The organism is Pseudomonas sp. NUPR-001 (genome assembly GCF_052147955.1).
GTDB lineage: Bacteria > Pseudomonadota > Gammaproteobacteria > Pseudomonadales > Pseudomonadaceae > Aquipseudomonas.
This window is the reverse complement of sequence record NZ_CP197355.1, coordinates 1-45,704: the sequence shown is the minus strand read 5'-3', so window position 1 is coordinate 45,704 and position 45,704 is coordinate 1. Positions and strand designations below refer to the sequence as shown.

The 45,704-nt window shown below is 56.0% G+C and carries 55 protein-coding genes and 4 pseudogenes; 27 read left to right on the top strand and 32 right to left on the bottom strand.

From position 1 onward, the window contains the following. Window positions 1-168 precede the first annotated feature (168 nt). From ACP6KB_RS28700 to ACP6KB_RS28675, 6 genes and pseudogenes are all read right to left on the bottom strand, one after another. Complete coding sequence (locus ACP6KB_RS28700) at window positions 169-387, bottom strand: CopG family transcriptional regulator (protein WP_182275393.1); 219 nt, start codon at window positions 385-387, stop codon at window positions 169-171. A gap of 135 nt (window positions 388-522) precedes the next feature. Then, window positions 523-894, bottom strand: coding sequence for a hypothetical protein (locus tag ACP6KB_RS28695; protein ID WP_023294894.1), 372 nt, complete (start codon window positions 892-894; stop codon window positions 523-525). After that, window positions 891-1,217: a hypothetical protein gene (locus ACP6KB_RS28690; protein ID WP_000091614.1), complete on the bottom strand. Its 327-nt coding sequence runs from the start codon at window positions 1,215-1,217 to the stop codon at window positions 891-893. The genes ACP6KB_RS28695 and ACP6KB_RS28690 overlap by 4 nt, the downstream gene beginning before the upstream one ends. A 23-nt stretch (window positions 1,218-1,240) precedes the next feature. Continuing rightward, window positions 1,241-1,576: a transposase gene (locus ACP6KB_RS28685; RefSeq protein ID WP_104729580.1), complete on the bottom strand. Its 336-nt coding sequence runs from the start codon at window positions 1,574-1,576 to the stop codon at window positions 1,241-1,243. A 14-nt stretch (window positions 1,577-1,590) separates the two neighbouring features. After that, entirely contained in the window at window positions 1,591-1,926 is a 336-nt protein-coding gene (locus ACP6KB_RS28680; protein WP_001172026.1) for a helix-turn-helix domain-containing protein, read from the bottom strand. Then, window positions 1,907-2,285: pseudogene (locus ACP6KB_RS28675) on the bottom strand (type II toxin-antitoxin system RelE/ParE family toxin). Before ACP6KB_RS28675 ends, ACP6KB_RS28680 begins: the two are co-directional and overlap by 20 nt. A gap of 104 nt (window positions 2,286-2,389) precedes the next feature. On the opposite strand from ACP6KB_RS28675, the pseudogene ACP6KB_RS28670 reads away from it, so the two are divergent. The 3 genes and pseudogenes from ACP6KB_RS28670 to ACP6KB_RS28660 all read left to right on the top strand — a co-directional run. Next, window positions 2,390-2,455: pseudogene (locus ACP6KB_RS28670) on the top strand (hypothetical protein); the annotation flags it as partial. A 74-nt stretch (window positions 2,456-2,529) separates the two neighbouring features. Further along, window positions 2,530-4,209, top strand: a complete 1,680-nt coding sequence (locus ACP6KB_RS28665; RefSeq protein WP_000179844.1) for a Mu transposase C-terminal domain-containing protein — start codon at window positions 2,530-2,532, stop codon at window positions 4,207-4,209. 2 nt (window positions 4,210-4,211) lie between these two features. After that, window positions 4,212-5,204 (top strand): TniB family NTP-binding protein, encoded by a 993-nt coding sequence (locus ACP6KB_RS28660; protein WP_001381192.1) that lies wholly within the window; start codon window positions 4,212-4,214, stop codon window positions 5,202-5,204. On the opposite strand, the gene ACP6KB_RS28655 is transcribed toward ACP6KB_RS28660, so the two are convergent. The 9 genes from ACP6KB_RS28655 to ACP6KB_RS28615 form a co-directional block, all read right to left on the bottom strand. Next, complete coding sequence (locus tag ACP6KB_RS28655) at window positions 5,173-5,673, bottom strand: GNAT family N-acetyltransferase (RefSeq protein WP_000376623.1); 501 nt, start codon at window positions 5,671-5,673, stop codon at window positions 5,173-5,175. The genes ACP6KB_RS28660 and ACP6KB_RS28655 overlap by 32 nt on opposite strands. Before the next feature lie 127 nt (window positions 5,674-5,800). Continuing rightward, window positions 5,801-6,640, bottom strand: a complete 840-nt coding sequence (gene sul1, locus ACP6KB_RS28650; RefSeq protein WP_000259031.1) for a sulfonamide-resistant dihydropteroate synthase Sul1 — start codon at window positions 6,638-6,640, stop codon at window positions 5,801-5,803. Further along, window positions 6,634-6,981 (bottom strand): quaternary ammonium compound efflux SMR transporter QacE delta 1, encoded by a 348-nt coding sequence (locus ACP6KB_RS28645; RefSeq protein WP_000679427.1) that lies wholly within the window; start codon window positions 6,979-6,981, stop codon window positions 6,634-6,636. Before ACP6KB_RS28645 ends, sul1 begins: the two co-directional genes overlap by 7 nt. Window positions 6,982-7,116: 135 nt before the next feature. Continuing rightward, window positions 7,117-7,944 carry an oxacillin-hydrolyzing class D beta-lactamase OXA-2 gene (locus ACP6KB_RS28640; RefSeq protein WP_001007673.1) on the bottom strand — a complete coding sequence of 276 codons (828 nt, stop codon included), beginning with the start codon at window positions 7,942-7,944 and terminating at the stop codon, window positions 7,117-7,119. A 69-nt stretch (window positions 7,945-8,013) separates the two neighbouring features. Next, window positions 8,014-8,547 carry an aminoglycoside nucleotidyltransferase ANT(2'')-Ia gene (aadB, locus tag ACP6KB_RS28635; protein ID WP_000381802.1) on the bottom strand — a complete coding sequence of 178 codons (534 nt, stop codon included), beginning with the start codon at window positions 8,545-8,547 and terminating at the stop codon, window positions 8,014-8,016. A 121-nt stretch (window positions 8,548-8,668) separates the two neighbouring features. After that, a complete protein-coding gene (locus ACP6KB_RS28630) occupies window positions 8,669-8,800 on the bottom strand; it encodes a hypothetical protein (RefSeq protein ID WP_442114401.1) in 132 nt (43 codons plus the stop codon). Window positions 8,801-8,804: 4 nt separating this feature from the next. Further along, on the bottom strand, window positions 8,805-9,362 hold the full coding sequence (locus ACP6KB_RS28625) for an aminoglycoside 6'-N-acetyltransferase AAC(6')-Ia (RefSeq protein ID WP_013136949.1): 558 nt from the start codon (window positions 9,360-9,362) through the stop codon (window positions 8,805-8,807). Between the two features lie 173 nt (window positions 9,363-9,535). After that, the gene (locus tag ACP6KB_RS28620) at window positions 9,536-10,276 is read right to left on the bottom strand and encodes a subclass B1 metallo-beta-lactamase IMP-13 (protein WP_042862936.1); all 741 of its coding nucleotides are present in this window, start codon (window positions 10,274-10,276) and stop codon (window positions 9,536-9,538) included. Window positions 10,277-10,366: 90 nt separating this feature from the next. Further along, complete coding sequence (locus ACP6KB_RS28615; protein WP_442114400.1) at window positions 10,367-11,422, bottom strand: alpha/beta fold hydrolase; 1,056 nt, start codon at window positions 11,420-11,422, stop codon at window positions 10,367-10,369. Between ACP6KB_RS28615 and intI1 the strand changes: the two genes are divergently transcribed. The 6 genes and pseudogenes from intI1 to ACP6KB_RS28585 all read left to right on the top strand — a co-directional run. Continuing rightward, complete coding sequence (intI1, locus tag ACP6KB_RS28610) at window positions 11,379-12,392, top strand: class 1 integron integrase IntI1 (RefSeq protein ID WP_000845048.1); 1,014 nt, start codon at window positions 11,379-11,381, stop codon at window positions 12,390-12,392. The genes ACP6KB_RS28615 and intI1 overlap by 44 nt on opposite strands. A 176-nt stretch (window positions 12,393-12,568) precedes the next feature. Further along, on the top strand, window positions 12,569-13,999 hold the full coding sequence (locus tag ACP6KB_RS28605; RefSeq protein WP_023098450.1) for an IS1182-like element ISPa7 family transposase: 1,431 nt from the start codon (window positions 12,569-12,571) through the stop codon (window positions 13,997-13,999). 361 nt (window positions 14,000-14,360) lie between these two features. Then, the gene (locus ACP6KB_RS28600) at window positions 14,361-14,963 is read left to right on the top strand and encodes a recombinase family protein (RefSeq protein ID WP_010465829.1); all 603 of its coding nucleotides are present in this window, start codon (window positions 14,361-14,363) and stop codon (window positions 14,961-14,963) included. Then, window positions 14,947-15,684, top strand: a pseudogene (locus ACP6KB_RS28595) (DUF4158 domain-containing protein); the annotation flags it as partial. The gene ACP6KB_RS28600 and the pseudogene ACP6KB_RS28595, both read left to right, overlap by 17 nt. Window positions 15,685-15,731: 47 nt before the next feature. After that, window positions 15,732-16,781: an IS3 family transposase gene (locus ACP6KB_RS28590; protein WP_033979079.1), complete on the top strand. Its 1,050-nt coding sequence runs from the start codon at window positions 15,732-15,734 to the stop codon at window positions 16,779-16,781. Between the two features lie 116 nt (window positions 16,782-16,897). Continuing rightward, window positions 16,898-17,074, top strand: a pseudogene (locus ACP6KB_RS28585) (recombinase family protein); the annotation flags it as partial. A 226-nt stretch (window positions 17,075-17,300) separates the two neighbouring features. Here ACP6KB_RS28585 and ACP6KB_RS28580 read toward each other — a convergent pair. Continuing rightward, window positions 17,301-17,873, bottom strand: a complete 573-nt coding sequence (locus ACP6KB_RS28580) for an LPD29 domain-containing protein (RefSeq protein ID WP_212628920.1) — start codon at window positions 17,871-17,873, stop codon at window positions 17,301-17,303. 228 nt (window positions 17,874-18,101) lie between these two features. On the opposite strand from ACP6KB_RS28580, the gene ACP6KB_RS28575 reads away from it, so the two are divergent. The 16 genes from ACP6KB_RS28575 (at window position 18,102) to ACP6KB_RS28500 (ending at window position 34,094) form a co-directional block, all read left to right on the top strand. Beyond that, entirely contained in the window at window positions 18,102-19,031 is a 930-nt protein-coding gene (locus tag ACP6KB_RS28575; protein WP_212628919.1) for a DUF3991 and TOPRIM domain-containing protein, read from the top strand. Window positions 19,032-19,148: 117 nt separating this feature from the next. Next, a complete protein-coding gene (locus ACP6KB_RS28570; RefSeq protein ID WP_182275396.1) occupies window positions 19,149-19,679 on the top strand; it encodes a hypothetical protein in 531 nt (176 codons plus the stop codon). Window positions 19,680-19,797: 118 nt separating this feature from the next. Further along, complete coding sequence (locus tag ACP6KB_RS28565) at window positions 19,798-20,067, top strand: hypothetical protein (protein ID WP_162465317.1); 270 nt, start codon at window positions 19,798-19,800, stop codon at window positions 20,065-20,067. Further along, window positions 20,045-20,368 (top strand): TrbC/VirB2 family protein, encoded by a 324-nt coding sequence (locus ACP6KB_RS28560; protein ID WP_220460315.1) that lies wholly within the window; start codon window positions 20,045-20,047, stop codon window positions 20,366-20,368. The genes ACP6KB_RS28565 and ACP6KB_RS28560 overlap by 23 nt, the downstream gene beginning before the upstream one ends. A gap of 27 nt (window positions 20,369-20,395) precedes the next feature. Continuing rightward, window positions 20,396-20,764, top strand: a complete 369-nt coding sequence (locus tag ACP6KB_RS28555; protein ID WP_182275397.1) for a type IV secretion system protein VirB3 — start codon at window positions 20,396-20,398, stop codon at window positions 20,762-20,764. Continuing rightward, a complete protein-coding gene (locus ACP6KB_RS28550) occupies window positions 20,761-23,196 on the top strand; it encodes a VirB4 family type IV secretion/conjugal transfer ATPase (protein ID WP_182275398.1) in 2,436 nt (811 codons plus the stop codon). Before ACP6KB_RS28555 ends, ACP6KB_RS28550 begins: the two co-directional genes overlap by 4 nt. Beyond that, window positions 23,193-23,924 (top strand): type IV secretion system protein, encoded by a 732-nt coding sequence (locus ACP6KB_RS28545; protein ID WP_212628917.1) that lies wholly within the window; start codon window positions 23,193-23,195, stop codon window positions 23,922-23,924. The genes ACP6KB_RS28550 and ACP6KB_RS28545 overlap by 4 nt, the downstream gene beginning before the upstream one ends. A gap of 210 nt (window positions 23,925-24,134) precedes the next feature. Then, a complete protein-coding gene (locus ACP6KB_RS28540; RefSeq protein WP_182275400.1) occupies window positions 24,135-25,085 on the top strand; it encodes a type IV secretion system protein in 951 nt (316 codons plus the stop codon). Window positions 25,086-25,218: 133 nt separating this feature from the next. Beyond that, window positions 25,219-25,404 carry a hypothetical protein gene (locus tag ACP6KB_RS28535; protein WP_182408785.1) on the top strand — a complete coding sequence of 62 codons (186 nt, stop codon included), beginning with the start codon at window positions 25,219-25,221 and terminating at the stop codon, window positions 25,402-25,404. Then, window positions 25,404-26,297 (top strand): type IV secretion system protein, encoded by an 894-nt coding sequence (locus tag ACP6KB_RS28530; protein ID WP_212628916.1) that lies wholly within the window; start codon window positions 25,404-25,406, stop codon window positions 26,295-26,297. Before ACP6KB_RS28535 ends, ACP6KB_RS28530 begins: the two co-directional genes overlap by 1 nt. A 2-nt stretch (window positions 26,298-26,299) precedes the next feature. Continuing rightward, window positions 26,300-27,109 carry a TrbG/VirB9 family P-type conjugative transfer protein gene (locus ACP6KB_RS28525; protein WP_182275402.1) on the top strand — a complete coding sequence of 270 codons (810 nt, stop codon included), beginning with the start codon at window positions 26,300-26,302 and terminating at the stop codon, window positions 27,107-27,109. Beyond that, entirely contained in the window at window positions 27,106-28,317 is a 1,212-nt protein-coding gene (locus ACP6KB_RS28520; protein WP_212628915.1) for a TrbI/VirB10 family protein, read from the top strand. The genes ACP6KB_RS28525 and ACP6KB_RS28520 overlap by 4 nt, the downstream gene beginning before the upstream one ends. After that, window positions 28,314-29,360 (top strand): P-type DNA transfer ATPase VirB11, encoded by a 1,047-nt coding sequence (gene virB11 / locus ACP6KB_RS28515; protein ID WP_212628914.1) that lies wholly within the window; start codon window positions 28,314-28,316, stop codon window positions 29,358-29,360. The genes ACP6KB_RS28520 and virB11 overlap by 4 nt, the downstream gene beginning before the upstream one ends. A 9-nt stretch (window positions 29,361-29,369) precedes the next feature. Then, window positions 29,370-31,280, top strand: coding sequence for a type IV secretory system conjugative DNA transfer family protein (locus ACP6KB_RS28510; protein WP_250036193.1), 1,911 nt, complete (start codon window positions 29,370-29,372; stop codon window positions 31,278-31,280). Between the two features lie 19 nt (window positions 31,281-31,299). Then, window positions 31,300-33,465, top strand: coding sequence for an LPD7 domain-containing protein (locus tag ACP6KB_RS28505; protein WP_212628912.1), 2,166 nt, complete (start codon window positions 31,300-31,302; stop codon window positions 33,463-33,465). Continuing rightward, window positions 33,462-34,094, top strand: coding sequence for a transglycosylase SLT domain-containing protein (locus tag ACP6KB_RS28500; RefSeq protein WP_212628911.1), 633 nt, complete (start codon window positions 33,462-33,464; stop codon window positions 34,092-34,094). Before ACP6KB_RS28505 ends, ACP6KB_RS28500 begins: the two co-directional genes overlap by 4 nt. Window positions 34,095-34,139: 45 nt before the next feature. Here the strand turns inward: ACP6KB_RS28500 and ACP6KB_RS28495 are convergent, their stop codons facing one another. The 10 genes from ACP6KB_RS28495 to ACP6KB_RS28450 all read right to left on the bottom strand — a co-directional run bounded on the left by ACP6KB_RS28495 (window position 34,140) and on the right by ACP6KB_RS28450 (window position 39,388). After that, entirely contained in the window at window positions 34,140-34,688 is a 549-nt protein-coding gene (locus tag ACP6KB_RS28495; RefSeq protein WP_212628910.1) for a hypothetical protein, read from the bottom strand. 125 nt (window positions 34,689-34,813) lie between these two features. Next, a complete protein-coding gene (locus ACP6KB_RS28490) occupies window positions 34,814-35,035 on the bottom strand; it encodes a DUF3717 domain-containing protein (protein ID WP_212628909.1) in 222 nt (73 codons plus the stop codon). A 29-nt stretch (window positions 35,036-35,064) separates the two neighbouring features. Next, on the bottom strand, window positions 35,065-35,244 hold the full coding sequence (locus ACP6KB_RS28485; RefSeq protein WP_212628908.1) for a hypothetical protein: 180 nt from the start codon (window positions 35,242-35,244) through the stop codon (window positions 35,065-35,067). Then, complete coding sequence (locus ACP6KB_RS28480; protein ID WP_212628907.1) at window positions 35,234-35,416, bottom strand: hypothetical protein; 183 nt, start codon at window positions 35,414-35,416, stop codon at window positions 35,234-35,236. The genes ACP6KB_RS28485 and ACP6KB_RS28480 overlap by 11 nt, the downstream gene beginning before the upstream one ends. A gap of 80 nt (window positions 35,417-35,496) precedes the next feature. After that, window positions 35,497-36,132, bottom strand: a complete 636-nt coding sequence (locus ACP6KB_RS28475) for a recombinase family protein (RefSeq protein ID WP_212628906.1) — start codon at window positions 36,130-36,132, stop codon at window positions 35,497-35,499. Window positions 36,133-36,536: 404 nt separating this feature from the next. After that, window positions 36,537-37,067 (bottom strand): PBECR2 nuclease fold domain-containing protein, encoded by a 531-nt coding sequence (locus tag ACP6KB_RS28470; RefSeq protein WP_212628905.1) that lies wholly within the window; start codon window positions 37,065-37,067, stop codon window positions 36,537-36,539. A gap of 90 nt (window positions 37,068-37,157) precedes the next feature. Then, the gene (locus ACP6KB_RS28465) at window positions 37,158-37,496 is read right to left on the bottom strand and encodes a hypothetical protein (protein ID WP_212628904.1); all 339 of its coding nucleotides are present in this window, start codon (window positions 37,494-37,496) and stop codon (window positions 37,158-37,160) included. Further along, window positions 37,483-37,734: a hypothetical protein gene (locus ACP6KB_RS28460; protein WP_212628903.1), complete on the bottom strand. Its 252-nt coding sequence runs from the start codon at window positions 37,732-37,734 to the stop codon at window positions 37,483-37,485. The genes ACP6KB_RS28465 and ACP6KB_RS28460 overlap by 14 nt, the downstream gene beginning before the upstream one ends. Window positions 37,735-37,812: 78 nt before the next feature. Beyond that, window positions 37,813-38,844 (bottom strand): relaxase/mobilization nuclease domain-containing protein, encoded by a 1,032-nt coding sequence (locus ACP6KB_RS28455; RefSeq protein ID WP_212628902.1) that lies wholly within the window; start codon window positions 38,842-38,844, stop codon window positions 37,813-37,815. Continuing rightward, a complete protein-coding gene (locus ACP6KB_RS28450; RefSeq protein ID WP_212628901.1) occupies window positions 38,831-39,388 on the bottom strand; it encodes a plasmid mobilization relaxosome protein MobC in 558 nt (185 codons plus the stop codon). Before ACP6KB_RS28450 ends, ACP6KB_RS28455 begins: the two co-directional genes overlap by 14 nt. A 593-nt stretch (window positions 39,389-39,981) precedes the next feature. On the opposite strand from ACP6KB_RS28450, the gene ACP6KB_RS28445 reads away from it, so the two are divergent. Together ACP6KB_RS28445 and ACP6KB_RS28440 are read left to right on the top strand one after the other, a co-directional pair. Beyond that, window positions 39,982-40,695, top strand: coding sequence for a SprT-like domain-containing protein (locus ACP6KB_RS28445; RefSeq protein WP_212628900.1), 714 nt, complete (start codon window positions 39,982-39,984; stop codon window positions 40,693-40,695). Window positions 40,696-40,782: 87 nt separating this feature from the next. Next, window positions 40,783-41,268: a hypothetical protein gene (locus ACP6KB_RS28440; RefSeq protein WP_212628899.1), complete on the top strand. Its 486-nt coding sequence runs from the start codon at window positions 40,783-40,785 to the stop codon at window positions 41,266-41,268. 14 nt (window positions 41,269-41,282) lie between these two features. Here ACP6KB_RS28440 and ACP6KB_RS28435 read toward each other — a convergent pair whose 3' ends face one another. From ACP6KB_RS28435 to ACP6KB_RS28410, 6 genes are all read right to left on the bottom strand, one after another. Further along, window positions 41,283-41,561 carry a hypothetical protein gene (locus ACP6KB_RS28435; RefSeq protein ID WP_212628898.1) on the bottom strand — a complete coding sequence of 93 codons (279 nt, stop codon included), beginning with the start codon at window positions 41,559-41,561 and terminating at the stop codon, window positions 41,283-41,285. A gap of 183 nt (window positions 41,562-41,744) precedes the next feature. Continuing rightward, on the bottom strand, window positions 41,745-42,008 hold the full coding sequence (locus ACP6KB_RS28430) for a hypothetical protein (protein ID WP_182275388.1): 264 nt from the start codon (window positions 42,006-42,008) through the stop codon (window positions 41,745-41,747). Then, window positions 41,995-43,059 (bottom strand): ParB/RepB/Spo0J family partition protein, encoded by a 1,065-nt coding sequence (locus ACP6KB_RS28425; protein ID WP_212628897.1) that lies wholly within the window; start codon window positions 43,057-43,059, stop codon window positions 41,995-41,997. Before ACP6KB_RS28425 ends, ACP6KB_RS28430 begins: the two co-directional genes overlap by 14 nt. After that, window positions 43,052-43,858: a ParA family protein gene (locus ACP6KB_RS28420; protein WP_212628896.1), complete on the bottom strand. Its 807-nt coding sequence runs from the start codon at window positions 43,856-43,858 to the stop codon at window positions 43,052-43,054. The genes ACP6KB_RS28425 and ACP6KB_RS28420 overlap by 8 nt, the downstream gene beginning before the upstream one ends. After that, window positions 43,855-44,178, bottom strand: coding sequence for a TrfB-related DNA-binding protein (locus ACP6KB_RS28415; RefSeq protein WP_182275391.1), 324 nt, complete (start codon window positions 44,176-44,178; stop codon window positions 43,855-43,857). Before ACP6KB_RS28415 ends, ACP6KB_RS28420 begins: the two co-directional genes overlap by 4 nt. Before the next feature lie 278 nt (window positions 44,179-44,456). Next, window positions 44,457-45,704, bottom strand: coding sequence for a replication initiation protein (locus ACP6KB_RS28410; protein WP_212628895.1), 1,248 nt, complete (start codon window positions 45,702-45,704; stop codon window positions 44,457-44,459).

Below are 45,704 nucleotides of genomic sequence, written 5' to 3'. Positions count from 1 at the left end.
AACCCACCGCCAGAACGGCGGTGAGGAGATAGACGGACGTGAAATAAATCACGGCCCATCTTGCACATAGCTGCGCAGGAATCCATACTCTCTTCACCTATACGGTGAGCACCACGACGAATCCGCCAAGATATCTAGTCGTTGGTGCTCTTTTTTTTTGCCCCGCCGTCAGTGGCTAGGGGTCTTCTCTTCGGCCTCGGGGCCGTCCAACTCCAGCTTGAACTGTGGATGCTCTATACCGGCGTCCAACTCGCTCAGATACTGCATAACCGCCTTGCGTAACACCGCTGAGGTGTTAGTGCCGCGTGCGCGCATGGCCGCGTCGAAACGGCGCTTTATGCGGTCGTCAACCTTGGTAGCCATGATGGTTTGCGCGTGAGCGGTCATAGTCGTTTTCGTTTCCGGGGTTATACCGTTTAACTCAACGGCTAAATCTAGTGGTTAAACCGTTTAACGTCAAGACGCCCGCCACCTTCACAGCTGGGGTTGTAAGCCGGAAACCCAGAAATTTCCGTCAGCCGATCAACATGGCTTGTCTCGCGCTTGGTCGATGAGTTCCTGCATCGCCCGCATGACTTCTTCGTGGGTGTACGACTTGGCGTTGGGGTCGTCGGCCTCTCGGAGAGCTTCCTCGACCTCGCGGGTCATCCGCGCATATTCTTCCGGCCACAGCGCTTGCTCCATGCGCAGCGACGCCTGCCCAAGCAGGTGCAGCAGGCCGAACAGCCGCATGTCATTGGTGGCGACGACGTGCTCTCGAATCCGCTCCTGGATCACCTCGCAGGCCCGATGCGCCTCTGGCGTCGCCGTGCCCTCGTAGCCGGCTGGGAGTTCTGCTTCTTCAGCGATTCGCGCCCAAGCGATAGCCAGCGCCTCGATGGTGGACAGGTTCATTTGCTCATCCACTTGCGCAGCAGACGCTTTTTCAGGGAGGCGCGCTCTTGCGGATTGCGTCCCTTGTGGTTGGCAATGCGATCCGCCGTGGCGGCCTGGCGCTTGATGGGCCAGTAGGAGCGGCCATCCTTACCCATCGACCAGACGTTGCTGACCTGGTTTTCCAGTAGAGGCAGATGGGCGCATAGAGCTTCCGGCGACGCGCTGGCCAGCGCGGTGCGCTCGTGAGTTCGCCAGCGCTGATGCCAGAGTTTCTTGTCCTCGCGCTCGCTACGGCAGGTCGTGTGCCCAACGATGGGCGTTTTGCGGCGGCTGCGGCTCATGATGTGGTTGTCTCCAAGAACATTCAGGACAGGCTTTCTGGGTAGAGCGCCGTCAACCGGGACAGGGTTTCTTGCACTTGTTCCAGCGAGGTCATCAGATGATCAACCTGATCCTGAAGATCCACGGCGAGATCAAATAGCTCAGCCACTCGGCTGCGTAATCCCTCGTTGAACGCGGCCATTGCCAGTTGATGCAGCTTCAACAGGTCGGTGCGCAGTTGTGGAGGTGCGCCGTCTGCGCTGTCATTCAAATCGCCGCGCAGCACGTCCACGGCATCGACTGCACGCAGCAGTGCCGTGGTATCGAAATTCTCGGGAGTCAGTTCGTCCCATTCGTCGTCGGTGATGCGGGCTGCCATCAGGAGGGCTCCGATTAAGCGGTTGCGAGCGTTAGATGCCCGATCGGCTCGGCTGCTGGCCGTACCTTGATTTCGATGTCGTAGCCGAGGCGATTCAGACAATCCATCAGCTTGCGTTCGGATAGATTGGTGAAGTCGCCGCGCATCATGCCCGACACCTTCGGTTGCGGGATGCCCATGCGTTTGGCCGCCGCTTGTTGAGTCAGCCCAAGGGCGCGCATGGCCCTCCTGATCTCGACCACCAGGCCGGTCTTGATCTTGAGCTTTTCAGCGTCAGGCAGTCCAAGGTCGGCAAAGACGTTGCCCGAGCTGCGCTGAACCTCGACGCCTTCAATGATTCGTTTTTGCATTTCGTAGCTCCTGTGCCAATACCTCGGCCACCTTCAGCCGAGCGCGGATGATGTCCATGTCGGCCTTTGGCGTGGCGATCCCGCTCTTGCTCTTCTTCTGGAAGCAGTGCAGGACGAACACCGCTTCCGCAAACTTGACCGTGTATACCGCTCGATAGGTGCCGCCGGCATCGTCTTCGACGACCTCCAGCACGCCGGCACCACCGAACCCCTTGAGCACCTTTGCTGCGTCATCCTGATCGCCTATCTGCGCCAACGAGAGCGCGTAACCGAAACGGCGACGCACGTCGGACGTGCAACGCCATCAAATCCTTGTGGCTGCTCGCGATCCATTCGAGCGGTTTTTCTTTGTTTGTCATGACGGAATTTTATACCTGTTCAGGTAATGATGTAAACGCGGCAACCTCAAGGAGGTGTCGTAAAACATTTGTTTTGCGACAGGCTGTCAGCCGCCGCTGTGCTTGTCATTTTCAGAAGACGACTGCACCAGTTGATTGGGCGTAATGGCTGTTGTGCAGCCAGCTCCTGACAGTTCAATATCAGAAGTGATCTGCACCAATCTCGACTATGCTCAATACTCGTGTGCACCAAAGCGAGGTGAGCATGGCGACGGACACCCCACGGATTCCAGAACAAGGCGTGGCCACTCTGCCTGATGAGGCTTGGGAGCGTGCGCGCCGTCGTGCGGAGATCATCAGTCCGTTGGCGCAGTCGGAGACGGTCGGGCACGAAGCGGCCGATATGGCGGCTCAGGCGCTGGGCTTGTCTCGGCGCCAGGTATACGTTCTGATCCGGCGTGCCCGGCAAGGCAGCGGCCTCGTGACGGATCTGGTGCCCGGCCAGTCCGGTGGAGGTAAAGGTAAGGGGCGCTTGCCGGAACCGGTCGAGCGCGTCATCCACGAGCTACTGCAAAAGCGGTTCCTGACCAAGCAGAAGCGCAGCCTAGCGGCCTTTCACCGCGAAGTCACTCAGGTGTGCAAGGCTCAAAAACTGCGAGTGCCGGCGCGCAATACCGTGGCCTTACGGATCGCTAGCCTTGACCCGCGCAAGGTCATCCGCCGGCGGGAAGGCCAGGATGCCGCTCGTGACCTACAAGGTGTGGGCGGCGAGCCTCCTGCCGTGACCGCGCCGCTGGAGCAGGTGCAGATAGACCATACGGTCATCGACCTGATCGTGGTCGATGACCGCGACCGGCAACCTATTGGCCGCCCGTACCTGACCCTCGCCATCGACGTGTTCACCCGCTGCGTGCTCGGCATGGTCGTCACGCTGGAAGCGCCGTCTGCCGTTTCGGTTGGCCTGTGCCTCGTGCATGTCGCCTGCGACAAGCGCCCTTGGCTGGAAGGACTGAACGTGGAAATGGATTGGCAGATGAGCGGCAAGCCCTTGCTGCTCTACCTAGACAACGCGGCCGAGTTCAAGAGCGAGGCCCTGCGCCGGGGTTGCGAGCAGCATGGCATCCGGCTGGACTATCGCCCGCTGGGACAGCCGCACTATGGCGGCATCGTGGAACGGATCATCGGCACGGCGATGCAGATGATTCACGACGAACTGCCGGGAACGACCTTCTCCAACCCTGACCAGCGCGGCGACTACGATTCCGAAAACAAGGCCGCCCTGACGCTGCGCGAGCTAGAGCGCTGGCTCACATTGGCGGTCGGCACCTACCACGGTTCGGTGCACAACGGCCTGCTCCAACCGCCGGCCGCGCGCTGGGCCGAGGCCGTGGCGCGTGTCGGCGTACCGGCCGTCGTCACACGCGCTACTTCGTTCCTGGTCGATTTTCTGCCGATCCTCCGGCGCACGCTGACCCGCACCGGCTTTGTCATCGACCACATCCACTACTACGCCGATGCGCTCAAGCCGTGGATTGCGCGGCGTGAACGCTGGCCGTCCTTTCTGATCCGGCGCGATCCGCGCGACATCAGCCGTATCTGGGTCCTGGAACCGGAGGGACAGCATTACCTGGAAATTCCCTACCGTACCTTGTCGCATCCGGCTGTCACCCTCTGGGAACAACGGCAGGCGCTGGCGAAACTGCGGCAGCAAGGGCGCGAACAGGTGGATGAGTCGGCGCTGTTCCGCATGATCGGCCAGATGCGTGAGATTGTGACCAGCGCGCAGAAGGCCACACGCAAGGCGCGGCGTGACGCGGATCGCCGCCAGCACCTCAAGACATCAGCTCGGCCGGACAAGCCCGTTCCGCCGGATACGGATATTGCCGACCCGCAGGCAGACAACTTGCCACCCGCCAAACCGTTCGACCAGATTGAGGAGTGGTAGCCGTGGACGAATATCCCATCATCGACCTGTCCCACCTGCTGCCGGCGGCCCAGGGCTTGGCCCGTCTTCCGGCGGACGAGCGCATCCAGCGCCTTCGCGCCGACCGCTGGATCGGCTATCCGCGCGCAGTCGAGGCGCTGAACCGGCTGGAAGCCCTTTATGCGTGGCCAAACAAGCAACGCATGCCCAACCTGCTGCTGGTTGGCCCGACCAACAATGGCAAGTCGATGATCGTCGAGAAGTTCCGCCGCACCCACCCGGCCAGCTCCGACGCCGACCAGGAGCACATCCCGGTGTTGGTCGTGCAGATGCCGTCCGAGCCGTCCGTGATCCGCTTCTACGTCGCGCTGCTCGCCGCGATGGGCGCGCCGCTGCGCCCACGCCCACGGTTGCCGGAAATGGAGCAACTGGCTCTGGCACTGCTGCGCAAGGTCGGCGTGCGCATGCTGGTGATCGACGAGCTGCACAACGTGCTGGCCGGCAACAGCGTCAACCGCCGGGAATTCCTCAACCTGCTGCGCTTCCTCGGCAACGAACTGCGCATCCCGTTGGTTGGGGTAGGCACGCGCGACGCCTACCTAGCCATCCGCTCCGATGACCAGTTGGAAAATCGCTTCGAGCCGATGATGCTGCCGGTATGGGAGGCCAACGACGATTGCTGCTCACTGCTGGCCAGCTTCGCCGCTTCGCTCCCGCTGCGCCGGCCTTCCCCAATTGCCACGCTGGACATGGCTCGCTACCTGCTCACACGCAGCGAGGGCACCATAGGGGAACTGGCGCACTTGCTGATGGCGGCGGCCATCGTCGCCGTGGAGAGCGGCGAGGAAGCGATCAACCATCGCACACTCAGCATGGCCTGTCGACAACCTCTCGCGCAACCAAGACATCGCGGTCGGACTGCAAGTGATCTTGAAGCCACGGGCCCGTCCCACCCCGACATGGACCTCGATGCCCGAACGGACGTTAGATTTCGAGTTCTAGGCGTTCTGCGATGAAGGTTGGATCCCAGCCGGGATTGAAAGTGTCGACGTGGGTGAATCCGAGCCGCTCGTATAGGCCACGCAGGTTCGGGTGGCAGTCGAGCCGCAGCTTGGCGCACCCCTGCGTTCGCGCGGCATGGCGGCAAGCCTCGATCAGCGCGGAGCTGACACCCCGGCCCGCATGTGTCCGTCGCACCGCGAGCTTGTGCAGATATGCGGCCTCCCCCTTGAGGGCGTCGGGCCAGAACTCGGGATCCTCGGCCGACAAGGTGCAACAGCCGACGATGCCGTCGCTGCAACTCGCGACTAGGAGCTCGGATCTCAGGACGAAGGTCTCCGCGAATGTCCGGTCGATCCGCGCGACGTCCCAGGCGGGCGTTCCCTTGGCGGACATCCACGCCGCAGCGTCGTGCATCAGCCGCACAACCTCGTCGATATCACCCGAGCAGGCGACCCGAACGTTCGGAGGCTCCTCGCTGTCCATTCGCTCCCCTGGCGCGGTATGAACCGCCGCCTCATAGTGCAGTTTGATCCTGACGAGCCCAGCATGTCTGCGCCCACCTTCGCGGAACCTGACCAGGGTCCGCTAGCGGGCGGCCGGAAGGTGAATGCTAGGCATGATCTAACCCTCGGTCTCTGGCGTCGCGACTGCGAAATTTCGCGAGGGTTTCCGAGAAGGTGATTGCGCTTCGCAGATCTCCAGGCGCGTGGGTGCGGACGTAGTCAGCGCCATTGCCGATCGCGTGAAGTTCCGCCGCAAGGCTCGCTGGACCCAGATCCTTTACAGGAAGGCCAACGGTGGCGCCCAAGAAGGATTTCCGCGACACCGAGACCAATAGCGGAAGCCCCAACGCCGACTTCAGCTTTTGAAGGTTCGACAGCACGTGCAGCGATGTTTCCGGTGCGGGGCTCAAGAAAAATCCCATCCCCGGATCGAGGATGAGCCGGTCGGCAGCGACCCCGCTCCGTCGCAAGGCGGAAACCCGCGCCTCGAAGAACCGCACAATCTCGTCGAGCGCGTCTTCGGGTCGAAGGTGACCGGTGCGGGTGGCGATGCCATCCCGCTGCGCTGAGTGCATAACCACCAGCCTGCAGTCCGCCTCAGCAATATCGGGATAGAGCGCAGGGTCAGGAAATCCTTGGATATCGTTCAGGTAGCCCACGCCGCGCTTGAGCGCATAGCGCTGGGTTTCCGGTTGGAAGCTGTCGATTGAAACACGGTGCATCTGATCGGACAGGGCGTCTAAGAGCGGCGCAATACGTCTGATCTCATCGGCCGGCGATACAGGCCTCGCGTCCGGATGGCTGGCGGCCGGTCCGACATCCACGACGTCTGATCCGACTCGCAGCATTTCGATCGCCGCGGTGACAGCGCCGGCGGGGTCTAGCCGCCGGCTCTCATCGAAGAAGGAGTCCTCGGTGAGATTCAGAATGCCGAACACCGTCACCATGGCGTCGGCCTCCGCAGCGACTTCCACGATGGGGATCGGGCGAGCAAAAAGGCAGCAATTATGAGCCCCATACCTACAAAGCCCCACGCATCAAGCTTTTGCCCATGAAGCAACCAGGCAATGGCTGTAATTATGACGACGCCGAGTCCCGACCAGACTGCATAAGCAACACCGACAGGGATGGATTTCAGAACCAGAGAAAGAAAATAAAATGCGATGCCATAACCGATTATGACAACGGCGGAAGGGGCAAGCTTAGTAAAGCCCTCGCTAGATTTTAATGCGGATGTTGCGATTACTTCGCCAACTATTGCGATAACAAGAAAAAGCCAGCCTTTCATGATATATCTCCCAATTTGTGTAGGGCTTATTATGCACGCTTAAAAATAATAAAAGCAGACTTGACCTGATAGTTTGGCTGTGAGCAATTATGTGCTTAGTGCATCTAACGTTGAAGTAACCGGCGCTGCGCGGTTTTATCGCGCAGCGTCCGAGTTGACTGCCGGGTTGGGCGGTAACGCTTCAATAGAGCGAAGGATTGCCCGCACGATTGCCTCCCTCTTGAAAAGATCATCCATTCTGTTTGGCGTATCAATATTCAGTGCGAAGAATACGGAGCCAGTCGGCCACTCAACCCATCCTACCCACCAACCCATACGGCCTTCCCAGCCCGTCTTTGCACGCAGTATCCAGTTGCGACCGGCTTCCACAATCATGAGATCCTTGACCAAGCGCTGATGTTCTACCCGAAAGGGCAGCTCGTTACGATAGAGCTTCCTGAGAAATGCAATTTGCTCCTGCGCCGAGATTGCAAGGCTGCCTTCTATCCAGTAATCGCCATTACTTGTCGAAGGATCGGCGTTGCCATAGTCGATTTTCTTCAAATAGCGCCGAGCTTTGTCATCACCAATTTCCTTTGCAAATAGCTCATACACCCAAACAGTAGAATTCCGCATTGCTGATCGCAAATCTTGGTCTTGATTGTGGCCTGCAAAGCCCCTGTTAACGCCGTCCCATCGAAAAATCTGGAACTCATCACGAACAGCGCCTGCATCAAGTGCAAAAAGTGTATGAGGTATCTTGAATGTCGATGCAGGCGAGTAGCGTTTCTTCGATCGCACAGGATCAAAAACCAACATGGCACGATCCGCTTGGCGTTCGTCTGCCACAACTATCGTGCCTTTGGCTTGAAATTCGCTGAAAAACTTCCTCCAGTCAGAACGTTCTAGCGTGCCTTCTTGCGCATGCGCGAAAGTGGCAAGAGAAAAAATGGAGAAAAGTATCGCGAAGATTCGGATTGCCATTAACTTTTCCTTAATGCCCAACACCTGAGTTAAGCCGCGCCGCGAAGCGGCGTCGGCTTGGACGAATTGTTAGGCCGCATATCGCGACCTGAAAGCGGCACGCAAGACCTCAACCTTTTCCGCCCCGAGTGAGGTGCATGCGAGCCTGTAGGACTCTATGTGCTTTGTAGGCCAGTCCACTGGTGGTACTTCATCGGCATAGTAAAAGTAATCCCAGATGATCGCCTCCCAGCTGTTACAACGGACTGGCCGCCCGGCGATGACGCCCTCAGCCGCCTCTGGGCACGAGCCCTGCGGAGCCTCCGCGATTTCATACGCTTCGTCTGCCCACCAAGCAGGTTCGCAGTCAAGTAACTCATCCCCGATCTCCGCTAAGAATCCATAGTCCAACTCCTCCATGACGCGCCCGCCGAGCATTTCAACTATTGCCTCGAGCTCGCCGCGCCTCTCGCCGGGAAACGTCAGATCAATATCATCGTGCTTGCGTGTTACACGCCCTAGCCGTGCATCGATCGCCCAGCCCCCACCGATCCAGAGCGGCAGATTTCGCTCATCTGCCGCAGCTAGAATTTTGTGTATCAATGTGACCTGCGTTGTGTCCATGCGGCCTAACTAAAAACTTAACAGGCAATGCCCCACAACAAAATAGAAATGTGCAAGGTTGCCAAAATTATCAAAAATTGCCCCATAATTGGCTGGGGCATTGTCCTTGTTGAAGTACAAGTTAGGGAGTTTTGCCTACTGCACTGACTGTAAACTGCATTTGATATTCAAAAAGCAAAATATTAGGAACGACGGATGCCGCATAGCGCAATTTTTCCGAAAGCTCCGCAGCCATGTTATTAATCTGTTCCATTGTTTTACTCTTTGATTAAACTTTTCCACATCCAAATATCTGGTTTGTTTTTACCATTGGCATTTGGAATTATTCCAACAATATAATAACCATTCTTCTGATAAAACTCATATGGATGTTTATTAATATTTTTAATATTTTTTATTGAATCAAATATATTATCTTCTGTTATAGTTATTAAAGAGAGACTTGTTCTATAGTATTCATCATCTGTTCCTAAAGCGATTCCAATAATACCTTGCTCTCTAGCTCTGTTTTCTAATTCCTTAAGCAGGATCTTGCCAATACCTTTATTTTGATAATCTGGTCTGACAACCAATGGATGCAATTCCCAGGTTTCCTTGTACATTGGCCTTAAGCCTATCCAGCCAACTAAGGAGTTATTTATTAGCAGACCGAAACAAAGGTTTGGACTCTCAATACATTCTTTTACTTCTTTTGTTGCACTCGTCATATCTGGCCATGAATTGTTACCAAGATCATTGAACGCTTCTGTTAGTATATTTGCTGCTTCTAACTGATAATTGCTGCATTCCGCAATATTCACAATTTGATAATTCATCTCTTCCTCTTTGTATTCGCGCCGCAATAGCGGCGTCGCCCTAACGCCGAGTTCAGCGGCAGTTTTTAAGTTGTGGTTTTATGGAATACTTTTGCGCAGCAAAACCATAAAGCCGCGACTTAAAAACTGTCCAGCGCACGAAGTGCGCGGTGCTGCAACGACTTGTTAGAAATTTAGTTACTTGGTGATGATGTTTTTTTACTTTCTTTAAGCCCTTTAAGGGCTTGTTCCCATGTACGTTTCATTAGTGATGCGTCCCCTTTTTCACTATGACTTGAAACAACAAGCTTTGCTTTGCCATATTTAGACATTAATATTTTGGCGGACTTTGGCCAAGCTTCTAAATTTGCGTCACCTAAATTGCCAAGACCGTGAGGTTTAATAAAGCAACCACCGAATAAAATTTTACTTTCAGGCAACCAAACCACTAGGTTATCTTGAGTGTGACCTGGGCCAGGGTAGAAAACTTCAATTTTATTTTTAACTAGCCAATAGCTAACTTCGCTAAATGAATATTTAGCTTGTACCTTACCGGATTTTTTCAAAAGTTCATTTGTTAATTCAGATGCATACGTGGGAATAGATTGAGAATTAAGCCACTCTATTCCTCCTGTGCTGTCGCTATGGAAATGTGATGAAATAGTGCCTTTGATTTCATAGCCGCGCTCCACAAACCAATTGACTAATTTTTCAGTGTCTGTAGCAGTAAATGGAGTGTCAATTAGATAGGCGTCTGTGTTTACAAGCACCACTAAACCGTGTTTAGTAACAACCCCCCAACCGTTAACCTCTTCGAACGATGTATGAACAAAAACACCTTCTTCAAGCTTCTCGATTTTTAAATCAGGTAAAGCCGCTCCTGCGGCAGTAATGCTACAAAAGAAGCATACACATAAAACAAATAATTTCTTCATACCTTTCCTTTTCTAACGCTTTGCTCACCGGAAAATGGCGAGCGCCAGCGAGTTGTTTTTCCGGTGCAGCAGCTTGTTGTACTACGCAACTCATAGCTTTGACGTTTGATTCTTCAACGCTTGTATAATTACCGGCCAGTCCTCGTGATGTAATTCATGCCCCGTGCCATTCAGTGTAACTAGTTTCGAATCGCGAATCGCATCCTTCAGTGCCAACCCATGTGCATAAGGAAGCACAGGATCTTCTGTACCATGAATGATTAGTGTTGATGCAGTGATCTCATTTAATCGCCCGAGCCACTCTTCGCCACCACCTAAGGTAGTGTGATTGAACGTCGTTAGTATATTTGGCGTACGATCAAAGTTTAATTGAGCGATCTGGCGAATCTTTTCAGCATCAAATACATGGGCTGTACCTGAGTTGATTCGCCACGCACCGACCTGATACTCCACTACCGAATCTTTATCAGACCAGTCAAGTGATCCCGCCTGTTGGTGATACTCCATTATTGCAGGATCAAAAGGGGGCATATCTGGGTCTGCCTCCGCAAGACGCTCTGAAGCGATCAGGGTTAAACTCTTTACCCGATCCGGATACTTGAGAGCTACAAGCTGGGATAGAAACCCTCCCAGAGACATGCCAACCAGATGCGCAGCATCCAGACCATAACCACCAATAATGCGAACCACATCATCTGCTAATTCTTCAACCGAATATGAAGCCTGGCCTGGCTCATAACTAGTTGACTTTCCCGTGTCACGATGATCGTATCGGATCACATAGCGATCCATCGAGGCCAACTGGGCACAAAAATCATCAGGCCACCATACAGCTGACGACATTGCCCCCATCACCAAAATAATGGGTTCATGGGCTGAGTTACCGAATGATTCGGTATAGAGTGAAATATCGTTATCATTAACTACTTTTGCTTCCATAGTATTGCCTTCAGGTTTCTCGTACAACTTTGTTTTAGGGCGACTGCCCTGCTGCGTAACATCGTTGCTGCTCCATAACATCAAACATCGACCCACGGCGTAACGCGCTTGCTGCTTGGATGCCCGAGGCATAGACTGTACAAAAAAACAGTCATAACAAGCCATGAAAACCGCCACTGCGCCGTTACCACCGCTGCGTTCGGTCAAGGTTCTGGACCAGTTGCGTGAGCGCATACGCTACTTGCATTACAGCTTACGAACCGAACAGGCTTATGTCCACTGGGTTCGTGCCTTCATCCGTTTCCACGGTGTGCGTCACCCGGCAACCTTGGGCAGCAGCGAAGTCGAGGCATTTCTGTCCTGGCTGGCGAACGAGCGCAAGGTTTCGGTCTCCACGCATCGTCAGGCATTGGCGGCCTTGCTGTTCTTCTACGGCAAGGTGCTGTGCACGGATCTGCCCTGGCTTCAGGAGATCGGAAGACCTCGGCCGTCGCGGCGCTTGCCGGTGGTGCTGACCCCGGATGAAGTGGTTCGCATCCTCGGTTTTCTGGAAGGCGAGCATCGTTTGTTCGCCCAGCTTCTGTATGGAACGGGCATGCGGATCAGTGAGGGTTTGCAACTGCGGGTCAAGGATCTGGATTTCGATCACGGCACGATCATCGTGCGGGAGGGCAAGGGCTCCAAGGATCGGGCCTTGATGTTACCCGAGAGCTTGGCACCCAGCCTGCGCGAGCAGCTGTCGCGTGCACGGGCATGGTGGCTGAAGGACCAGGCCGAGGGCCGCAGCGGCGTTGCGCTTCCCGACGCCCTTGAGCGGAAGTATCCGCGCGCCGGGCATTCCTGGCCGTGGTTCTGGGTTTTTGCGCAGCACACGCATTCGACCGATCCACGGAGCGGTGTCGTGCGTCGCCATCACATGTATGACCAGACCTTTCAGCGCGCCTTCAAACGTGCCGTAGAACAAGCAGGCATCACGAAGCCCGCCACACCGCACACCCTCCGCCACTCGTTCGCGACGGCCTTGCTCCGCAGCGGTTACGACATTCGAACCGTGCAGGATCTGCTCGGCCATTCCGACGTCTCTACGACGATGATTTACACGCATGTGCTGAAAGTTGGCGGTGCCGGAGTGCGCTCACCGCTTGATGCGCTGCCGCCCCTCACTAGTGAGAGGTAGGGCAGCGCAAGTCAATCCTGGCGGATTCACTACCCCTGCGCGAAGGCCATCGGTGCCGCATCGAACGGCCGGTTGCGGAAAGTCCTCCCTGCGTCCGCTGATGGCCCAGACCGTGTAAAAACGTTGGCATCGTCCTTGCTGTGATTTGATGGATTCAAAATCAGCGGGGGACGCCAATGAAGCGCTTTATCCAGGGAGAGCACCGAGGGCAAAGCACACTGCTTCCCGAGAGCTTGGATGACTACGTGGCGGACACCAACCCGGTGCGGGTGGTCGATGTTTTCGTCGATGAACTCGACCTTGGCCTACTGGGTTTCGAGGGTGTCGTCCCGGCGGAAACCGGCAGACCCGCCTACCATCCTGCTGACCTGCTGAAGATCTACATCTACGGTTACCTCAACCGTATCCAGTCCAGTCGACGTCTCGAACGCGAGAGTCAGCGCAACGTTGAGTTGATGTGGCTGACCGGACGTTTGATGCCGGACTTCAAGACCATCGCCAACTTCCGCAAGGATAACGGCAAGGCAATCCGCGGCGTCTGTCGGCAGTTCGTGGTGCTGTGCCAGCAACTTGGCCTGTTCTCTGAAGCGCTGGTAGCCATTGATGGCAGCAAGTTCAAGGCGGTCAACAACCGTGACCGCAATTTCACCAGCGCCAAGCTTCAGCGGCGAATGGAGGAGATCGAGTCCAGCATCAACCGTTACCTGACCGCACTGGATACCGCTGATCGCCAGGAACCGGCCGTGGCGCAGGTCAAAGCCGAACGCCTCCACGACAAGATTGCGACCTTGAAAACTAAGCTGCGGGAGCTCAAGGAAGTCGAGGTACAGCTCAACGAAACACCGGATAAACAGATCTCCCTGACCGATCCCGATGCCCGCTCAATGAAGACCCGGGGCAGCGGAATAGTCGGCTACAACGTGCAGGCGGCGGTCGACGCGAAGCACCACCTGATCGTGACCCACGAGGTCACGAACGACGGGGTCGATCGAGACCAACTGAGCTCCATGGCCAAGCAAGCGCGAGAGGCCATGGGTGTCGAGGAACTCTCGGCGGTCGCAGACAGAGGGTATTTCAAAGGCGAAGAAATCCTGGCGTGCCATGAGGCTGGAATCACCGTTTTCGTGCCCAAGACGCTGACCTCGGGAGCGACAGCGGCTGGTCGCTTCGGCAAAGGTGATTTCATCTATGACGCAGCCAAGAACGAGTATCGATGCCCGGCTGGGCAAAGCCTGATCTGGCGGTTCTCAAGCGTCGAAAAAGGGCTGAAACTGCACCGCTACTGGAGTTCGCATTGCCAGGGTTGTGCGTTGAAAGAGCACTGTACGCCTAGCTCAGAGCGCCGAGTGAGCCGATGGGAGCATGAGGCAGTGCTCGAAGCGATGCAGAGTCGCCTGGATCAAGCGCCTGAAATGATGCGAATCCGCCGTCAGACGGTCGAGCACCCGTTCGGCACGCTGAAGAGCTGGATGGGCGCCACCCACTTCCTCACCAAGACTCTCGACCGAGTGAGTACCGAGATGAGCCTGCATGTGCTCGCCTACAATCTCAAACGCGTGTTGAACGTGCTGGGCAGCGGTGCCCTGATGGCAGCGATGAAGGCCTGAGGCCTGTTCTACGACTCGTACCGCCCTCCAGCAGGCGTACTGAAGCCGAAAGTGCCATAGCAACCAGAATTATCGATTGCGCCTGATTGGGCCTCCGACGGCCTCCTAGACGCTGAGAAAATCCCCGGAAGTTGATGGTCATCGTTTGCTGCGTTTTTACACGGTCTGGGCCGGCAGCAGCCCGTCGTTGCCTGATGGATCCAACCCCTCCGCTGCTATAGTGCAGTCGGCTTCTGACGTTCAGTGCAGCCGTCTTCTGAAAACGACAGTGCTACCTGTGCAACACCCCCTCAAAAATGTACGGAAAACTCTATCGCTATTCACTATTATGCGGAAACCTGTTTTTGATGGTTATCCGCCTATGTTGGTTGGCTACATGCGCGTGTCGTCGGACTCCGACCGCCAGAGCACGGACTTGCAGCGCGACGCGCTGCTCGCCGCCGGCGTCGATCCGCGTCACCTGTTTGAGGATCGTGCCTCTGGCGCGAAGGATGACCGTGCCGGCTTGGCGCGGGCGCTTGAGTTCGTTCGAGCCGGCGATGTGCTGGTGGTGTGGAAACTCGACCGGCTCGGTCGCTCGCTGTCGCACCTGCTCGCCATTGTGACTTCGCTCAAGGACAAGCGGGTGGCGTTCCGCTCGCTGACAGAGAACCTGGACACTACGACGCCCTCGGGCGAATTCCTGTTCCAGGTGTTCGGTGCGCTCGCGCAGTACGAGCGCGCCTTGATTCAGGAGCGCGTCGTCGCGGGCTTGGCCGCCGCACGCAAACGCGGCCGGATCGGCGGCCGGCCGCAGGCGATCACTGGTGAGAAGCTGGACGCCATCGTCGCCGCGCTCGATGGCGGCATGTCTAAGGCGGCGGTGTGCCGCAACTTCAATGTCAAGCGCACTACGTTGATCGAAACATTGACGCGAGCAGGTTGGCGTGGTGCGGGAAGGACGGTCGATGAGCAACAAGAATAAGCTACTCACCGTCTTTTCTGACGCAGAGCAGGAAGCCTTGTACGGCCTACCGGACTTCGACGATGCTCAGCGGCTGGAATACCTGGCGTTGACCGAATCTGAACTGGCGTTCGCCAGCAGCCGGCCTAGCCTGCAGGCCCAAGTCTATTGCGTCTTGCAGATCGGCTACTTCAAGGCCAAGCATGCTTTCTTCCGCTTCGATTGGCATGAGGTCGAGGACGATTGCGCCTTCGTGCTGAGTCGCTATTTCCACGGCGAAGCGTTCGAACGCAAGGCGATCACCAAGCATGAGCACTACAGCCAGAGGGGTCAGATCGCCGAACTGTTCGGCTACCGGTCGTGGGCGGCTAGCTTCCTGCCGCAACTGGCACAGCAGGCTGAACAGATCGTGCGGCGCGACGTAATGCCAGGATTCGTGGCCGCCGAACTGATCGTTTGGCTCAGCGAGCACAAAATCATCCGGCCCGGCCACACCACCTTACAAGAGCTGGTCAGTGAAGCCCTGTCCACCGAACGCAGGCGCTTGGGCGGCTTGCTGGCAGAAGTGTTGGACGAATCGGCCAAAGCTGCGCTGGGCCAGCTCCTGGTGCGTGACGACACCCTGTCTCAACTGGCAGCGCTCAAGCAGGACGCTAAAGATTTCGGCTGGCGTCAGATGGCAGGGGAGCGCGAGAAGCGCGCCACGCTGAAGTCCTTGCACGGGATCGCCAAGGCGCTGCTGGTGTTGCGAAAAAAAGCCGAGGCGCTCTGGGGGAAGGACGAGGACGAATGATCAGCGCCCCGGATCGCCGTGAAACGCTGCAGTTGATCGAGGACGCCGTGGCGGCGGGAGCGCGGCGGGCGCAGGCCTGCGCCGAACTGGGCCTGTCGCTGCGCAGCCTGCAGCGCTGGCAGCACTGCCCGGAGGATCGGCGTCCTTCGGCACAGCGAGCTGAGCCGGCCAACAAGCTGACCCCGCAAGAGCGCCGCCGCGTGCTGGAGGTCGCCAACCAGCCCGAGTTTGCCAGCCTGCCGCCGCAGCAGATCGTGGCGCGGCTGGCCGATCAGGGCACCTGGCTGGCCTCGGAGTCGACCTTTTACCGGTTGCTGAAGGACGCCGAACAGCAGCATCCGCGCGGCCGTAGCCGCCCACCGGTGAAACGAGCGCTGACGACCCATGTGGCCGACGGCCCGAACCAGCTGTGGTGCTGGGACATCACCTGGCTGCCGACCACGGTCAAGGGCCGTTACTTCTACTGGTACATGATCAAGGACGTCTACAGCCGGAAGCTGGTGGCCAACGAGGTGCATGAAAGTGAAAGCGCCGAGCAGGCCGCCCAGCTGCTACGCCAGGCCTGCTTACGTGAACAGCGAGCAGGCCAGCCGCTGGTACTGCACTCGGACAATGGCAGCGCGATGAAGGGCTCGACCATGCTGGCGGCCATGCAGAACCTGGGTGTGATGCCCTCGTTCAGCCGCCCGCGGGTGAGCAATGACAACGCCTATGCCGAGGCCTTGTTCCGCACGGCGAAGTACTGCCCGCTGTGGCCGGAGCGGCCCTTCGACACGCTGGAGCAGGCCAGGAACTGGGTGAACAGCTTCGTGGCCTGGTACAACCATGAACATCGCCACAGCGCCCTGAAGTTCGTGACCCCGGCGCAGCGACATACTGGCCAGGCGGAAGAGTTGCTGCGCAAGCGTATCGAGCTGTACGAGGCGGCGCGTGCACGGCACCCGGAGCGCTGGAGCGGCAACATCAGGAACTGGGTGCTGGCACCAATCGTGTGCCTGAACCCGGAGCGGGAAGCGGTACTGCAGCAAACATCAAAGGCAGCGTGACACGCTCACGCGACAACTACCTTGAAAATCGCCGTATAGCCAAAGACAAGGAGGTCGCCAATGACCATTAAGTTAAGTCACTGTTCGGGGATAAACCTGCCATGCGAGCTGGGCCTATGAAAGTCGCCCGCATTTACATGCGGGTTAGCACCAAGGAACAAGATATTCGCCGTCAAGAAGCTATCACCGAGTCTGCACGGCAGGCCGGCTATTACATTGCCGGCGTCTACCGCGATACCGAATCTGGCGTTCGCTACGACCGGCCGGAGCTGCTACGAATGATCGCGGATCTTGGGGTTTGGGGAGCAATGGAACCGAAAACCAACATAAGCACGAATTAAAGTTCGCTTTACTCGTCATCTGTTGTGGATTAGCGAACTTTGATTGGCGAAACGAGTTTATCGCACCACTTTTCGGGTGGTCACGGCCTTTCCTAGTGCTCGCTGAAACGGTTTCATAAAACGGTCGTTTTTCGAAACTGTCCAGACGTTACAAGGGTTTGCGGGGCAGCGACTGAGCTTAAGTGCACTTTCTGTTCCGTTGCTCCCCCAACCCCAAAACGCTCTGTGCTGTAGGGCTTTCCTTGCCTCGCAGGCGGTCGCTGTGACGGTTGATAGCGGCGTTAATTTCGCCCTGCAGGCTGTCGCCGCAATGGCTGCTCAGGAAGGGTACGGCCGTGGCCCACAGGCGGCCGGAACGGAATTCCTCGATCGTTGGCTTAGCAATGCCAGCCTCGCGGAAATTCAGCGGGTACTTGCGGAAAACGCGGTCAATACCTTGCTCGATGGCCGCATCCGAGAACGAACGCCGGCAGTGGATGCTATCGGCGCCGAAGGAGACGGGGACGCCACCCACCAGGTGATAGATAGAACCCTTGTAGTCGATCTGGCCATCGAAGTACGAACCCTGGAAACGGCAGGTGACGGCCTCAACCTGTTTGATGTTAGGACCATCTGTCCAGGCAACGGTGAGGCTCGCGCCGCCCGAGTAGGTATGGCTGCGCACACTGAATTTCATGTCAGGGAACGCCTCTTTCAGCGCTTTGCGAACGAGCTTTGCGGTGTCAGCGGCGGTAAGATACTGAGTAGTCATGGCTTAACTCCCATCTAGTTAGCTGTGATTAGAAGCCCTGGTACGGTTGCCGCCGTCCGGGGCTTCGTCGCTTATGCAGCCTTTCGTCTGCATGGGTCCATTATACTGCCGCTATATCTGGTAAGTCTATGCTTTTCTTTACCTTCTGTCGGGTGTTAAGGTGCTTCTGTCAATGCGGAAATTTGTTTTCCGTAGTAGCATCTTTTGATCTTTTGTCGGAGGACTCCCATGGAAAAGTCAGACATAGACAAGGCGCGCGGCATCGAGCTGGAAGCCGTTCTGGAAGGATTCGGAGCGATCCGCGACCCCGCAGACCCCAAACGCAATTGGAAAACCCACGCGGGGCGGGTAACTGTCACGGACGAAAAGTTCTACAACCACGACGCCGACAAGGGCGGCGGTGGAGCAATCGATCTGGCCATGCACCTCGGCGGTTTCGGTTTCAGGGATGCCGTGGCGTGGCTCGGCGGCACTCATGGCCGCGAAGCAGCGGTACAGACCTACCAGGCCGAAGCACGGCACCAGGCGACCCGCATCCTGGACACTACGCCAAAACCCAAATTGGAAATTCCCGAACCGGACCCGAAAAAGCTGGCCAGGGTCTTGAACTACTTAACAAATACCCGAGGCATCCCGGAACAAATCGTCAATACCGCAATCGACAAGGGACGGCTTTGGGCAGATAAGTTTGGCAACGCTGTTTTCGCCCTTCGCACCTTGGACGGGAAAATGTCCGGCGCGGAACTCCGGGGGACTTACAGCAAGCCCTTCCACGGAATCCGTGGGGACCGCGGCCTGTACTTCACTGGAAAAGCTGCATCGAAACTGGCGGTGTTTGTAGAGTCGTCGATTGAAGCCATGAGTTACCAGGCAATGAACCCCGAAGCGCTGGTGATCGGCACCGCAGGCAGTACCAGGGACATTCTCCAGGGTGCGGCTAAACACCTGGAAGGGCAGGGCTACAAGATCGTCGACGGCTTCAACGCCGATAAAGCAGGTGATCGACTTGGAGACCGGCTGAAAGAGGCTGTGAGCCAAGAGGTTGAGCGTCAACGCCCGACCGCTGGGAAAGACTGGAACATTGAGCTTAAAGCCAAGCAGCGCGCAGCTGCGAAGGAGAACACGCCGGGAAAGCTGGAAGCTGAACCGGAGCGATAAACAACAATACGATAATCACATTCACACTTATCGTAAAAGTGTTGCAGCAGAACTGGCATTACTGTAGGGTCAAACCACAGTAAAGCAATGTCCGGCCTGCCGGACCAGGGAGAGGTTATGAAGCTGGCACCATTCGCACTCTTAGCGGCTATGTGCGCATCCGCCGCGCTTTCAAGCACCGCGTATGCTGAAAGCTATCCAGTCGTCGGCAACGACGTGCAGCAGGATCGTGATGCGCAACGTCGCACGATCTTGGCCAACGAGCTGGCTACGGAACAAAAATCCCTCGATCAAGCTAACGCCGATCTGGCCGCCGCCATCAAGGCTCAAAAGTCACCAGAAGAAGTGCAGCAAATCGCCGCATCGGTGCAGAGCCACAAAACCAACATCGAATCGCTCCAGCGCGAGCTAGACGGCCAGGCCGGGAAGGTAGCCCGGCCCCGTCGCCCCGCGTTTGTCCCGCAGTCGGCCCCGCAAGGCCAAGCGGCCAGCCCCCAAGCACCGGCAGATGTCCCGTATTGGGACGTGTACAAGCGCAAACAGAACGTGCGCGCAACATCCCCCGAGGACGATCAAGACAGCGGGGCAGCCCTAGAAGAATCACCCGAAGCCGGTGACAAGGAGGCCAGTTCTGGAGCCACGAACTAGACACAACCGAAGCGGCAGTATGCCAAAGGGTGTGGCCACGATGTGTGGCGAGGTGAAGCCGAAACAATCCGAAAAGGATACGATAACGGCCCAACACTCAACACACGAGGCCACTGAAATGACGTCCATCTATGAAGACCAGCTAGAGGACAACGCCAAAAATAAGGCCATTAAACAGTTCATCTTGCGGGAGGTAAAAGAGGAACAGAAATTCAGCCTGATAGTGGTTTTAACCTGGAAGGATGGCGAAAACACTCTGTTCAACGCGAGGAAGCAACCACGACTCTGGCCGAACTTGAACACCCTGGCCAGCTACATACGGGGGCTTGATTGCCCCAACGCACCGATAATCCTGGAGCTTGACTATGACAGTACAGACGACTCATGAAACCCTGACACGCCCTGTAGTAAATCGCCGTCTCCTGGCGTTCGTGGCCGCTGTTTTCGGCTCGATCTTCCCGGCGCTGGCCATGGCAGCAAACCCGTTTACAACCGGTGCGACTGGACTGTCCGCCGACACCCTGGCAATGCTGACCCCCGTAGCAGGTATCGCGGTGATGGTCGTAGGTGCCCTAGCCTTGTTCGGCAAGATTCACTGGATGTGGCTCATTGGCGTAATCGTCGGCATCGTCCTGCTGTTCGGTAGCGACCAGATTGTTACCTGGATTCGCGGCCTGTTCGGCGTGTAACCGAGCCACACCCAAGCGAGGCCCCACATGGATAAGAACGACGGAATCCTAGTTGATACCTTGTTCGTGGGGCCTACGCGTCCCACGATGCGCTGGGGAGTCACCTGGCAAGCCTTCATCATCAACATGATGTTCACCATCGAATGTTTCGTATTCACGAAAAATTTGTTGTGGCTGCTGGCCTTCATCCCCATTCACCTGGTGCTGTATTGCATCTGTCTCTACGACCCTCGGGCGTTTGAACTGATCTACCTATGGGGTAGAACTAAGGCGTTTGCGTTCCTCGGCAACTTCTATTACTGGCGCGCCGCTACCTATAGCCCCCTGGAGTTCAACGTCGGAAAGAAACTGAGTAAGCGTAAATTGCGCAAACTCCAGAAAAGGGGATTGATATGAGCTTTGCCGAGAGTTTGAGGAAAAAGGTTATCAAACATGAACCGCCAGTTGCTGAGCGGCTTCCGTTTGAGGTTCACGTAGACCGCCACACGGTGATGACGAAGAACCGGGATTACATGCAAGTAATCCGCCTGACCGGCGCAAGTTTTGAAAGTGCAGATGACGAGCAAGTAAACATTTGGCATAAGCGCCTTAATGCCTTGCTCAAAAACATATCAAGTCACAACGTCGGAGTGTGGCAACATATTATTCGCCGTAGGGAACATAGATTTCCTCCAGGTGAGTTTCCACAAGGGTTTGCCAAAGACCTTAACGATAAATACTCGTCTCGACTGTCAGGCGAAAAACTGCGCGTCAATGAGCTTTATTTGACAGTGGTTTACCGACCGTTCCCGTCCGCTATTGGCAGCGCCATGTTTAACCTGGTGTCGAAGGCCGATAAGTCCAGCCGCCAGGCCGAACGCGAACAGGCGGTAGAGAAGCTGGATAAGGTCGTTCGCCAAGTCATGCGAACGCTGCGCCGCTACGATGCCGAAAAGCTGGGTATCTACAAGCATCAAGGCATCTACTGCTCTGAACCCATGGAATTCATGGGCTTCTTGCTGAATGGGCGCTGGCAGCGCGTTGCAATTGGCCAGGCGCCGCTGCGTAAGCTCCTGCCCGCTTCTCGTCCGTTCTGGGGTAATGAAACGGTCGAGGTTCGCGGCGCTACCAGTACCTATTTTGGGGCCATGCTCGGGATAGGCACTTACCCGGCTGAAACCGGCCCGGTGTTCCTTAATGAATTGCTCAATGCACCTTATGATTTTGTGTTGACGCAATCCTTTAGCTTTATCAAGCAAGAATCCGCACGCCGAACCATGCGCATAGCTCAAAGCCGCATGGAAGCTGCCGAAGATGATGCAACTTCGCAGATTGATGAAATTGACGATGCGCTCGACGACTTGGCTTCGCGCCGCATAGTTATGGGCGAACATCATTTCAATTTGTTCGTTAAGTCCGATACGGTTGAAGGGCTTAATGACAATGTGGCGGACGCCATTGATATCTTGGGTGATACTGGCATGACACCCGTTCGGGAAGACTTGGCCATTGTATCGGCTTTTTGGGCGCAATTCCCCGGCCAGTTCAAGGACCGTCCGCGAGTGTCGGGCATTAACAGCAAAAACTTTAGCGGGTTTGCTCCGCTGCATAATTTCCCGTCCGGTCGGTTGACAAACAACCACTGGGGGGATGCGTTAACTATGTATATGACTACAGCGGGAACGCCCTATTATTTCTCGTTCCATTCCTCTGATCCGCAGGACAAGAACGACGTTAAAATTAAGGACGTGGGTCATACCATGGTGCTCGGCCCCACTGGGTCGGGGAAAACCGCATGGGTGGCATTCAACCTGGCCATGCTTACCAAGTTCGGCGCTACCTGCGTGCTGTTCACAAAAGACCGGGATACGGAAATCATCATTCGTGCCCTCGGCGGGCGGTATTACCCCGTTCAAAGCGGCGTTCCGACCAACTGGAACCCGTTCCAGCTGGACAAAGACAACCCTATCACCATGCCTTTCCTCAAGCGTCTGACGCTCTACCTTGCGGCGCCGCAAGGGAACGTAGACGCATTGGACGTAACCGACGTGGAGCGGATCGAGGCGGCGGTTAACTCGGTACTGCGCAAGGATCTGGAACACCGGCGCTTGGGCCGGGTGCTGGATTTCCTGGACGTGGATTCGATCATTTACAAGCGCCTCCAGCGTTGGTGCTATGCGCGTCGTGCTGGCCAACCTGATGGCGAAAACGCCTGGGTGTTCGACAACAAGACCGACACGCTGGCCGGGTCGCTGGGCGATGCGCTCATTACAGGCTTCGACGTGACCGCGTTTCTGAACAGTGACGAGCTGCGCGCCCCGATCAATATGTACCTGTTCCACTTGGTGCAGTCGTTGGTAGATGGTCGGCGATTCGCCCTGTTCATCGCTGAATTCTGGAAGGCCCTGGGCGACGCGCCGTTCCAGGACTTCGTAGAAGATCAGTTGAAAACGATCCGTAAGAACAACGGGTTCGTTGTGCTGGACTCCCAGTCGCCAAAGGACGCGCTCAAAAGCCCAATCGCTCACACCTTGATCGAGCAGACGCCAAACAAAATCCTGTTCCCCAACGACAAGGCGGATTACGAGCAATACAAGACGCTCGGCGTGTCTGACCGGGTGTTCCAGCTTGTGAAAGAGACGGACCCGGAGTCCAGCCGGATCTTCGTGTTGCAACAAGGTCACAGTTCTGTGGTCTGCAAGTTCGATATGGAAGGTATGAAGTTTGAACTTGACGTGCTGTCGAGTAAGAAACACACGGTCGCCCTGGTCGACGCCTTGCGTGCTGAATACGGCGACGAGCCAGAAAACTGGCTACCACACTTCAAAGCTGCGGAGAGAAAATCATGATGAACTTCAAACGCATTACTGTTGCCATTGGACTGGCCACCGTGATTAGCTCGGGGGCCGCCCTTGCTGATGTTGTGCCTGTTATCGACGGCCTGGCCATTGAGAAAGCCATCGCGAATGGCGTGATTCTGAGCAACCAACTGAGCGAGATACAGAACAACCTTGAAGTGTCCAAGCAACAATACGGTTCGTTGACCGGTAATCGCGGCATGGGTGGGCTTATGTCCGACTCGCCGCGCAATGGTCTGCCGGATAACTGGGATGAAAGCATGGCTCTGTTGAACAGCAACAGTGGCCCGACTTACGGCGACTTGGCCGCTTCGGCTAACCAGATACGTGAGTCGCAATCTGTCCTTTCTTCTTCCGAAGCAGCGTCTTTGTCACCACAGATGCAAAGTTATCTATCGAACATGCGCAATATGAGTGCAAACCAACAAGCGCTTGGCCAGGCGGCTTATAACAACTCCGCAACACGTGTGCAGACCCTGCAACGCCTTTCCTCCAGTATCAATTCATCAACTGACCCGAAGGCGATTATGGACCTGCAAGCTGTGGCACAGTCCGAACAGGCCAAATTGCAGAATGACCAGGCGCAATTACAAAGCGTTCTGCAACTGACGCAAGCGAATGATGCCGCAGCGCGTCAAATGCAAAACGAAATGCGTATGCAGGTGAGCGGAAGTAACGATAGTTTTCCCGCCCTGGATACCTCGATACCTAACAACTGACTACGGAAAGAAAATATGAAACGGTTTTTTGCTCTCGCTGCTGTCCTGGTCTGCCTCTCGGGTTGCTGGGACGAAAAAGACAAGGTGGTTTGTGACGCTGAATGCCGGGCCGAAAGGTCCGGCGAGACTTCTTTCCCAAGTCTGGATACCAGCGCCCCGGACTCGTTTAAAAAAGCCCCTGCAAAGGGGCAATAACTCGGAGTCTAGGCTATGGCTACGCAAACCTATACGCAGGTGCTGACGTTCGTAGACGGAATGACTAACACGTTCATCACGCAGAACGTCGTCGCCGTCGCAAACGCTATTGCACCTGCGGTAAACACCTTACTGGCCGTGTACGTAATGTTTTGGGGCTATGCGTTGCTGAGAGGTGGCACCAAAGAACCTATGATGGATGGGTTACAGCGCATCCTAAAGATGGTGATTATCCTCTATGTCGGCTTTCAGTTTGCCGCATACAACCAGTATGTCGTTAACACGTTTAGCGTAGCCCCGTTGGAACTTGGACAGTCGTTCTTCGGCGCTTCTGATACCAGCACCATTTTTGGTTCGCTGGATAGCATCCTGGGTAAAGGCTTTGAAGCCGGTAAAAAGTTTTGGGACCAGGCCGGTATTTTGGTCGGTGACCCTGGTATGTATATGGTCGCCATCCTGGTTTGGGGCCAAACAATATTGGTGACGGCCTATGCGTGCTTTTTGATCGTCGGTGCCAAAATCGCATTGGCAATCATCATGGCAATCGGACCATTGTTCATCTTCTCGCTGATGTTCCAATCTACGTCCGATTTCTTTAGCCGCTGGGTGCAGCAACTCGCTAACTATGCCCTGGTTATCATTATGACCATTGCCGCTAACGCCTTAGTGATGACCCTGTATGAACGAGCATCAACCGGTGCAGCTGCTATCACCAATACCGCGCAGGTTAGCCAGTTGTTCCCGTTCCTGGTAACCGGCGCGATTTCCCTTCTGTGCCTGGTACAGATTCCATCAAAAGCGGGCGGCCTGGCCGGTGGCGTGTCGTTCAATTCCTACGGCGCTGGGCGCTTGGCTGCCCGCTTCCTGACTCGGTCGCTGCGCTCGCTCATGCCTCGCCGTCGTCCTCGCGATCCGAACCGCAACCGCGATAAGAAGCGGCCACGGGGCGGCCATATCAAGGTCTAACCGCTGGTCGCGTTTACGGGGAAACCAAGGCATGGACGCCTGCCTAACTACAGAAATGCCTTTTCTGCATAGACGGAACATAGTAAAGTGTTGCTATGTATCCGTCTTTTTTGTGCGTGTGAGGAATGCAAAAATGAAGATCGTTTTACGTGTACTCGCCCTGACCGTCGCCGTAGCCGCAGCTGGTTGCGCCCATCAGCCCCCTAGCTGCGATGGCAAGGATCGCCGCCCAATCAACGCAGACCGCCAAGCCGGAATTACCTTCCCCAGCTGCGGCCAGGCCCTCGCCCTTAATGCTTTCGACCTGGGAGACGGCTAATGGAAGTCCGCAAAAAACGTAAACAGTCCGATGCCCCAAGAACCGCAGGCGACGAAGCGTCGTTACAGCGGTTCCTGGCGACCATTCAAGAGTTCGTGGAATCTCACGAAGACATACAGCAAATCCTCCAGGCGTCCCAGTCCTGGGCGGATACCGAAATCGAACGCAAAGACAAAATGGTCAAATGGTCGTTTCGCGTCGCGGGCCTGGCTGTCGTCTTCGCGTTCGGTAGTTTGTGGGTAGCCCATCGAGCAGTTGAAACGGCAATGGTGCCTCCACCGCCTCCGCAAGTTCTCGTCATGAACGAGACAACCGGCGCTATCAACCCGCTGCGCTCCTTGGAGGAAGTCAAGGACAAGTACGAAGATGCGCTGTTGCGGCGCGCACTTAATACATTCGCGGTTTGCCGTGAACGCTATATCAAGGACATGGCGGAAAGTGACTACTTCTGTGCCGCTGCTTTTATGTCACCACAGTTGCAGTCGCAGTGGGGTAAATACTGGGATACTGAAAACCCGGATGGCCCGTTGAATGTCTACGGCAACAAGGCGACCGTTAAGGTTCAGATTGAAACTATCTCGCCACGGGAAAACACACAAGGAATTGTGGATACCGCTCAAATTCACTTTAAACGTACTGTTACGGCAAATGGCATTCCAGCGGTGACGCATTGGATTGCAGACGTAGCATTTAAAATGGTGAATTTGCCAAAGTCTGAGGAACAGCGCCGGGTTAATGATATTGGCCTGCAAATCACCCAGTACAACACTAACCAGGTGTTGAGTGCGCCGAGTTCAGAATCTCGCCGCCAAGTTCAAGCGGCACCGTATCAACCCGCGCAGCGCTCGGGTTTGTCCGCACCAGCCTACTCGCCAACTGACGGGAGGGAGTAGCCATGAAAATCACCCCTATCGCGCTTGCAGTTCTTATCGGCTGCACCTGGAACTATCAAGCTATCGCGGCATCGACCCCGGTAGCGTCAACCAAGGACAAGCGTATTCGATTCGTTGACTACGACCCTTACGACTATGTGACCGTGAAAGCCCGAATAGGCCGTGACACTCTGGTTATGTTCGCACCTGGCGAACGCATCTTGGACATGGGCGGTGGATATACTGACGCCTGGAATGTCGGAGCGATCACAGCCGGAAACGGCTTCTTTATGAAGCCATCCAGGGGTAGCCCCAACACCAACATTCACATTCTCACTAACAAACGTGTTTACAACTTGGACATGGTGCTAGCCGGTCCTAAAGAAGTGAACTATGAGTTCATCCAGTACCGCTACCCGGAAGATGACCTGCAAAACCGTCGCGCTAAGGGCCAAGCTGACCTGGTTAAGAAGATGCTGGCCCAAGGCGATGGCCGCCACCAAAGCGATAACTGGACTGTCGAAGGCGCTACAACTATCGAGCCTACGCGTGTGGTCGATAACGGTTTGGCTACATACGTGACCTTCCCACCTCGGGCCAAGATTCCGCAAATTTACTACGAAAACGAGGAAGGCAAGGAAGTCATGGCTAATTACAACGTCAACGACGACGTTGTAGTGATTCATGATGTGAAAGCGAAATTTATTTTCCGTAGTGGCGAGCTTGTGACCTGTATTTACAACGAGTCATATGACCCACGCGGCGGTGATCGCCCTAAAACCAAAACACAATCACCGCATGTTGAGCGTGTGTTGAAGGAGGCCGAACAATGAGAATGCCATGGAACCGTAGGGATGAAGTCGAAGAAGAAGAGGACGAAGTAGTTGAAGAACAGTCCATTCAAGGCGACCGCAAGATTGCATCGGTTAATAAAGGTATGCGGGTTCAAGCCCGTGTCACCAATATCATTGCCGGTGTCTGTATCTTGGGCTTTGCTGGATGGCTGTTATTCACCTACTACGCCGGTCTTATCAAAGAGCGCCAGGAGCGTAAAGACCGCGACGTCGACACTACCCAAACGGCCAACGCACAGTTGCCGCCTCTCAAGGTCGGCGCGCTGGATGCGCCCGCCAGTTCGCAACAGGGCGGTCAGACTGCACCTCCGCCGCCTAACGTCAACGCACGGGGCAGCAATGGCCAGCCGGTGAAATCGCCGGCGCAGATCGAGCGGGAAGAACGTCTGTCGTCGTCGGTGAAATTCAAGCTCGATGGCTCCGGTTCGGCATCGAGCGCTGCCGCTACTTCTGCCCGTGCTGGGGGACAGCCGGGTGGCCAGTACCAGGCCGTTGCTGGACAACCCGGGCAAGGTGGCCAGGCCAACCCTGGTGATCGTCTCTCGCAGTCGCTGCAATCCGCACAGATGGACCCTGTGGAAGCGTACCGACTGGGCGACCCTGGACTGATGGTTTACCAGGGCGAGGCTATCCCTTGCACTGTGCGCCCGGCCCTGGACTCGTCACTGGTTGGCATGGTGCAGTGCATCCAAACCGATGACCTGTGGTCTGCCGATCACAGCGCCATTGTGGCCGAGCGCGGCACCATCTACACCGGCCAGCAACTCATGGGCCTGGCTCGCGGAAATCGGCGTCTGCCGATTGTGTGGACCCGTGGCCGCACTCCGATGCCAAACAATGTTGCGTTCAACCTGAGTTCCGCGGCCACCGATGAACTTGGCCGTACCGGCGTCACAGGCGACATTGACTACCACTTGGCCGAACGCTGGGGGCCTATCGTCGCGCTGAGCCTCATTGACGACGTAGGCGCATACCTGGAAGCGACCCAGCAAAGCAACGATAGCCAGAACACCACTATCAACCTGGGCAACACCCGCAGCGGTGGGCAGGACTTGGCCACCGAGATTTTCAAGGAAGCCGCCAATATTCCGAACACCCTGACTCGTAACCAGGGCGCGAACATTTTTATCTATGTGGCGCGGGATATTGATTTCGGGAAGGTTTATAGCCTGGAGTACAAAGAATGACCGATAACAACGATGGACTGCATACGGTCGAGATCCATCTTGAGTTACTAAACGAATATCTCAACGGGGATTACAACGAACTCTGCATCAACAAACCGTTCGAGCTTTGCACCTATACCCATGGGCATTGGGAGTACGTCAGGATGCTGGAGCTTGACTACCAGTGGTGTGAAGAACTTAGCCGACTGGTAGCGAACTTTTCGGGCCAGCCTCGCGAGCCAATCATCAGCGCTGAACTTCCAGCAGGGCAGCGAATAGAAATCACCTTGCCGCCAGTCACAGAAACCCCAAGTATCACAATACGCCTTCCCCCCAAAGGGAAGGCTTTCACGCTTGAGGATATTATCGGCTTTGGTAGTTTTAAGCGTACCCAATGGGTTCAAACACGCGGTATCAGTGCAGAGGTACGGGCCGAGCTGAACCGCGAACTGACGCCAAAAGAGCGCACGCTGCTTGAACTGTTTCAAGCTAAGGATGTGGTGGGGTTCCTTTGCACCGCCGTGGTAGAAAAGCAAAATATTTTCTTTGTCGGTGAAACAGGCTCGGGCAAAACTGCACTGATGAACGCATTAGGGCATAAGATCCCGGAAACCGAACGCCTTATTACCGTAGAAGATACCCGCGAATCTCGTCTGCCACACCGTAACCAAGTGAACTTGAAGTTCACTAGGAGTACAGACGCATCGGAAAAATTGCGGGTGAAGGGCGTGCTGGCTTCTACGCTGCGTCAGTTTCCAAGCCGAGTGCTGTTAGCTGAGATTCGCGGCGACGAGGCGTATTTCTTTTTTCAGAATGTTGTGAACAGCGGCCACCCTGGCACCATGGCCAGCTTTCACGCCAACAGCCCGAAAATGGCATTCCGCCGCATGGCCAATATGATTCAGGCCAGCCCTGAAGGTAGCCAACTCTCTCAAGACCTAATCATCAAAGACCTTTACATGCTGATTAACATCGTTATTCAGTGCGAACGCGATGAACACGGCAAACCGTATGTAAGCCAGATTTACTACGATCCTGAATACGCGATCCAGGTAGCGGGATAAGGGGGTTATATGTTGTTGAACGAACTGGACAGCTTCAATGCCAAGGTAAAGGCCTTTACCGTTCTTGGTGTTATGGGCGTAGTTCTCGGGCTGTATCTCGCTGGTTATTGGTTCCTCTGGAAAATTGGCGAACCGCCATTCAATGCAACACCCAAGACTATCATTGACTATTGGGTTTATTACGGTGCTCAACCACAGGTTAAGAAGTGGCTGAGTATCTGCACGGTGGCGGGATTCATTCCGCCGCTTATCGTAATTGGAATCTGTGTTGCTCCGATCAACCGTAAGTTGCACGGTGATGCGCGGTTCGCCAATACCGCCGAAATCAAGCGGAACAAGTTGCTTGGCGAGCATGGTTTTATTATCGGCAAATGGCGGGGCCGCTTTCTGATGCTGTCGGGCCAGCTGGGTGCGCTCCTGTCGGCCCCGCCGCGCTCTGGTAAAGGCGTTGGTGTGGTGCAGCCCAACATGCTGAGCTGGCCTGATAGCGTCGTGCTGCTGGACGTGCGGAAGGAGTCTTACCGGCTGACCTCGGGGTTCCGGCAGACATTCAGCGATGTCTACCTGTTTAGTCCTGTAGACCCCGAAATGCGCACCATGCAATGGAACCCGCTCGACTACGTGTCAGACGATCCGATGCTGCGCGTTAACGATCTGCAAAAAATCGGCAATATGCTGTCACCAGATCCGGCAGACGGTGACCCATTTTGGCCAGCCTCTTGCCGCACTCTGTTCCTAGGTCTGGCTTTGTACGTATTTGAAACTCCAAGCCTGCCCCGAACATTCGGGGAGATTGTCCGGCAAATCATGTTCGGTGAAGGTGAAACCGTTGGTGAACACTGGAAAGAAATTATCGAGCAACGCGACGAATCCGCTATGCCGCTTAGTTCGGCCTGCAAGGCTGCGCTATATGATTTCATTTTCACTAGCGGTAATACGCAATCGTCTATTCGTAAGACCTTCACCGCTAAGTTAGAGTTGTGGCTTAACCCTCTGGTAGACGCTGCAACTTGCCGTAGCTCCGTTGACCTGCGCTTGCTACGGAAACAAAAGATTACTATCTACCTGGGCATTCTACCGAAAGACTTGGATTATCTGTCGTTGCTCTTGAACCTGTTTGCGCAGCAGATTCTTGAATTGAACATGGATGAAATGCCCGAAGATAACCCCGAACTTAAATACCAATTGGCTTGGATCATGGACGAATTCACGGCCCCCGGACGAATGCCAGTGATAGCCAAAGCTATCGGATACATGGGCGGCTATAACATTCGCCCGTTCATCATTGTTCAATCTATTTCCCAGTTGATCGCAACCTACGGAATCGAGGTTGCCAAAACGATCATTGAATGCTTGGGTGCTGAAATCGTATTCGCCCCTAAGAACAAAGAGCATGCCCGCACTGTGTCTGAAATGCTTGGTGACACTACGGTTAAAGCTAAATCCCATTCACGCCCAAAATTCGACATGAAAGGCGGATCTACTAATACGTCTGAAACGAAACGTGCCTTGCTGCTACCTCAAGAGGTACGCCAGATTGGTAAGAAGCGCCAAATCATCTTTGTGGAAAACATGAACGCCATTCTGTGCGAGAAAGTTTTCTATTATAAGGAAAAGGTGTTCAAGAAACGATTGCTTCCGCCGCATGTTCAACCGGTAGCAGAATACACTCCTCCTGCCGCCAGAGTGGCAAAACCAAAGCCTAAACCGGCCAAAGAAGAAATAACTGAAGTTGATGGCCAGCTGCTTAAGTACGTTGATCGGGAAATCGTTGCTGATGACATTGAAACTATAGATAAACTGTCCCTCACTGATTACAATATTGACTTTGAAAAAATCGAACTACCCGAAAACGAACCCGCCACTGACGAGGAAATGCAAGAACTGTTTGGCTCCTTTATTAATTCAATCGCTGACTGACGCAGAAGGAACGTAACTTATGGCTACTAAAGCTGATAAAGAAGGTCTTGTAACGGCGCTGCGTGAAAACAACGTCGATACCGCACTGGCAATCATCGACTCGAATAAATCTCTGAGCGCGAACATGAAAGAGCCGCTGGATAATGGCGTGCCTCTTCTTCTTTCCGCCGTTCGTGGCCAGCTTTCGACCGGTGAGAAAATCAATGGTCAAATGCTCCTGGAAGGTCTGGTATTGCGTGGGGCAGACGTGAACATGCGTTTGCCCAGCGGCAAGACGGTTATGCACGATCCGGCCCTGACCCCGCAGGCGGCTAAGGTGCTGATCGAGGCCGGGGCCAACATCGAGGCGAAGGTTTCGAAATCGGACTTGGAGGCTGGCCAGGTCAAGGGCGAAACCCCGCTCCTGTCTGCTGTGAAGGCCGGTAATGCCGAGGTGGCAAAGACGTTGATCGAGGCCGGGGCCAACGTCAATGCACGCGACCAGGACCGCGTTACGCCCCTGCACGCGGCAGCATCCGCCAAGGATGGCCGCACGGCCAACCGCTTGATCGAAGCCGGGGCCGATATCAATGCCAAGACCGCCGACAAGGATAATCCTCTTTCGGCGGTCGACGCGCTCAAGCAGAACGGTATTCCACTGATGGCCAAGGTTCCTGCTCCTGCTCCCGCACGCGAAAACAGCGTAGAAAGCGGCGTTTCCCGCGACGCTGATATCGACCCGGAACTGTCCGCGCTGGTTGGCCAGCAGCGCGACAACTTGCGCACGGCTGCGCAGAATCCGCGGCTGGACACTACTGTCGTTCAACAGCCTCCAACTACGCCTGAACTGGACAGCCAGGCCAAAGACTTTGCAAGCCGACGCCGTGCGGATCTGGAAGCCCAGCGCGCCGCTCCCGCCCTGGAGTCGGCAGATGCTGAGGCACGTTTGTTTGCAGCCCGCCAACGTGAGCGTGTACGCCTAGAACGGGAAACGCTGGGCCTGGCAGAGCGCACCCGCGAGCCGATGCCCCTGGTAGGCCCTGACAGTCGCGATTCAGCCGACGCTGGCCAACCCCTTCGTTTCAACAAAGAAGCCGTTACAGCGCGTGAGAAGGCCATTCCCGAGCATGTCAAACAACGGTTTGTCCAGGTGGACAACAAGTTCTATTTCCCCGATAAGACAGCAGCCTTCGATGACAAGGGCCAGAAACTCGCCACGAAGAGTGAAAACCAGGAAGTGATAGCTTCCATGGTGGACATTGCCAAGGCGCGTGGCTGGGAGAAAATCACCGTTAAAGGCACCGAGGAATTCCGCCGTGCTGCGTGGCTGGAAGCCTCCATGAACGGCCTGGAAGTGAGCGGCTACCGTCCTACTGCCATCGAGAAAGCGCACCTGGCTAAGCTGGTCAAGGACACTGCCAAAGAAAACAGCCTAGAGGCTGGTACCGAGCGCGATAAGGACGCTGGCCAGCGTCCGCCTAAATCACCTGCAGGTGATCGTCAGTTGCCAGGCCAGGCCGCCCCTGTCGCCGCCGTCAGCACCGAACAGAGCAAGGGCGAGCGTGGCCCGGATGTTTCCCGGCTCAAGGATTTCAGCATTCGTGCCGGTGTGACTACTGGGCAACTCCTCGAGCACGGCAAAGCCCCCTATCAGTTCAACGACAAGAAAGACCAGAGCTATTACGTCAAGGTTTCGACCGAGGCGGGCGAGCAGGTGGTGTGGGGTAAAGACCTGGAACGAGCCATGCGCGATAGCCAGGCCAAGCCTGGGGAAACCATCGCGTTGGAAAAGGTGGCCAGCAAGGACGTTACCGCCAAGGAAAAAGTGTTCGATGACCAGGGCCAGCAGATTGGTACCCGTGAAGTCGATGCGATCCGCAATACCTGGAAAGTGGGTTCGGTCGATAAGGCGCAAGCCTTCGTATATGGCGACCGCAGCGAAGTGGTTGGCAAGCACCCGGAATTGGCCCCGGCCTACGGCACTGTAGCGGCGGCGCACAAGTTTGCCGAACGGCAATGGCCGAACAACAAGGAAGAACAAGAACGGTTCGTAGCGGTCGCGCAGCTGGCCATGGCTGAACGCATCGCGCACGGCGATCCAGTACCGGCGCCTAAGATCCGCGAAGCCCAGCTGGTCAAGCAGCAGGGGAAGGAACAGGTACAAGCGGAGCCACGTAATGCCAAGCAGAGGGAGGCCGCCCGTTGAGGCGCCTTCCCCTGGCGTTCCTCCTGCTCTCGGTACTGGCTGCCCCTGGGGTGGCCAGCGCCGGGGCGCAGGCCGAGGAACAGATTTCCGCATCGGTTCGTGCGGGGTTAAGTCTGGCCGTCAGTGACCAGGCCACCCCGGACGGATCTTTTCTTTCCGTAGCAGCGAAGGAAGCCTGGCTAACTGCTCAGCTTCCCCGCCTGGTTGATTGGGTGCCTAACCCTGGTGAGCGTGAAAAGCTCTTGCTGGCCGTCCACTATGAGGCGACAAGGGCGGGCCTTGACCCTGAAATGGTTTTGGGCCTTCTGTACGTGGAAAGTCGGTTCCGCAAGTATGCGGTGTCCAGCGCCGGTGCTAGGGGCTACATGCAGGTCATGCCGTTCTGGTTGAAAGTGGTTGATCGGCCTACCGACAACCTGTTCCACCTGCGCACAAACCTGCGGTACGGTTGTGCAATCCTTCGTCACTACCTGGATACCGAAGGCGGTGACCTGTTCCTCGCTTTAGGGCGCTACAATGGCAGCCGGGGCAAGCGTGATTACCCCGACCTGGTGTTGGCTGGATGGAAGCGGTTCCAGCTTCCCCCGCCAGGCACGCCCGCTACGCAAATGGCGATAGCAGCACAATGAAAAAGCCCCGGTTACCGGGGCTTTTCATTGCTCGCGTGAGATGGGTTAGAGCTGCATCCTGCGGCGGTTTTCTTCGCTGACAGCATGGTTCACCAGGGCCAACACCTTGTCGACTACGTGCTTGACTGCAAGCCCTTTAAACAAAGTCGGCGTGACGTGGTACCGCTTCTCATTAGCCAGGATCTGCACGGCACGCTGCCAATGGCGGCTGTCGTTGCCTATAGCGATGATCGGTTGCGGGTGGACCTCTTCGATAGTCGCCAGGCGAATCCAACGGCGATCCCCCTCGGATGAACTGGGGTGCATACCTTCCTGACTTGGCGTGACCTGAATCCACATAGCGGGCTGGCCATGGGTAACAATGTTGTCCACCTGGAGCCTTTCAATGACTACTCCCATAACCCCGGCATAGTCCTGGTCTTCCAGGTCGCGAAGCGCTGGGACCACTTCCGCCAGTAGGTCCGGGTCCATCTGGAGCAAGTGAAAATACAGTTGGTCGCGGTCTAGTTCACCCTTGTAAATTCCTTTCACATCCTCCTTTGCCGCGTCGATCACCTGGGTTGCCAGGTGGTGCAGATTGGGGGTATCGGTCATATGCCTCTCTCCTTGGTGATAACCCAACATCTTGTGTCGCCGGCAGCTGCGATCGACACAAGATGTTGGGTTTCTGGCTTTAGCCTGGGGGTGGTAAGACTCTTAAAATCGGGAACAATTCCCGGTCACGCACCGCTCCAGCGTTCATAGGCGGCGATGATTGCGGGGTCAACCTCGGCAGCTGCGGTCGATGTGTTCCCATAGTGCAGCATGAGGCCGAACAGGTCGGCCATCAGCGACGCATCGGGATGCAAGCGGTGGTGGTTGTCTGCTGCTGGGTGCTGGTCACAGCACCGGCGCAAGGCTTCGGACAATGCTTGACGGGTAATGGTATCGGTGGCGTTCATGGCTGATTTCCTCTGTACTGACGCCGTGGTCATGGTGGCGTTTGCGCCTGGCCACTCCAGACCTGGTGCAACGTAACAAGAAAGCGGGACGGCTGAAACGCGCAGAATGCGCGCACTTCCTCGCCGCTGAGTGTGGCCAGGTCGATGACTCGGGTACACTTCACACGCTCGATGACGCGCTGTTGCTCGGGGCTTTTCTTAGTGGACATACCGCACCCCCTTGCGAATCGAGCGGCGCACGCGCTCTACGCAGACCTTGCCGCGCGCGTGCAAATCGACCCAGTGGGAACAGCCATTTATGGTGCCTTGAAAGACGACCTGGCCGGTACTGTCCAGGACGTTAAACAGTTGCGGTTTGCGGTGAGAGTCTGCGCGGTTCATTGGTGCGTCTCCTTAACAGAATACGCATTTATGATACGACACTTTTGCCAAAAGTGTTAGCGCAGATATTGCTAATATGGCTAGTCAGAAATTGATTTTTTGTTGACCTCAGCGCGGATTCGATAGACCGTGGCTATGCCCACGTCGCATAGCTTGGCGATATCGGCCATAGCCAGGTTCTCTTTCAGCCGTCGTTCAACGGCGGCCCACTTGGCCTGATTGCGGCCCCTGCCCCCTACCGGCTCCCCTCTCCTTCTCTTGTTGGCCAACCCCTCGCGTATTCGCTCCACACGCTTTTCCTGGTCGATCCTGGCTTGGGTGGCCATCAAGTCAAGCAATAGATCATTGATAACCGAAAGGAGTTGGCCGGTAACGTCATTGCCCCCGATAAGCAAATGTGTAGTGGGCAAGTCCGCGACAACCAAGCGCATGCCTTTGTCTTCGATCATCTGGCGCAACCGGCGCCAGTCGGCTCGGGATAGCCGGGAAAGCCGGTCAACGCTCTCGCATAGCAACACGTCGCCCGGCTCCGCTTCATCCAGCAGCTTGGCCAGCGCAGGCCGATCTATCTTGGTACCGGATATGGAGTCTGCGTAAACCCCGACGATGGACAACTGACGTTCAGCCGCGAATTGCTCCAGGGCGAACCTGGCTCGCTGCTCGTCCTGGTCTTTGGTACTGGCCCGCAAATAAAGGCGGCATTGGCTATTTATCATTTGACCCCAATAAACAAAGCTGAACGATAACCTATCGTTTGACTAATGATTTTCCGGCAAATGATAAATCAACCCGTACACTGTGGGCACTCTCGTTTGGGTAGACCTATCTGATAACTGCATCGGCAGCGTAGGAGCCATCTGCCGGCATCATCCTGGATCACCAAAGGTCCCGGGAAATCACGGCAATTCATCAAATTTGATTGACACAAGTGTCACCTTGTATATGATTGCAAGTGAGCGCGAAACCAGTGGCCTTCAGCGGCAATGACTGGCGTAGGAACCCCGGCGATGGCTGAACATCGGCGTAGGGTGAGACCTCCACACCCCTGCTTGAGGGTGTGAATATGAATATCAAGCATCTATTCAAGGGCTACTGTCGCTAGTAGCCCTTTTTCTTGCCTTCAAAAAAGTGTGTAGCGTTTGAACAACAACTCGCCATGACGATGTTTGTTGAGCGATTTAGCGTCCGTGTGCATAAAATTCCAGAGCATCAGCCCCTCGAAGAAAACGACGCTTACCAGCATTTGACGCTTTGACTCATATGCACCGATGAAAGCCAGGCGGTTAGTACCATCCGTAAAGGCCACCTTCCAAACCTCCAGCGGCCCTGTGAGCGTATCTAAAGCCATTCTCACATATCGTTCGCGAGCATCTAACCGCTTTTCGACAATGTGATAGATGCTGTTACGTTGTATCGTCACATCCCCCATAGGGGTCTCGACGGTTACGGACAGAATCGCAGGATCAATGAACCCCAAATGCTGAGCAGTTACCTCGATAGCGTCTTCATGGGTGGTCGCTGCGGTCACTTCGTCGAGGGCCTGCGTACGAAGCTCACGTGGCAGAGTTCGCAGGTCAGGCAGACCGCTATCAAGCCACGTAACTTGGCCTTTCACTTCGGAAATCTTGGGTAGGAAAATATCCGTGCTCAATCGTCAGTGCTCAATCTTGGCGTCGTGGAGTCATCATTGTGCCATGACTTACAAATCACGTTGCGACTAGTAGGGTTCGAGCCTGTTTTATCACTCGCCATTTTCTTTCCGTGGTAGCGATTTTGGGGCGTCGGCTTGACGCAGTAACTTGCCCTTGGCAGGACGGAAATCTACATGCTCCAGCTCTGAATCATCCCGTGGCATCCCGTAGTAAGCGATAAGGCCATCCCGCAAGGCAATGGCAGGGATGCCATAGCCACAATCGGAATGCTGCTCCACTAAGCCTGCTTCATCCACCAGGCGCCATTCATAGCTGCCGTTGGCCCCATCGCCAAACACTTCAACGCTAAAACCCGAATCGCACTCTACGGTCATCAGCGTTTTAACGTCGGTGGTGTAATTCAAAGCAAGGAATTCACGGCGTCTCATGATCGACCTCCGAGGCGGTTTGCGCTGGCTTGAGGTGCTGTCCGCGAATTTTACGTGCGCCGCTCCATACAAAGAAGGAACCGAATGCGATTGCGAACAGGTAGTAGCAGGACATTTTCAAGTCCCAATCGGTCAAGGTAGCCAGGAAGGCCCACAAGCCGAGTATTGCTGTGCCGGTTCCTACGATGATGTTGATCCAGGCCAAAACCACTTGGCCCATGCTGAGCTTCTGTTTCATGCTCCCTCCGGGGGTAGGTGGTACCAATCCACGCACAACAAATAACACAAAAGTGCGCATACAGAAAAGCCATTTCTGTTAACGCTCTTTCCCGTCTCGATCTGGTGCGGTTTGCTCCTGGCCGCGATCCTTCCCACGACCTTCCTTGATCTTCTGAACAATGGCCTTCTTGATTGCGTGCCGCTCGGTTTCCGGTCGAGGCATTGAAGCCGCATGTTCGCGAATAGCTTTGGCCAGGTCCGCGTCCCCTTCCGCTTCATACGTATTCGCGGCCTGGAGCATTTCACGCAGCGTCTTTTGCCGCCGGTTGATAATGGCCTTCTCCCACGGCTTCAACTCCGTGTCACCATCATTCAATTCCTTCGCGGCTTGCTTCACCTTCTCGGCTTGGACAAGTGAAGCCCCGCGCTGCTCCAGGTGATATATAGCTGCGGTCTTGCCCTTCCTGGTAACACCTCGGATCGACCTTGGCGTAGCGTTAGCTTCAATGCCCCTATCTCTAAGCTGCTCCGCGAAGGTTTCCCGCCAGGCCTGCAAGGTCGCTTTGCGGATGTGTAGGCGTCTCCCGTCATACCCCTCGGCCTTGATGATTAGGTGAACATGGGGGTGTGGTGGAGCATCCTTGTGCGGGTCCGTTTCAGGGGTATGCAGAACCATTGCATATTGGTGTTTTCCATACAGCGTTTCCCGCGCAAAGCCCTGAGCCGCTGCCAGTACCTTCTGCGGATCTGTTCCGGCAGGCATGGACAGCACGACATTGAACGCCTGTTTGAGCTTGCCCTGCCCCTTCGATAAGTCCATATCCCAAGAGTCGAATAGGTCGCCCACTTGATCCTTGCCCCGGATAAGTTCGCCCTGGTCATTAACCATGTCGAGCTTTCCATTTCGGGATATGTAATCGAAGTGAGCTTTTACGTGCTGGCTCGTCTTCCCGCCGCCCGATACCCGCACCATGACCTCGGGCACCTTGCGTACCGTGCGCCAGGCCTGAGCTTTTGCCGCGCCCTTCCCTAGCGTCAGTCTCTGCCCTTTTGGCTTGCGATGCCCAAAGGCGAATTCAATGTTGTGTTCTTGGTCGCGGGAGAACCCGCCCGCGTCATTGCTCGCCATCGTTCATCCCCCAATAGTCCAGGTTGCTTTTCACCAGACGTTTGACGAACTGCCGGTGCAAGTCGATGACCTTGTGCATGGTTTCCCACTGCACAGCATGAGCCTGGTTTGCATGATCCAGGCTCACATTGAGAGCACGGGCAATCTGGTTGACGTTACGACCAAGCGCCGAAAGCTGCATGGTCACTTGTCTTAGCTCCAGCAATTCTTTCTCGCTGAATCTCGGTTCACTAGAGAGATGTACGCGGAAAAGCTGGGCCAGATATTTGGACCTTGACCATCCCATTTCCCCCGCCAACTGTTCCAGCGCCTTACCTTCTGATGGTGCCAGTGGAACATCCACCCGCGCTTTAGCCTTCCCTGCTTCGGCGGGTTCGGCCTTGGCCATCGCCGAAGGCTCGGGCGATGGCTTCTGTAGAAATGCCTCCACCAGCTTTTCCAGTAGCGCGGCTGTCGTCATGTTCAATGACGCCGCCCGCTTGTCAAAGAGGCTTTTCGTGTCTGGATCTACCCGCGCCGATAGGAGCGGTTTCTTTGATGGCATGGCTTCTGCCCCTCCCGCAGTTCGAAGAACGAGGACCGCAGGGCGCACAGCGCCCGAGGACGTGCGCACCGAAGGTGCTGCACCTTTCGACGATTAGTCTATCCTGCATTAGCTCCTACACCAAGCCACTTTTTTGCCATGGCAAAAAAGGGCATCCACCTCTACGGAAACGTAGAGGTGGCAATCGCGGGCCAGGCTCTTGGCCGCGCAGAGCGCGGCCCGCCCCCGCCTGGTCGCCTGTTCGATTTTTGGATTGTACAAACCAGAACCGGCAGCGCCGCCTGGTCGCCCCATTGCTACTACGGAAAACAAATTTCGACGGCGGGCGCGGATCTGGCTTTTGCTCTCCCCCACCGGCCCGGCCGATGACAAGCGAAGCGCAGCCCGAAGCACGAATGTGCGCAGGGTGAGGGGCGCGGCTTTACCGCCCCGAATCGAGGGCAGCGGGGCCGGTGGGGGGGCTTTTGAGGTGGCGTTGTATCGGGCCGAAAAATTTGTCATGACAAAATTTGGTTTGTACAAACCAATAAAATGGATTGTACAAACCAAAGTTATACTATAATTGGTTTGTACAATCCAAAGGAGATTGGCCGATGATGATCCCCACGAAAGACGCCTATGACGAGCTAGACCGAGCCTACGCGCATTTCAACGCGGAGCTTTTCAGCGGCCAATTGCCCCCCTGCCTAATCACGCTCCAGCGCGAGAAAAAAACCTACGGCTATTTTTCGGCTGAGCGTTTTTTTAACCAGGGCGACAAATCGAAAACCGATGAAATCGCGTTGAACCCGGCCTACTTCGGCATCATCCCTCTGAAAGAGGTCATGCAAACGATGGTGCATGAAATGGTGCATCTGTGGCAGCACCACTTCGGTAAGCCAGGCCGCCGCCGCTATCACAATCGGGAGTGGGGCGACAAAATGAAAGCCGTGGGCTTGATGCCCAGCGATACCGGCAAGCCAGGCGGGAAGCAAACCGGCGAGCGCATGGCCGATTACCCCATAGAAGGCGGTGCATTCGAACAGGCTTTAGAAAAGTTGCTGGCCACCTCATTCAAAATCACATGGGCTGACCAACGCCCTGGGCGCCATGTGCCCGCCGAACTCCTGCAAGCTGCATTGGAAGGGGCGGTGGACGGGGTAGACCCTGAGAACATCCAGGCCCCCGAACTGACGGAACCGTCACCATCAAAGCAGACCCGCGCCAAATATAGTTGCGCCTGTGAAAACAAAATCAACGTGTGGGCCAAGCCTGGCTTGCACCTGATCTGCGGGGAATGCTCTCAGCGATTCCAAGAGGTTGAATAGCCCGGCGCTATCGCCGGATGGCGCTTTAGCTATACCCTAACGCATATATGTGTTAGGGTATAGCTATATGCCACCGGAGAAGCCGCCATGCAGATACCAGAGCGTGAAACCCTGTTGCACGTCTATGAAACGGAAGTCAAAGCCGCTTATGGCGAACTGCTGGAACGGTTCCTGTTCAACCGTACCGGTGGCGTTGAGACGTTGCGCCATATAGCGGGGCGGTGTGGGGCGCAGGTAGCAGCCGCGCACAAGCGGTGCAAACGAGAGCTGATGTTTGCGGCACTTAGAGCCGCCCGCGACGATGGGTTAGACATAACCCCAACGGTCGCGGAGCACCTATGCACCCGGCTGATAGGCCGAGGGGTTGCGCTGCGTGCCGCTCTAGTGACTTTCGGCACACCTGGCCGGACAGCGGCGACGAAATCCACCGTAGGCCAAGCAGACTTGGCCGACTTCGAAGCCGCGCTAGCCCCGCAGGTGCAGTCGCTCATAGATGAAATGACGGTGATCCGAGAGCGGTACAAGGAAGAGTACGACGACCGCGCAAGAGAGGCAGTGAAAGGATCTGTATAGGGAGTCTGCGCCACTTACCGTGGCGGTTTGGTAGATGGCTCGTAGCCTAGTCGCCGCGTTAGCTGGACCAGACCGACAATCTGCTGTCGCATGTACTGCCCGTGGGTCTCCAGTTCCTCTACCTGGTGTTCAAGCTCCCATGCCCGGCGATAGAGGCGCTGGTTAATAGCGATCACTCGTTGTAGCGCTGAACGCTCGCGGTCGCTTATGTCTCCCGCGTCAACGCCTCGACCTTCCAACTGGTCGAGAATGTCGGCGGGCACCTCCGGCAACTGCTCGTAATCCCAAAACATATTGGCTCCTTGTACTGTATATGCAACCAGTATGCGGCAGGTCGTTTCCGCCGCCAATACCCTGGCCAACCGGATTAGCGTGGCAGGCATGAGCTAACCTAGAGCATATATGCGTTAGGGTATTCAAATAAAACGGCCAGGCAATGGCCTGGCCTGGTTGATCCTGGAATACATGGCATTCAGTCACTCTGATAGGAAGCCGTAGCCGAAGGGGACCAGGCGGCTTAGCAGGGCGTCATAGCTCCAGGCCAAAGCCGTAGATACCACGCCCGCCACCAGGAATACGGTGAATATGAACCATTCCCCGAACAAGGCACAGGCCAGGAAGCCCAGCAGCGAAAGCGCTGCAACGACCTCCAGGGCTAGCACCACTGCCGGACGAATAAGCGACAGCAGCGAGAACGCTGCCAGTCGCAGTGATCCAGTAGCTACCTTATGAGCTTTCATTCCTGCGATCCTCCACGCTCAAGATTTGGACGGTCGACAAATCGACCTCGCCAATCTCGCCCGTGTCAGCATAAACCACCTGGACAATGCCGGTAGGGGTGAGGCTGGCGGCCCGGCCCTCGACCAGGATTTTAACCACTGGCCAAGCTTGGCCACCGTCCTGGGCTTTGGGTTCCGGGGTTGCTGGTGTTGGCTGCACCGCTGGCGGCAGGTCCAACGGACGTTCTAAATGTCCGTCACCATCAGGTTTCGGCCCTGTGGTTTCCTCCTTATTAGCAGGACCGTTGTTCTGGCCCCCGCTTGGCGCATTGTCGCTCTGCTGGGCCTTCGCCTCGGCTTGCGCCTTGGCTTGTGCATCCGCGTCGGCTTGCAGCGCTTCGCGTGTGCGCAACTGCTCCACCAGGCGCCCCAGCGATGCCCGTGTGATTTCCTCGGCTGGCTGCTGAGCGAACCGCTCGACCTCGGCGGGATACTCTTTGTGTGCCTGGATCAATTCGTACAGGGTTCGGCCACCGATCTGCGTATCGTCGCCCAGCTGCTGAATGAAATCCGGTGCCGTCGCCAGTGCCAGGTGTTGCGATACCGCATCGGCGCGCATCCCGAGACGTTCGGCGATATAGGATCGTTTGTCGCCTTCCTCGACCTTCTCCGCAATAAAGCGCGCAAGCTCCATCGTGGTTAGAGGCTCCTGCTCGGTGTTCTCTGTCACCTGGTCATAACCATCGGCCTTGTCCCCGAAGATAACCGGCATGGTTTCCAATCCGGCAAGGGTACAAGCACGCCACCGGCGTTCACCCATGACAATCACGTATTTGCCATCGGCGTTTTTTGGCCGAACCGTGACCGGCTGGTTAAGGCGACTGGCTTTAATGGTCTTGGCCAGTTTTTCAAGCTTGGCTTGGTCGAACTTCTTACGCGGCTGTTTCGGGTCCGGGATAACGTCGCCCGTTGGCACCTGGACAGGGCCAGCGCTCGCGCCCGAGGTGGCCGGTGCTGCTACCGGCGTCGGGTCAAAATTCGCCAGGTCGGTGAGGTCCAGTTTCTTAGCCATTGGCCTGCTCCATCGTTTTCATCATCATTTCAAATACGGCGCGCACCTCTTTACCGGACGTACGCGCAGCGGTTTTGATCTGGCCTTTCTCATCGCGCAAGCGCCACACCGGCACGCCTTCAGCCGCGGCTTCCTTCAATGCCGCGCTTTTCTTGACCAAACCGCCGAACAGGTACTTGCGGAAATGGGTCATCAACTGCTTGAGCCATTCGGTTTGTGCTGGCTGGGTCGCGTCAAACTCATTGGGCAAAATGCCCAGGCTTACCAGGTGCGGGTTCCACTGCTGCTGAATGAACGCAATCCGCTTCAAGACCTCTTTAGCCACATCAATGCTGTAATCGTCGATCCGACACGGGATGGCTACGTAATCAGAGCTGACCAGGAACGCGTTAGCCACACGGCTGTTAGAACCAGCGGTATCGACAATCACATAATCGAAATGCTCCGCGATACGACCGATTTGAGCACGCACCAGGGCTACCATTTCTTCATCGTCCATCGTGGTGCGCTCGGCCTTGATCAGACCTTTGTCACCCATCAGGACGCTAAGGGTTTGCCCCTCAACTGGCTGGATGGCTTCGAGAGGGGTGTCTTTGAAAAGATCAGACGCCACCATGCCAGGCACAGCGTATTGCGCCAGACGCTTGCTGCCGTTGCCTTGTTCGTCGCCGTCCAGGTACAGCACGCGCTTGCCCAGTTCAGCCAGGTAAAACGCATCGTTATAGGACAGGATCGACTTACCACTGCCGCCCTTTTGGTTAACCCATGATTTCTGCTTGAATTTGCGCGGTACGTTCATTGTTTGCCTCTGCTCAAGTTTGCCCGTGCGGTTTGTTCCATCTGCCTGACGTGTTCCGCCAGGTCAGGGGGTAGGGTGGCAAAGACTGTTACCCAGCCTTCCGGCGCTGTGCCATGTTCCTGGTGCAAGTCGTATGCTTTCTTCACCATCTGCGAGACGGCTTTCTCCGTAACGCCAAGATCGGCGGCTATGTCCTTCTGCTTACGCCCCTCGACCATGACTTGGCGCACCGCCTCGATGTTCGCAGGCTTCCACCGCGAGCCCATATGGGCCTTGAGCGTGTCGAAGTCCTGCGGTGTCAGTCGCTCTTTTCGTCGCATGGCTTTGCCTCGATCTAGCCATAAGTCACTAACTCCCATCTTGTTAGCCGTCCAGGTTGCCGCCTGGAATACTGACAGAATAGGTTAAGTTTTGCCTTGAGTAAACAGATAAACCCTTACGCCAGATAACCGGTTATCAAGCTGCGGGGACGGGATTTTCTTTCCGTAGTCGCGTTGTTCTGGATCACCTGGCCAGCGCACGCACCTTGCAGGTTTAGGTGTGGGGAAACGTGTCTACGGTGTGTCGAATCACTCCCCATCAGCCACCGCACTATGCTTTATGGGGGATCATCAAAGGCTAAAAGCAGCTGCCTTGGGCGTCGCTTACCGCGCCGCCTAGGGGCAGGTATCTGATTGGCACCATACTTAACATCGCTAATTTTCCCGGCCTGGCCTGTCTCTGGCTGGTCAGTCGGGGCGGATCTGGCCGCCTGGCTTAAAACGCCGGCGTTGAAAGGCACCACGTTGTTAACGCGGGCTTCGGTGAGGATGTGTCGATAGGTGGCCACCGTCTGCCTGGTGACGCCTGCAAGGCTCGCAATGGCCGCTTGAGCAAGCGGCTTGCCCTGTTGCAATAGGATGCGACACGCGGCACGGATCTTGGATTCTGTGGCCTTGTGTCGCTCCTGGTGCGTGCGTTTGGCCGCTAGGCGTTGCCGCTCGACCAGGGGAAGGCTTTTGTCTAGCTCCATCACGCCACGGTGGCACCGGCTGTTGCCCGTGTACTTGCTCCAGGTCCACCGGGCGACGGATTTGACCGTTGACCGGATCGAGGACAGCGGTAGGTCAGTGACAAACGAGCCGCGCCCGCCAAAGCGGTTAGCGTTGTGTGCATGGGCGGTTAAGCGCCGGACAAAGTGGTCATAGGAGCCTTTATCGCGCTCCAAGTTGACGATGCTGTAGGCGTAGAACCGCAGGTTCTCGAACAACATACAATGCCGCGAGTGGGAAGCCGCTTCGTAGTCTGGTCCTTTGCCCCATGGGGTGATCGGCTCCAGGTCTACGCACTCGGCCAGGTCGGCCAGCTCGTAGACGTGGTTATGCAGTTCCTGGGTCTGCCACCATGGATGGCCAGGCGTCTTAGCGACTGGGCCGCCATGGTAATTGGGATCGGCATCGAGCGCTGCCACGAAAGCCTTGTAGATGGCTTTCAGGTAGTTAATGGGCCGACTGCGGGCGTTGTCGGTAGTGCATACCGGGATAATGGCGTAATAGAGGTGTGTTCCGCCTGTACGCCTATTGCGCACTATCAGATTCGGTGGCGGTAGCCCGGCGTCATCCCAAATCAGCGCGTTGTAGTGGTCCAGGTCGAAGATTAGCCACGACACCATGCCTTCCCGGTTGATCTGCATATACGGATAGCAGACGGCGTATTCACGCGGCAGGATGCGCGCAGCGGTTTTGTCATCGCTGCAACGGGGCAGATAGGGGCATTCCTGGAGGACGCGATTAAGGGCGGTGCCTTCCTGGAAAAAGCGCTGATTGGGCCGAGCAGAGACGGCTGTGTCTTTGACTCTTAGGGCCAT

Coding starts and splice junctions, on each gene's coding strand:
- ACP6KB_RS28475 (WP_212628906.1), bottom strand. CDS start 36,132: ATGATAAATAGCCAATGCCGCCTTTATTTGCGGGCCAGTACCAAAGAC.
- ACP6KB_RS28495 (WP_212628910.1), bottom strand. CDS start 34,688: ATGACCGATACCCCCAATCTGCACCACCTGGCAACCCAGGTGATCGAC.
- ACP6KB_RS28415 (WP_182275391.1), bottom strand. CDS start 44,178: ATGCGACGAAAAGAGCGACTGACACCGCAGGACTTCGACACGCTCAAG.
- ACP6KB_RS28520 (WP_212628915.1), top strand. CDS start 27,106: ATGAGAATGCCATGGAACCGTAGGGATGAAGTCGAAGAAGAAGAGGAC.
- ACP6KB_RS28690 (WP_000091614.1), bottom strand. CDS start 1,217: ATGAGCCGCAGCCGCCGCAAAACGCCCATCGTTGGGCACACGACCTGC.
- ACP6KB_RS28480 (WP_212628907.1), bottom strand. CDS start 35,416: ATGAACCGCGCAGACTCTCACCGCAAACCGCAACTGTTTAACGTCCTG.
- ACP6KB_RS28490 (WP_212628909.1), bottom strand. CDS start 35,035: ATGAACGCCACCGATACCATTACCCGTCAAGCATTGTCCGAAGCCTTG.
- ACP6KB_RS28450 (WP_212628901.1), bottom strand. CDS start 39,388: ATGCCATCAAAGAAACCGCTCCTATCGGCGCGGGTAGATCCAGACACG.
- ACP6KB_RS28420 (WP_212628896.1), bottom strand. CDS start 43,858: ATGAACGTACCGCGCAAATTCAAGCAGAAATCATGGGTTAACCAAAAG.
- ACP6KB_RS28455 (WP_212628902.1), bottom strand. CDS start 38,844: ATGGCGAGCAATGACGCGGGCGGGTTCTCCCGCGACCAAGAACACAAC.
- ACP6KB_RS28535 (WP_182408785.1), top strand. CDS start 25,219: ATGAAGATCGTTTTACGTGTACTCGCCCTGACCGTCGCCGTAGCCGCA.
- ACP6KB_RS28655 (WP_000376623.1), bottom strand. CDS start 5,673: ATGGACAGCGAGGAGCCTCCGAACGTTCGGGTCGCCTGCTCGGGTGAT.
- ACP6KB_RS28575 (WP_212628919.1), top strand. CDS start 18,102: ATGGAAAAGTCAGACATAGACAAGGCGCGCGGCATCGAGCTGGAAGCC.
- ACP6KB_RS28555 (WP_182275397.1), top strand. CDS start 20,396: ATGGATAAGAACGACGGAATCCTAGTTGATACCTTGTTCGTGGGGCCT.
- sul1 (WP_000259031.1), bottom strand. CDS start 6,640: ATGGTGACGGTGTTCGGCATTCTGAATCTCACCGAGGACTCCTTCTTC.
- ACP6KB_RS28545 (WP_212628917.1), top strand. CDS start 23,193: ATGATGAACTTCAAACGCATTACTGTTGCCATTGGACTGGCCACCGTG.
- ACP6KB_RS28570 (WP_182275396.1), top strand. CDS start 19,149: ATGAAGCTGGCACCATTCGCACTCTTAGCGGCTATGTGCGCATCCGCC.
- ACP6KB_RS28530 (WP_212628916.1), top strand. CDS start 25,404: ATGGAAGTCCGCAAAAAACGTAAACAGTCCGATGCCCCAAGAACCGCA.
- ACP6KB_RS28580 (WP_212628920.1), bottom strand. CDS start 17,873: ATGACTACTCAGTATCTTACCGCCGCTGACACCGCAAAGCTCGTTCGC.
- ACP6KB_RS28425 (WP_212628897.1), bottom strand. CDS start 43,059: ATGGCTAAGAAACTGGACCTCACCGACCTGGCGAATTTTGACCCGACG.
- ACP6KB_RS28440 (WP_212628899.1), top strand. CDS start 40,783: ATGCAGATACCAGAGCGTGAAACCCTGTTGCACGTCTATGAAACGGAA.
- ACP6KB_RS28640 (WP_001007673.1), bottom strand. CDS start 7,944: ATGGCAATCCGAATCTTCGCGATACTTTTCTCCATTTTTTCTCTTGCC.
- ACP6KB_RS28485 (WP_212628908.1), bottom strand. CDS start 35,244: ATGTCCACTAAGAAAAGCCCCGAGCAACAGCGCGTCATCGAGCGTGTG.
- ACP6KB_RS28465 (WP_212628904.1), bottom strand. CDS start 37,496: ATGAGACGCCGTGAATTCCTTGCTTTGAATTACACCACCGACGTTAAA.
- ACP6KB_RS28695 (WP_023294894.1), bottom strand. CDS start 894: ATGAACCTGTCCACCATCGAGGCGCTGGCTATCGCTTGGGCGCGAATC.
- ACP6KB_RS28630 (WP_442114401.1), bottom strand. CDS start 8,800: ATGGAACAGATTAATAACATGGCTGCGGAGCTTTCGGAAAAATTGCGC.
- ACP6KB_RS28565 (WP_162465317.1), top strand. CDS start 19,798: ATGACGTCCATCTATGAAGACCAGCTAGAGGACAACGCCAAAAATAAG.
- ACP6KB_RS28645 (WP_000679427.1), bottom strand. CDS start 6,981: ATGAAAGGCTGGCTTTTTCTTGTTATCGCAATAGTTGGCGAAGTAATC.
- ACP6KB_RS28685 (WP_104729580.1), bottom strand. CDS start 1,576: ATGGCAGCCCGCATCACCGACGACGAATGGGACGAACTGACTCCCGAG.
- virB11 (WP_212628914.1), top strand. CDS start 28,314: ATGACCGATAACAACGATGGACTGCATACGGTCGAGATCCATCTTGAG.
- ACP6KB_RS28460 (WP_212628903.1), bottom strand. CDS start 37,734: ATGAAACAGAAGCTCAGCATGGGCCAAGTGGTTTTGGCCTGGATCAAC.
- ACP6KB_RS28700 (WP_182275393.1), bottom strand. CDS start 387: ATGACCGCTCACGCGCAAACCATCATGGCTACCAAGGTTGACGACCGC.
- ACP6KB_RS28605 (WP_023098450.1), top strand. CDS start 12,569: ATGAAGCGCTTTATCCAGGGAGAGCACCGAGGGCAAAGCACACTGCTT.
- ACP6KB_RS28625 (WP_013136949.1), bottom strand. CDS start 9,362: ATGAATTATCAAATTGTGAATATTGCGGAATGCAGCAATTATCAGTTA.
- ACP6KB_RS28540 (WP_182275400.1), top strand. CDS start 24,135: ATGGCTACGCAAACCTATACGCAGGTGCTGACGTTCGTAGACGGAATG.
- ACP6KB_RS28620 (WP_042862936.1), bottom strand. CDS start 10,276: ATGAAGAAATTATTTGTTTTATGTGTATGCTTCTTTTGTAGCATTACT.
- ACP6KB_RS28505 (WP_212628912.1), top strand. CDS start 31,300: ATGGCTACTAAAGCTGATAAAGAAGGTCTTGTAACGGCGCTGCGTGAA.
- ACP6KB_RS28590 (WP_033979079.1), top strand. CDS start 15,732: ATGATCAGCGCCCCGGATCGCCGTGAAACGCTGCAGTTGATCGAGGAC.
- ACP6KB_RS28430 (WP_182275388.1), bottom strand. CDS start 42,008: ATGAAAGCTCATAAGGTAGCTACTGGATCACTGCGACTGGCAGCGTTC.
- ACP6KB_RS28445 (WP_212628900.1), top strand. CDS start 39,982: ATGATGATCCCCACGAAAGACGCCTATGACGAGCTAGACCGAGCCTAC.
- ACP6KB_RS28560 (WP_220460315.1), top strand. CDS start 20,045: ATGACAGTACAGACGACTCATGAAACCCTGACACGCCCTGTAGTAAAT.
- ACP6KB_RS28600 (WP_010465829.1), top strand. CDS start 14,361: ATGTTGGTTGGCTACATGCGCGTGTCGTCGGACTCCGACCGCCAGAGC.
- ACP6KB_RS28550 (WP_182275398.1), top strand. CDS start 20,761: ATGAGCTTTGCCGAGAGTTTGAGGAAAAAGGTTATCAAACATGAACCG.
- ACP6KB_RS28510 (WP_250036193.1), top strand. CDS start 29,370: ATGTTGTTGAACGAACTGGACAGCTTCAATGCCAAGGTAAAGGCCTTT.
- ACP6KB_RS28525 (WP_182275402.1), top strand. CDS start 26,300: ATGAAAATCACCCCTATCGCGCTTGCAGTTCTTATCGGCTGCACCTGG.
- ACP6KB_RS28665 (WP_000179844.1), top strand. CDS start 2,530: ATGGCGACGGACACCCCACGGATTCCAGAACAAGGCGTGGCCACTCTG.
- aadB (WP_000381802.1), bottom strand. CDS start 8,547: ATGGACACAACGCAGGTCACATTGATACACAAAATTCTAGCTGCGGCA.
- ACP6KB_RS28410 (WP_212628895.1), bottom strand. CDS start 45,704: ATGGCCCTAAGAGTCAAAGACACAGCCGTCTCTGCTCGGCCCAATCAG.
- intI1 (WP_000845048.1), top strand. CDS start 11,379: ATGAAAACCGCCACTGCGCCGTTACCACCGCTGCGTTCGGTCAAGGTT.
- ACP6KB_RS28435 (WP_212628898.1), bottom strand. CDS start 41,561: ATGTTTTGGGATTACGAGCAGTTGCCGGAGGTGCCCGCCGACATTCTC.
- ACP6KB_RS28680 (WP_001172026.1), bottom strand. CDS start 1,926: ATGCAAAAACGAATCATTGAAGGCGTCGAGGTTCAGCGCAGCTCGGGC.